Origin of the sequence: Aeromonas sp. 600282 (assembly GCF_049175755.1) — a bacterium.
GTDB lineage: Bacteria > Pseudomonadota > Gammaproteobacteria > Enterobacterales > Aeromonadaceae > Aeromonas > Aeromonas veronii_A.
Genome location: NZ_JAAKVR010000006.1, coordinates 1 through 57,671, shown reverse-complemented (window position 1 = coordinate 57,671; position 57,671 = coordinate 1). Strand labels below are relative to the sequence as shown.

The window sequence follows — 57,671 nt, the reverse complement described above, 5'->3', positions numbered from 1 at the left end:
CGATACCAGGCAGTCTGAACAAGAGGGCTTTGCTCAAAAAATTACCATTTACAGCACACATTTCAGAATGTTCTGAGTGAATCGAGCAAGACACGATATATGATGGATCTCAGACAGAACAGCAATAGTCTCATCAGAAGTAGGCATGAGCTCTAAAATGAGCAATGCTGCTCAATTGCTGTAAAGATGTAGCGATGTTGATGCGAAACACTGTTTTTTTGCCATAGCTACCGCACGGCAATGACATCTTCCCGGACAAAAAACAGACAAAATGGATGTAAAACTAAAACAGGAGGGAAAATAACGATGCCTGCCAGCTCAAAAAGCAGACAGAAATTGATTGCAATGTAAGCACCCACCCCGTGCATTAGAACGTCACAATGTGACGTATATCATGTTTATTCTCATTTTTTTCGAATGCTATCAATTAGCCACAATTGGGTCAACACTCAAAAAACTCACCTGCATTCTTCACACGACAAAGAGGGACACAAGACTCTGTTTTTAAAAGATTTACACTCAAAGCAGCATTGGTAATAAATGTATTCGTACGGTGTAAATATTTTTGACGACAAGCAAGATTAATTTAGAAATTTCTTAATTATCCCTCGCTCCTCCAAAAAGAAATTAATTTTTGTGAGTCACATCCATTGAACTTTCAATTAAAATATGGTTGGCAATACTTTATTCGAGTTCGGCAACCTCTCTGATATCCCCATCAATCCACTCAGCCATTGCCTGAAAAGTGACCGCCATTAACATCACACATAACAAACTGTTCAAATAACGTTCAGCCAGACTCCGTTTTTCCCCCGTTATTGAGAACATAAAAGTGATAGACCATTTATTCGCCAACATGGTTTTTTTTAGTTTTTCTGGCCGTGATTGACAGGGTTATTGCCTGTTGACTATGCCTGATATGTGTCCGATTGAATCGGCACCACAGGGTCTCAACGACATTGGAGGGGGCATGGACGCTAACACTCTATCAAGGATTGGCCTGCTGGTTTCACTGCTCACCAGCACAGGGGCCGTGGCCAATGACAATATTCTTGCCCTGCAGCTGGGCAAGGCGTTCAGCAATGAAAAGCTTGACATCAAGATCGCCGATGCCAAGTTTCACCACATGTTCTGGCGCTGGGGAGACTCGGCCTGTCAATTTGGATTGGGAGTGCGTGGCGGTACCCTCAAGGTAGAAGATGAAGAGACAGCAAGACTGGGAGGCGGTGCCCGTATCGAATGCCAATGGGGTAACTGGGTGACCTGGATCCCCGGCGAAATGGTCTGGCTCGATCAGTATCAATTTGGCACCCGCGGCCACGGCTACAAGGATTACGGCGGTCCCTTGCAGTTCGCTCTGGGTATCGGCCTCGGTTACGCCATCACCAAGAATTGGCTGATCGGCTATCAGTATGAGCACATGTCCAACGCCTATATGTATGACAAGAACCCGGGGCTGGACAGCCATACCCTCCATATCGAGTACCGTTTTTAGCCAGACAGACTTCGTCGTGCTCATCTGAACACACTCTGCAAAAAAGCCTTCACTCCCGTGAAGGCTTTTCGTTATGTCGTCTTCTGATAACAAAGGTGACAGTGAGAAGATCACCATACTCAAGACATGGATGACGACACGCTCTGCCGCCTTACCACATCATGGGGGCAATCAGTCCTTTTTCGCCTTGTTGGCGAAGAAGATATCGGCCTGAATATCCTGGGTGCGTACAGTGAAGATCTGGTTGGTGAGATCGTCGGTCAGCGTTTCCGCCTCCTTCATCACCCGCAGATTGAAGTCGTTGAGCATGCTGTTGGCGGCGGCCTTGTCGGTTTTGACCGTTTTCAGGTAGCTGGCTTCCATCTCTTTCTGCTCTTTGGCGATCTTCGCCTCCCAGCTCTGGTACGCCTGCTTCACTATGGGGGCCAATTTGGGGTAATCGGTCATCACCAGGGTCTGCAGTTTGCGATATTTCCAGTAGATGGAGTCGCTGTCGGCCTTGTCACTGCCCATGGCATAGTGCGCCGGATAGGCTTCCAGACCGCTGTAGTAGGGAACGAAGGCGGTCAGATCCGCCATGCCGAGGCCCAGATAGGTCACCTCCCCCACCTCACGCGGCATCCAGGGGCGAACCTGCATCACGTGAGACTCGTAAGTGCGGAACACACTGACGGGGCGCCACGGCTCCTGACCGTTCAACCCCTTGCTGTAGGGATCGTGCTCGGTGCCGTCATAGTGATTGCGCAGCACCGCCTTGACCTCCTCCAGCGTCATCTTCTTCTCGGGGGCGAGGGTGACCGGGAACTGACGACCGGCATCCACCGCCTGCTTGAGCGAGGGGTTGAACATCTGCTGGATGGTCCAGACCCGCGGATCGTTATAGGTGCGGTCCCGCTCGTCATCGCGGGTATAGGCTTTCGAGAAGTTGAACGCCCCATCCTTTTGCGGATGGTAGAGCCCCTTCTCGGTGGCAAATTCGATCAGATTCTTCGATCCCATCGTATCGGCACTGGCGGGATCGTACTGCTGCAAGCGGCCCTGATTGCCGGTAGCGAAATAGTGATTTTTCGGCAGTCGCTGCGCCATCCAGTGGTGGCCGGTGGCGGTCTCCAGATACCAGAGCTCGTTATCATCCACCACGGCGACACCAAATCCCTCTCCCGCGCCTATGGTCTCGATGATGTTGCCAAGCAACGAGATCGCCTCGCGGGCCGATGTGGACCGGGAGAGCAACACATCGGGAATGTCATCCTCGGTGATCCCCTTATCTTCCACATAGGGGTCAAAGGCGAGCGCGTCGGGTGAGGCAAAAATGGACTCGGTGCCGCTCACCCCGACTCCCTTCTCGTTGAACCCGGTGGCGCCATGCAGCTGGGTCTTCCAGTTCGGTACCGTGGTATAGCGCAGGGAGTTTTTCGGCAAGGGGTAGCTGAAATCATTGGCGCCATTGTGAGCCTTGGAGCTGTGCATACCGCTCTGCCCCTGCTTGGCCGGATGGATCACGAAATGCTGGGCTTTCAGGGCATCGCTGTCGGCGCTGCGGGCCACCATCATGGAGCCATCGGCGCTGGCTTCACTGCCGACCAGCAAGGTGGTACAGGCGAACGCCGACGAGAAGAGAGCAAGGTTGATGGAGAGTGCGACGACGCACTTTTTGAAGGAATACATGAGATCTCCTTGTTGCACAGAGTGGTTGCAAATAAGCGGTGGCGCGCCAGTCAACCTGCCGCTGTCACAAGGGATCTGCGCGGTGACACGGGCGGGCAGTGCGGGCCATCAAACCGTAAACACGAAAAAGAGCAGTGCGAATAAACCATGGAAACCAGGGAGGTAGCCAGGCCCCCTGATAGGCGACCTGTGCGTATTTCTGCTTTCCGCTGTCCCGCTGGCGTGGCGATACTAGGCCCAATCAACTGACTTGAGTGTGACTGGCAGCCCAAAACACCGATAACAAAGACTCAATCGATGCAAAATGTTGATAAATGTGACAAGTGCAGGATCCTTGGCGACATTCAGCCGTCAATACGAGGCACGCAAAGCGCATAGAGAGGGGATTAAAGAGATAAGGAGATGTAGCGCGCGGGATGGCGTGTTGATGCCATCCCGCGATTTTCGTTAAGTCAGCTTGTCACTGCGCGTCCGGCTGGTTGGCGGGGGCGGCTTTGATAAAGGCTTGCAACTGTTCGCAGTTGGCGACGATGCGGCGGATGGTGGGGTAATCGTCCAGGGTCATGTCGTAGCGACGGGCGTTGTAGACCTGGGGCACCAGCATGCAGTCGGCCAGGGTCACTTCGTTGCCGACGCAGTAGACACCGGCGGTGGTCATCAACAGCTGTTCGAGGGCGGTGAAGGTCTCGTCAATCCAGTGGCGATACCAGCGGGCCTCCTGCTCGTTGTTGGCCCTGAAGTGCTCTTCCAGATAGTTGAGTACCCGCAGATTGTTGAGCGGGTGAATATCACAGGCGATCATGTTGACGATCTGGCGCACCCGGGCCCGCGCGTCGGGGGAAGAGGGCATCAGTGAGTAGGCGGGATAGGTCTCGTCAAGGTACTCCATGATGGCGACCGACTGACCGATCTGCACATCGCCATCCACCAGAAACGGCACCAGCCCTTGGGGGTTGATCCGGCGATAGGCCTTCTCGCTCTGCTCGCCTTGCCGCAAATTGATGGGATGCTGCTCGTAGGCGAGCCCCTTGAGCTGCAACACGATCCGTACCCGAAAACTTGCCGACGAACGCCAATAGCCAAACAACTGCAACATAATCTGTCCCTGCATCTTATCTGGGCCCGAAGCCCGGCAGGTGCTCGCCACCTGCCTCCTTGTGTATCCGGCACCGGTTGAGGGCTCGTCGTGATCCGGACATATCCCGAATATCCTTGCCGCCAACCGGCGCTGGCCATCAACCTCCCTGACCGCTCGCTGGCACCACCTGTTGAGAGATAGTGCCAAACAGGTTTTGGCCAGAGCGATCTTCCATCGCGATCGACACTCTATCACCAAACTGCAAATAGGGGGTTATAGCTTGATCACAATCAAGAATTTCCAGCATGCGGCGCTCGGCGATGCAGGATGAACCGGCGCTGCGATCGTAGTTGGAGACGGTGCCCGAGCCGATGATGCATCCCGCACCAAGGGGGCGGGTCTTGGCCGCATGGGCAATCAGCTCGAAGAAGTTGAAGGTCATGTCCACCCCGGCATCCGGTGCGCCAAACAGGGCGCCGTTCAGATGGGTGCGCAGGGGCAACAGCACCTTGCCATCGCGCCAGTCATCCCCCAGCTCGTCCGGGGTGATGGCCACCGGCGAGAAGGCGCTCGACGGCTTGGACTGGAAGAAACCAAATCCCTTGGCCAGCTCCCCCGGAATGAGATTGCGCAGGCTCACATCGTTGACCAGCATCAACAGTTTGACGTGACTGGCGGCCCCCTGCGGGCTCACCCCCATCGGCACATCGTCGGTGATGATGGCCACTTCCGACTCGAAATCGATCCCCCACTCCTCCGAGCCCATGACAATCGGCCCACGGGGAGCCAAAAAGCTGTCGGAGCCCCCCTGATACATCAACGGATCGTGCCAGAAGCTTTCCGGCATCTCGGCGCCGCGAGCCTTGCGCACCAGCTCCACGTGGTTGACGTAGGCGCTGCCATCGGCCCACTGATAGGCACGCGGCAGCGGAGAGAGGCAAGACGCTTCGTCAAAGGGGAACGCCTCGGCCACACGGCCCTCGTTAAGCTGCTGATAGACAACCTCCAGCCTGGGGGAAACCTCGGCCCACTCATCGAGGGCGGCCTGCAAAGTCGGGGCAATCTCGCTCACCCGTACCGCCCGGGTCAGATCCCGGCTCACCACCACCAAAGCGCCATCGCGCTTGCCATTGTTCAATGTTGCCAATTTCATAAGCGATTCCTTATTTGCCGGCAGCCGCGTCCGGGCGCTGCCAGCTGGAGACATACCGGGTGTTCTCGATCCCTTCACAGAGGCTGCCGACGTTCAGCGCATCGCGGGTGTCTAGCATCACCGCCACCTCGTCGGTGAACTTCTTGGCATAGGCCTGCCCCGCCGCAAACGCCTTGGGATGGGGGCCGTGGGTGAAACCGGCGGGATGGAAGGTGACCATGCCCCGCTCGATATTGTCCCGGCTGAAGAAATCCCCGGCGTGATAAAAGAGCACTTCGTCGTAATCGTCATTGCTGTGATAGAAGGGCACCTTGAGGGCGCCGGGATCGCTCTCGATGGGGCGCGGCACGAAGGTGCAAATCACAAAGCGGCTCGCCACAAAGGTGGAGTGGGCCGACGGCGGCAGATGGTAGCGGTGGCTCATCAGCGGGCGGATATCCCGCCAGTTGAGACGCACCACACACAAGTCGCCGTGCCACCCCTGGGCGTCCAGCGGATTAAACGGCCAGGTGATGACGCTAATCTCGTCGTGGCGTTTGACCTGCAGCGACCAGGGATTCTCATCCTGCTGGGCCAAAAAGCGCTCGTTGATGGCGGGCACATCCAGCGCCGCCGGGTCGAAGATGGCGTGATTGCCCACCAGCCCCTTGTCCGGCAGCTGATAGCTGTCGTTGGTCGCCTCGATCATCAGGATGAACAGGGGCGCCGTCGGCTCGATGCGCCACATGGTGCCACGGGGGATCACCACATAGTCGCCGTCCCGCAGGCTCAGGTGGCCGTAGTCGCAGAAGAACTCGCCGCTCCCCTCGTGGATAAAGAGCAGCTCGTCGCCGTCGGCGTTGCGCACCAGAAACGGCATCGCCTCGGAGAGCCGCCAGATGCGATAGCGGCAGTGGGGGTTGCTAAGAATGTCGGGAGCCACCCAGGGAGAGAGCGAGCTTACCTCCTCTTGCAGGGCATTGAGGTCAAACAGCCGTGGCCGCAGCGGTCCCTCCCAACTGATCCAGTCAGTGGGTGCATGCTTGTGGTGCATGTGGGTAGCTGGGCCGAAAAAGCCGCTGCGCCCCAGTTCGCGCTCATAGATGGCCTGTTCCGGCAGGTCGGCATGGGCCTGCCGGGAGTGGGTTCCCTCCCGATGGGGGAAGTTAATCCAGTTACGCATCGTTCGCTCCCTCTTTGCGGGCACCCTTCTCATCCTCGGCGCCATCCAGCACGCCGCGGCGGATCTGGTCCAGCTCGATCGATTCAAACAGCGCCTTGAAATTGCCCTCGCCAAACCCTTCGTTACCCTTGCGCTGGATGATCTCGAAGAAGACCGGGCCAATCACGGTGTCGGTGAAGATCTGCAGCAGGATGCCATCCTTGGTAGGGGAGCCGTCGATGAGGATGCGCAGCTCTTTGAGGGCCGCCAGATCCTCCTGATGCCCCTCGACCCGGCTGTTCACCTTCTCGTAGTAGGTATCCGGGGTCGGCATAAAGCCGGTACCGCGGCTGCGCAGGGTGTGGATGGTGTGGTAGATATCGCTGGAGGCCATAGCGATGTGCTGGATCCCCTCCCCCTTGTACTGGCGCAGGTACTCCTCAATCTGGGACTTGTCATCCGCCGACTCGTTGATGGGGATGCGGATCTTGCCGCAGGGGGCGGTCATGGCGCGTGAATGCAGCCCGGTCAGCTTGCCCTCGATATCGAAGTAGCGAATTTCGCGGAAGTTGCCGATCCGCTCATAGAAGTTGGACCAGACATCCATATTGCCGCGATGCACGTTGTGGGTCAGGTGATCGATCTCCATAAGACCGGCATCTACCTCTGCCATCCGGGACTGCCAGTCGGGGTAGAAAACAAAATCCACGTCATAGATGGAGCCCTTGTCGCCATAGCGGTCGACAAAGGAGAGCGTGCTCTCGCCGATACCGTAGATGGCGGGAATATTGAGCTCCATGGGGCCAATCTTGCCGACAAAGGGCTTGGCCCCCTTGGCGATGGCGAACTGCTGGGCCTTGCCCGCATCGCTCACCCGAAATGCCATGCCGCAAACGCTCGGCCCGTGCAGGCTGGCAAACTGCTCCGCCTGGGAGTGAGGCTCGGCATTGACCACAAAGTTGATATCCCCCTGCCGGTAGAGCCAGCACTGCTTGTGTTTGTGCTTGGCGACCTCGGCAAACCCGAGCGAAACGAACAGGCTCTTGAGGGCGGCAATCCCCTTGGCATCGGGGGCTGTGTACTCGACAAACTCGAAACCGTCTGTGCCTAACGGATTGATGGTATGGGTGGCGGAAGAGGTGGCATTCATGGGGCGCTCCTTGCTCTTGATTCGGTTAAAACGGATTGCAGCACCCAGCGGCGCGGCAAGTGTTAACAACTTGTTTCATTAGAAGCAGGGCGTAGCAGGAAGAGAAGAGGCGGGTTGCAGATAGTTTTTCGCTGCTGGCAGCAAAGAATGTAAATGGATTGTGACATTCAAGCCGCAGCCTTGCGGATCAAACGGTAACGACCCGCAGGACTGTCAGCTTTGCATTACAGTTGCCAGTTTTTGACCATCAGATGGGGCAAGCAGGCCCGGGCCTTTTGCAGTCGCACAGGCGTCGGATTGATCAACCACGCCTCTTTCCCCAACCCCAGCAGTGGCAGATCGTGCAGGCTGTCGCTCAAGGCCAGCTCGGCATCAAGGGCGCAAATCTCCGGCAGCAGCTTGTGCTGGCCGTGGCAATAGAAGCGCGGCATCAGGCCGCCAAAACGGTAGTGCATCTGCGAGCCAATGATCCGGTGGGGCAACTGGCCGGGCAGTTGCTGATAGAGCTGGGCGCGCACCAGCGCGCAGGGACTGGCGGAGATCACCCAGCAGCGCGCCCCCTCGCGTTGCAGCAGCTCGCGAGCCTGACGAAACAGTCCCGGCCTGATGCGGCAATAGGCGCGCACCAGCTTGCGCCAACCGAGGGGAGAGAGCCCCAGCGTGATGGCCCACCAGATAAGGGAAATACCGCGCCGCCGCTGGCTGGGCACCAGATAGACCAAACCACCGAGCGCAATCACTGGCAACAGCAGCAGCGGCCAGATCCGGCGGCGCAGAATATAGCGCAACAGACCGGCGTGGCTGTCGCCTGGAGCCAGGGTGTCGTCAAAGTCGGCCAAGATCCAGCGCGGAGTGCTCCCGTCAGTATCACACTCTTTCGCTGAATGGATCATGGTGTCAGGTGCTGGGCGCATCAGCATCAGGGCGCAAGGGCTGCGATGGCGGCCGTGAGCTCGGGGGTGACAAATTCACTCCCCACATCGGGCGGACATACAAAGTCGAACGGCTCGCCCGCCAGGGTAAAACTCAGTCGCCAGGCGTGCAGATAGCCGCGATCGGCTGGCGTACCGCCATAGCGCTCATCCCCGAGAATGGGGGCGCCGATACTTTTGAGGGCAACCCGGATCTGGTGGGTTTTGCCGGTCTGGGGCTTGATGCGATAGAGCCGCAGCCCCTCGCGCACCGATACCGAATCAAACCTGCTGATGGCAGGATTATCCAGAGTACGCACCAGCATCCAGCTGCCGCCGCGCCCCTTTTGCATATCCCCCTTCACCCAGCCCTGCTTCTTCTTGGGTTTGCGATCGGAGAGCGCCAGATACTGTTTGCTCACCTCGCGGGCCGCAAAAGCCATGCTCAGCTCGCGATTCGCCTCCGTGGTGCGAGCCAGCAGCACCAGCCCAGAGGTCATCTTGTCGAGCCGGTGCACCGGATAGAGGGTGAGCCCGGTATCGGCCTTCACGCGATTGACCAGCCCCGGATTGACCGACTCACCGTCGCCCTTCTCGTCGTGCATGCCGATGCCGGGCTGCTTGTCGATAACCAGGAAAGCGGGATGCTCAAACAATATCCGGTACATAAAACCTCGGGAACTGGGGAATAAGGCTCACAGCCAACGACTGGCGGCGCTCGGGAGTGCTGCATTCTCCCTGCTCGTCCGCCATTTGGCAAACCGGACAGGCGGAGGATAAAGATAAAAAATGGCCCCGCCTGCAACAGGCGGGGCCATTTTCGCTCATCTTGGCAGATCACACCTTACACATTGCGCGGGCGCAGGTGGGCGTGCCAGCGCGCTTCCCACTTTTTGAACAGCCAGACGATGACAAAGGTGAGCAGCATATAGAGCAGCCCTGCGGTCAAAAAGGCCTCGAACGGACTGTAGTAGCGAGAGTTGATGATCCGCGCCGCGCCGGTCAGATCGACGATGGTGATGATGCCCGCCACCGCCGAGCCTTGCAGCATGAAGATCACCTCGTTGCTGTAAGCCGGCAGTGCCCGACGAAACGAGTTGGGCAAAATGATCCGGGTCAGGGTCTGCCAGCGAGTCATGCCAAAGGCGTTGGCAGCCTCAATCTGGCCGCGCGGCATATTGTGTACCGCCCCGCGCACGATCTCGGCGGTATAGGCGGCGGTATTGAGGGTGAAAGCCAGCAGCGCACAGAACCAGGCTTCGGAGAAGAGCGACCAAGCGGCACTGTTCTTCAGCCACTCCCACTGGGCGGCGCCGTAGTAGATGATAAAGAGCTGCACCAGCAGCGGGGTGCCGCGAAAGAAGTAGATATAGGCCCAGATCGGCCCCTTGATCAGCCAGTTGCGGCTATTGCGCAGGATGCCCATGGGCACCGCCAGCATCAACCCAAGGATCAGAGAGAGGGCCACCAGCCAGACGGTGGTATAGAGCCCCTCCCAGTAGGTGGGCCACTCTTTGAGAATGATTGAGAAATCCATGGCTTACCTCGTCTTGATGGCATAGTGACGCTCGGCCCACTTGAGTGCCGAGGTGGAGACTGCGGTGAAGATCAGGAAGATCAACGCCACCGCCATGTAGAAGGTGAAGGGTTGCTGGGTCGAGCCCGCCGCCAGCGAGGCTTTGCGCACCATGTCATCAAGGCCGATGATGGAGACCAGCGCGGTGGTTTTCAGCAGCACCAGCCAGTTGTTGCCAAACCCCGGCAAAGCGTGGCGCATCATCTGGGGGAAGAGGATCCGCACAAACACCTGGGTTGCCCGCATGCCAAAGGCCCGTGCGGCCTCCAGTTCGCCTTTGTCCACTGCCAGAATGGCGCCACGAAAGGTCTCGGTCATGTAGGCGCCGAAGATAAAGCCTATGGTCGCGACACCGGCCACAAAGGGGCTGATGTCGATATAGTCCGGAAGCAGGGAGACCCACTCCTGATTGGGATTACTCTCCAGTAACCAGCTGTTGTAAGTCTCGTTGACCCAGGTGCAGATACCGTTGATCAGCACCTGGCCGCCAAAGAAGAGCAGCATCATCAGCACCAGATCGGGGATACCGCGAATAATGGTGGTGTAGCCGGTGGCGATGGCCCGGGCCCACTTGTAGGGAGAGAGTTTGGCCAGCGCCCCCAGCATCCCCAGCAGCAACGCCAGCAGCAGGGAGGCCAGCGCCACTTCCAGGGTGACCCAGGCGCCCTCCAGCAGCGAGGCTTCGTATCCTTTCAAATCAAACATATGCAGCTCCATCGCCACTGAATCTTCACGCACCTGCTAACCAGAAGGCTCCATAGCAGTCCGAATGAAATATGTGCAGCTCCATTGCAATCAATGCGGGCCCGTAAACTCCCTCAGGGAGGTGACGGGCCCGATGACTACTGACGGGATCAACCTGTCGTTATTTGCCGTAGACGTTTTTGGACTTACTCGCCGTAAACGTCTCTTTGTTTTACTCTCCGTAAACGTCGAACTCGAAGTACTTGTCGTTGATTTCCTTGTACTTGCCGTTGGCACGCAGCGCCAGAATAGCGGCATTGAATTTCTCTTTCAGATCCTTGTCAGCCTTGCGCACCGCAATACCGGCACCTTCGCCAAACCACTTGGGATCGGTCAGTTTCGGGCCGACGAATTCGAAGGCATCACCGCCCTCTTTCTTCAGCAGACCGTCGGTGATGGCGGCAGAGTCGGCCAGCACATAGTCCACACGACCGGATTTCAGATCGAGATAGGCTTCATCGGCGGTGCCGTAACGCTTGATGGTGGCATTGGGGAAGTTGTCGGTAATAAAGGTATCCATGGAGGTTGCACGCTGCACCGCGACGGACTTGCCTTCCATAAAGGCTTTGTCGAGCTGCACATCAGTGCCCTTCTTGGCGGCGAAGCGGGCCGGAATGTGCTGGTACTTCTGGGTGAAGTCCACTTTCTTCTTGCGCTCTTCGGTGATGTCCATGGTAGCGATGATGGCGTCAAACTTGCGCGACAGCAGCGCCGGAATGATGCCGTCCCAGTCCTGCTTGACCAGGGTGCACTTCACTTTCATCTCTTCGCACAGGGCGTTGGCGATGTCGATATCAAAGCCTTTCACCTCGCCACTGGGCTCGGTCCAGGAGAAGGGGGGATAGGCACCCTCCACCCCGATCCGGACCTCTTTCCACTCCTTGGCCATCAGGCTACCGGACGCGAGGGCAGTGACTACGGCTGTCGCCAGCATCAGCTTGTTCATGTATCTCTCCTTGATAAAACAGTTGATTGGGTAACCAGGCATCCCGCCATCAGTAGATGGAGGAGATGAATTGCTTGAACCGCTCGGATTTGGGATGGGCGAAAATCTCCTTGGGGTTGCCCTCCTCTTCCACCCGCCCCTGATGCAGAAACATCACCTTGTTCGATACATCCCGGGCAAACGACATCTCGTGGGTCACCACCAGCATGGTGCGTCCCTCTTCGGCCAGCTCGCGCATCAGGCCAAGTACTTCTCCCACCAGCTCGGGATCCAGCGCCGAGGTGGGTTCGTCAAACAGCATCACCTCGGGCTCTACCGCCAGCGCACGGGCAATGGCGGCCCGCTGCTGCTGACCACCGGAGAGGTGACCGGGATAGTAGTCGCGCCGCTCCCAGAGTCCAACCCGGTTGAGTAGTTGCTCTGCCTTGGCCAGTGCTTCGGCGCGAGGCACCTTGAGCACCTGGATCGGCACTTCGATGATGTTCTGCATGATGGTCATGTGTGACCAGAGATTGAAACTTTGAAACACCATGGCCAGTCGGCTGCGGATCCGCTCCACCTGACGCATATCCTCGGGCAACCGCTCGCCGGCGCGGCTGGTTTTCATCCGGATCAACTCGCCATGGAGCGAGACGGTGCCGGATGAGGGGGTTTCAAGCAGATTGATACAGCGAAGAAAGGTCGACTTCCCCGAGCCGGAGGAGCCGATAAGGGAGATCACATCCCCCTTGTGGGCGGTCATGTCGATGCCCTTGAGCACTTCGTGGGTGCCAAAATATTTGTGCAGATCACGTACTTCCAGTGCGGCAACGTCGCTCATCCATTACAACCTTGTCTGTCCCTAGACGCCGCAGGGGCGTGACTCAACCATCGTCCATTTAACAAAAAGTTAACCGATGGCAACCTTCAGCGAAAATATCACCCGGATAGTGAAAAAACAATACAGAACGAGGGTCTTCAGAGGATTCGCTCTATTTTTATTCGCTCTTTGCGTATTTTTCAGCACTTTGTTTGCATAAACAGCCGTTTCAATGGCTATTCCGATACCGCCTTTTTATACCCCAATCATATCAGTGGCAAGAGAAAAGCGTGATGTGTGCCAAACCGGCACCAAAATGGCTTTATGCACCCCCTTGCCGAGCGAAATATCGGCACCCCGATTGGATCAACTTGATTTCATTGGTGCACTCGGGCTCGCACAGAACCTTATCAAACAGAGAGGTTGTGGCAAAAAAGTAACAATCCGCCCCCAAAAGGGCTGTTTTCGGCCATGAAAGCGAGAGATATGTGACACAGAGCCAATAAGTAATGATAAGGTGGTGTTTTTATCAGTTTTTGTGATCGAGGCCTCGATGCTGCTCAATGTGTTGCTGATCCTGTTGCCACTGGCAATCGGCTATCTGGTTCCCCTCTCCTCTGCCCGACTGATCAAGCTGGTCAACCAGAGTCTGGGCAAGATGGTCTACCTCATTCTGTTTCTGATGGGGCTCGGGCTTGCCTATGTGGAGAACCTGGGCAGCAATCTTGCGGTGATCTTCAAGGTCGCCGGGGTGATGCTCACCGCAATCACGGTCTGCAACCTGCTGGCCCTCTGGTGGCTCGACAAGCGCACGCCGCCGACCCACGAGGCGAGCGATGCCAAGATGCCGGGCAAGTTGCACCTGCTGTGGGAATCCCTGCAGCTCTGCTTTGTGGTGCTCGGCGGTGTGCTGCTGGGTCTACTGGTGGATCTGCGCGCCCTGCCCATCGACAAGTGGAGCGAGTGGGCCCTGATGCTGCTGCTGTTTCTCATCGGGGTGCAGATGCGCAACTCCGGCATGCGGCTGCGCCAGATCCTGCTCAACCCCTGGGGAATGAAAATCGCCGCCACCGTCATCCTCAGCAGCTGGCTGGGCAGCCTGCTGGCGGCCCAGTTGCTGGGGATGCCCTTTGCCCATGGTCTGGCGATGAGCTCGAGCTTCGGCTGGTATTCGCTCTCCGGTATTCTGGTGGCCGACAAACTGGGGCCGGTGCTCGGTTCTGCTGCCTTTATCAACGATCTTGGGCGTGAGCTTATCGCCATCCTGATCATCCCGGTCCTGATGCGTCGCCACCCCTCGGCGGCCATTGGTTACGGCGGCGCCACAGCGCTGGACTTCACCCTGCCGGTCATCCAGAAATCAGGGGGTATTCAGGTGGTGCCGGTGGCCATTGTCTCCGGCTTTATCCTGAGCCTGCTCGGCCCCATCCTGATCCTCGGGTTTCTGGCGCTCTAAGCCTGATTCCCACATTGCAGATAAAAAAGCCCGACCTTGTTGTCGGGCTTTTGCTGTTTGGAGCAACCACGCACTCGCACTGGCTGCGATATTGCCCGCAGCCTTATTCGCGCCACTGGCCGCCACTCATCACTCGCTCGATAGCAAACGTCCGGTCGTGCACCAGCAGCAGATCCGCATCCTGCCCAACCCCGATACGCCCCTTGCTGCCAAGCCCCAGCGCCTGCGCCGGATTGCTCGTCACCACGGCCAATGCCTTCTCCAGCGAGACACCGAGCCGGGTCGCGCGCACGCACTGCTGCCACAGGCTGGCAATCTGGCCGCAGCGCATCTCGATTAGCCGCCCTTCGCCATCAAAGCGCGGCAGGCTGGCGTTGGCATCCGAGCTGAAGGTGATGCGCTCGGCAGGCACATTGGCGGCCAGCAGCTCGACGAGCGCATCGGCGGCAAGCCGCTCGCCATCCTCCAGCAGATCGGGAAAGCTCGAGGTGGTGAGGTCGACCCAACCTCCTGCCTTGCCCCACTCGATGGCCTCGGCAAAGAGCCAGGGATTGCGGTTGCAGTGGGTGGGATAGAGCTGGCGCAGCGGAATATCGGTCTCATCGCGCAGGGCCCGAAGGGGGGCCAATGCCCCCTTGCCATCCCCGACATGGAAGAAGCTGACCCCGCTCTTGCCCGCAAGCAGCCCGGCCACCCGCGCCTCGCTGGCAAGCCTGGCCAGCTCGTCGTGGGTCGGCGCACTGGATCTGTGGTCACTGATGGCCACCTCCCCCACCCCCAATACCTCTGGGATCAGGATGATGTCCGACTCCACCGTGCCGGTCAGGGTCTTGACCGGCAGATGGTAGGAGCCGGTATACATAAAGGCGCTCACCCCGGCGGCACGAAACTCGCGCACCTTGCCGAGCACCTGCGCGGGAGTGCGGGTCAGGCTGTCGGTGCCAAGCGCCGCCACCAGGGTGGTGACGCCGGCCTTGAGCGCCTCGCTCGCCGCCAGTTCAGGGGTGCGAAAGGCAAAGCCCCCCTCACCGCCGCCGCCCGTGATATGGGCCAGCGGATCCACCAACCCGGGTACCAGATAGCGGCCACGACCATCGACCCGATGCAGCGGCCAGTTTGCAGGCACCGTCAACCCCTTGCCCATCCAGGCGATACGGCCATCAGCCACCAGCAGATCCTGCTGGCCAAGGTGGGTGGGGCTGAAGATCTCGGCCCCCTCGATCAGGGTCAACATGGCGATCCTCCTTGCACGATAGTCGCTTGCCCAATGAAAAGAGAGGGAGCAAGCTCCCTCCCCCCGTCAACCACCATATATATCGTACTTGAAGTACTTCTGGTTGATCTGCTGATAGGTGCCATTGGCACGCAGGGCCTTGATCGCCTCGTCCAGCTTGCCCTTGAGCTCCTTATCGCTCTTGCGCACGGCGATCCCCATGCCATCACCAAACCACTGGCGATCGGTCAGGGCGGGCCCTACATAATCGAACTTGTCGCCCCCCTCTTTGCCAAGGAGCCCCTGCTCAATGGCAGAGGCATCGGCCAGCAGGGCCAGCACCCGACCCGCTTTCAGATCGAGATAGGCCTCATCGGCATTGCCGTAACGGACTATGGTAACACTCGAGCCAAAATTGTCGGTCAGGTACTTGTCGTGGGTGGTGGCCCGCTGCACCCCGATGCGCTTGCCCGCCATGCCTTCCGGGGTCAGCGTCAGCTCGGTCCCCTTGGCCGCCACAAAGCGATTGGGAATATGGGCATATTTCTCGGTGAAATCGACCTTCTGGCGCCGCTCGTCGGTGATCGACATGGCGGCGATGATGGCGTCGTATTTGCGCGACAGCAGGGCCGGGATCATGCCGTCCCAATCCTGCGCCACCAGCTCGCACTTGACCGCCATCTGCTGACACAGGGCGTTGGCGAGATCAATATCAAACCCCTTGATCTCGCCCGACGCATCGGTCCAGGAGAAGGGCGGGTAGGCCCCCTCCACCCCGAAGCGCACGGTTTTCCACTCCTTGGCCATGGCGGGGGTGGCCAGCAGGCTGGCAACAAACAGGGCTGAGAGGGTCAGTCTGATCTTCATCATGAGTACTCCATTACATAAAAAGCGCACAGGCGCGGACAAGGCACCGCAGGCGAATGCATGCGATGACCAAAAGCGGCAAAATCTGGATGAGCGAGATCACGCCCGAGCGGACGTCAGTGAACTGCTCCAGAGGTTCGATCTATTCGTCGAACCACTCAGAGAGATAGAAAGGCTTGAAGTAGAAGGCCAGAAAAAAGCCTCTGGCTTTGCGCATCATGGTGGTTTGTCGCGTCCTGTGACAAAGATGGCAATCACCTTAGCACGCCTGAATTTTGCCCGGCAAGAGGCAGCCGCAGAGCAGTAGCAAAATCCCGATCATGGTCAAGGCGGGCGGGATCCGTTAGGCTCGAAGCATCTTGCCATCCCATAACAGACCCACAGCGACCGATGAATTTTCTGGCCCATCTCCATCTGGCTGCCCACACCCGAAGCTCCCTCACCGGCAATCTGCTCGGCGATTTCGTCAAAGGCACGCTGCCCACGGGGCTTGCCGCCCACTTCGATGAGGGGATCTGGCTACACCGCAAAATTGACGCTTTCACCGACAGCCACCCCGAGCACAAGGCGGCCGTCGCCTGTTTCGAGGCCCCCTGGCGCCGCTTTGGCGGCATAGTGGTGGATATGATCTACGACCACTGGCTGAGCCAGCACTGGGAGCTGTTCAGTACCGAGCCCCTGCCCCGCTTCCTGCAACGCAGTTATGAGCAGCTATTGGCGGATCACCTACGCCTGCCGGACGGACTGCCACTCCCCCTCAAACGGATGGCCGAGCAGAACTGGATCGCCTCCTACCGCCACAGGGAGGGGCTGGGGCAAGCGCTGAATGGCATCGGCCGCCGACTGCGCCGCCCGGTACAACTGGGAGAGGCGCTGCTGACCCTCGATGAGTCGCAGTGGCAAACATGCGAGGCGGGATTTCTGCGCTTCTATCCCCAGCTGATGGACTTTAGCCAGCAGCAGCTGGCCCAATATCGGGCAGCGCAAGGGGCACAGTGATCCCTCTGGATAGGCCTGCTTCCCCATAAAAAACGCCCCTTGCGGGGCATTTGTCATCAGTTGGCTTCGTCTTTCTTTTTGCGAATGCTTAAGCCAAGTTCGCGACCACGCAGTCGGGCGTAATAGATGGTGCCGACAAAAGCGAGAGTGGTGAACAGCAATTCCACCACCGCCAGCCACCGCTCCCCCTCATCCGTGGTGATCAGGGTGAGGGCGTGGAGGAAATAGGGCATCAACACGAAGTTGCCCCAGGCGTGGGTGTAGGGATTGCCCTGCACTATCCCCTTGAGGGGAAAGAGCAGCGGCACCGTCCAGATCACCGGCAGCAGCCAGGGGTTGAGGTCCGGGTGGGGTGACAGCCACAGATGCCAGAGGATGACCCAGCCCAGCAGGCCGAAGAAGCCGACCAGAGTCAGCCAACGTGCGAAGCGGGTGCTCACTTGAGGATCTCCAGCACCTGCTCCGGCGGGCGACCAATGCGGGCCTGACCATTCTTGATGACAATGGGGCGCTCGATCAGCTTGGGATGCTGGTGCATGGCACGAATAAGGGCGTCGCCGTTCACTTCGCTGAGGCCCAGCTCCTTGTAGAGATCCTCCTTGGTGCGCATCAGCTGGCGGGGATCGCTAAAACCGAGCAGAGAGAGCAGGTTGCGGATCTCATCTTCGCTCGGGGCCTGCTCCAGATAGAGCACCACATCAGGGGCGATCCCGTGCTGTTCCAGCAGAGCCAGGGTTTCGCGACTCTTGGAGCAGCGCGGATTGTGGTAGATTTGGGTCTCGCTCATGGTAACTCCCTGATTAATCGCAAGATGGGACTAGAAACGGCGCTATTGTAGGGGAAAGTGATGGTCAGGGTAAGCGGCAGTGGAAAGGAATTGAAACGAATTTGTTGGCTGATTGTGGCGGGCCTGCTGGGCGCCTGCACACCCGTCCCCGAATTTACCGATGCAACAGGGCAGTCGGTCAGCCTGCGCCACTTTGCCGGCAAGCCGCTGCTGGTCAACTACTTCGCCCCCTGGTGCGCCCCCTGCCTGCGGGAGATGCCGCGCCTCAACGCGCTGGCGGCAGAAGGCCAGATCACAGTGGTGGCCATCAACTACGACCCGACCACGCCAGCAGCGCTGGACAAGCTGGCTGCGCAGTATCACATCAAGGTGCCGCTCCTTATTGCCAATGAAGATGCCAGGCTCCCCTTCCCTCGCCCAAGCGGCCTGCCCACCAGCTATCTGCTCGATAGCGAGGGCAAGCTCAAGCAGACGCTGGTCGGCGAGCTCGACCAGCAGCAGATCGAGGTGCTCAAGGCGACCGCCAGCAGCATGAGTCACTAGCCCATCGCTGCTATCACCGTCCCCCACATCAACGCCACCGCCATAAACAACAAGGGCGCACCATAGTGCGCCCTTGTTTGATATGCTTCGTTAGCCCTTGAGGCTGTCGAGATCCTTCTTGGCCCGCTCCAGCTCGGTGATGCGCGCCTCCAGACGAGCCAGGGTCATCCGGTCGCTGGTGGTACCGCGCGCCACGATCAGCTCGTCGATGGCCGCCTGATAATCCCCGCGCAGTGCGAGCATTTCGGCCCGCGCCATATGCAGCTCGGTCATTCTGCCCGCCTTGCGATAGGCATCGGCCAGCAGGTTCCAGGCTAGATTGTTCTCCTCATGCGCACGGGCATAGGGGTCGAGGATGGCGATGGACTTCTTGTAGTTGCCGCTCTCGAGGTAGGCGTTGCCGAGGTTGACCACCACCACTTCGTTATCCGGCATCCGGCTGCGGAACTTCTCGAGGCGCGCGATGGCCTGAGCACTGCGCCCCTTGGCCAGATCGATATCGGTCTGGGCATCGACGATAAAGAGATCTTCCGGATGACGGGCCGCCAGCTCCTGCATCAGGGTATCCGCCTCGTCGGTGCGCTTGAGCTGGATCAGCGCCAGCGCCTTGCCATAGATGGCGGCATCCTTGAGCGGGTAATCCCCCTTCTGGATCCGGCTATCGAAGTAGCTCAGCAGCCCCTGCGGGGTATCGGTACCAAAACGCACCTGAATCCGCACCTTGGCCAGCCAGAAGTCGAGGCTGGGCGGCAAGTCGCGGCGGCCATAGCTGCCCGCCCGAGCGCGGGCCTCGCTGATCCGGGTCTCCGGCAGCGGGTGAGTGAGCAGCATCTCCGGCGGCTTGCTGGCGTAACGGTATTCGGCAGCCAGTTTCTGGAAGAAGTTGGCCATCCCCATGGGATCGAAACCGGCATCATAGAGGGTCTTCATGCCGATGCGATCCGCTTCATATTCGTTGTCGCGGGTGTAGTTGATGGCCGACTGCATGGAGAGACCCAGCGTGGTCTGCAGCGCGGCGATACCGGCAGTCGGGTTGATCACCGCCAGCGCGATGGAGCCCACCAGACCGGCCAGGGTCACCGCCGAGCTGCTCGCCTGCGCCTCCATATAACGGGCGATATGGCGCTGGGTCACGTGGGTTATTTCGTGGGCCAGTACCGAGGCCAGCTCGCTCTCGCTGTCGGCGTAGAGGAAGAGGCCTGTGTGTACCTTGACTCGCCCGCCGAGGAAGGCGGCCGCGTTGATGCTGGGATCATTGATGAGGAAGAAGGTAAACGGGAAACGTACCCCATCGGCGTTGGTCAGCAGTCGCTGACCCAGATCGTCAATGTACTGGCTCAGCACCGGATCATCGATGATCGGCAAACCCGCACGGGCAAAGCGCATAAAGGCGTTGCCGTAACGCACTTCCTGCTCGATGGGCAGGGCAGCAACCCCGGCCGTGCCGATGTCGGGAAGCTGATTGTTGGCCTCGGCATGAAACGTGGCGCCCATCAGGGAAGCCAGCAGGGGAAGCGATGCCATCAGGGGGGAAAAACGTGCCACGTTATCTCTATCTCCATCAGAAAGGGCCTCGGCAGAATACCCTTGCCCATCAAGGGCTACAAGCGTTGTTTCATGCTCTTATCACGGCCATAATAGCGGCCACCTGCCTGATGGAGCCCCCATGGAAATTCTCGACCTGACCCCCTGGCATTGCCCCGAGCCGCTGATCCGGCTCAAGCTCTGGTTAAGGGGGGCCAAAAGCGGTCAAACCGTCACCATCCGGCTGGCCGATGCGGGCTCCCGGCAGGATATTCCGGCCTATCTGCACCGTCAGGGCCACTATGTCGAGATGCAGCAACAACCGGACAATACCCTCTCTTTGCAGTTGGTTGTCGGGGTGAAACAACCATCTTGAGCCCCAGTGATGTAAGGATGCCGTCATGTTAGAAGTATTGAAGCGCTGGTATCAGACCCGTTTTTCCGATCCCGATGCCGTTACCCTTTTCCTGTTGCTGGTGTTCTGCTTCACCATCATCTGGCTGTTTGGCGATCTGCTGGCCCCCCTGCTGGTGGCGCTGGTAATGGCCTATCTGCTGGAGTGGCCGGTCGCCCGGCTGCAAAAAGCGGGGCTGTCGCGCACCCTGGCCACCAGCGTCATTCTGATCCTCTTTATTGCGGTAGCAGTCGCCTCCTTGCTGGGTCTTATCCCGACGCTGGTCAGTCAGGGGATCAATCTGGCCAAAGAGGCGCCGGCCATGCTGACCCACGCTCAGGATTATGTGCGCACCCTGCCTGACAAATACCCCGAGCTCATCGACGTCAGTCTGGTGGAGACCGTCATCGACAATATTCGCCAGCGCATCCTCAGTGGCGGCGAGCATCTGGTGAGCGCCTCCCTCAGTTCGCTGGTCAACGTGGTCGCCATCATGATCTACCTCATTCTGGTACCGCTGATGGTCTTCTTTATGCTCAAAGACAAGCGGGTACTGATGGGCAGCCTGCGCCGCTTCCTGCCGCGCAACCGCACCCTGGTCAACCGGGTGTGGGTGGAGATGAACAACCAGATCATCAACTACATCCGCGGCAAGGTGATCGAGATCCTCATCGTAGGCATCACCACCTATGTTCCCTTCGCCCTGATGGGACTGCGCTACTCTGTGCTGCTGGCGGTCGCGGTCGGCTTCTCGGTGCTGATCCCTTATATCGGCGCTGCCGTGGTGACGGTACCGGTCGCCATGGTGGCCCTGTTCCAGTGGGGGCTCACCCCCGAGTTCGCCTGGCTGATGGTGGCCTATCTGGTCATTCAGGCTCTCGATGGCAACCTGCTGGTGCCGGTGCTTTTCTCGGAAGCGGTCAACCTCCATCCGGTGGCCATCATCATCGCCGTGCTGGTCTTCGGCGGCTTGTGGGGATTCTGGGGAGTCTTCTTCGCCATTCCCCTCGCCACCTTGGTCAAGGCGGTGATCAATGCCTGGCCAAAACGTGAAGAGATGTCCAGTGCCGTAAAATAACCTGCTTCCCCTGCAATCGTGACAACGGAGTGTCCATGACCTTTTTTCGTCAAATCAGAGCGGCAGGGCTGACGGCCCTGCTCCTCGCTGCAGCCCTCCCAGCGCGTGCCGATATCGATCTTGGCGCCATGGATCTGCTCACCAGCGACAGCCCAACCAGTCCGGTGCCACAAGGCTTTGTCGCCGGTGCGGCGCTCATCGGGGGGCAGGCCCGTTATGAAGCACAAGATAACAGCCTCTACGCCATCCCGGGCTTTATCTACTTCGGCGACGACTTTATGTTTCTGGGGGATCGGGCTCGCTACTACTTCCACAAGGATGAGAACTTGGCCCTCTACGGCTATGGCCGGGTCCGTTTTGGCAATCTGGATCCCGAGGATTCGCCCGCCTTCAGCGGCATGGAGCAGCGAAAATGGCAGCTGGAAGGCGGGATCGGTGGCAACATCATCACCCCCTATGCCCTGCTGACCGTGCGGGCCAACAGCGATGTCACCGGCCGCAGCAAGGGGCAGGAGCTGCTGCTGTGGGCCGACTTCCCCATCCTGCGCGACAACCTGCTGATCATGCCGGGGATGGGGCTGATGCTGCGCAGCGACAAGATGGCCAACTACTACTTCGGCGGCATCTCCGAGAGCGAGGCGACTGCCCAGCGGCCCGCTTGGGATACCGGTACCACCCTATCCCCGATGGCGGCCCTCATCACCAGCTACCGCTTCAGCCCCAACTGGATTGGCATGTTTGCCATGAACTACGAATGGTATGATCGGGACATCAAAAACAGCCCCATCGTCCAGCACGATGGCGAGCTCTATGCGGGTTTTGCGCTGGGCTATATCTGGTAACGGTTATGAGTCTTGAACCGTGAGACACGACCAAACAAAAGGGAGCCCTCGGCTCCCTTTTTCACGACCATCAGGCTGGTAGTACAGCCTGCTCAAGCTGCCAATTCAGGCTTACAGCGCCGCCAGAAACTCGGTCAGTTGCTGATTGACGAAGGCCGGATTTTCCAGCGACGAGATGTGGCCAGCCATCGGGATCTCCCTGAACGGGCAACCCAGCATCTCGGCCATCAGATAGCCCTCCAGCACCGGACGCGCCTTGTCCTCGCAGCCGGTCATAACCAAGGCGGGAGTGGTGATCTCCTCCAGCCATTCGATGCGATCTTCGCGGGTCACAAAGCTGCGGCCCACCGCCACCATGGCGGCGATCTTCTCATTTGGCCAAGCGGCCAGACGCGCCTTGAAATCGGCCAGCAAGTCGGCATCGGGCTGGTTGGCAAAGAAGATCGGCGCCACCTGTTCGATGATGGGCGCCGGCACGGTGCCGAGCTGCTCGATCATTGCCAGCATGCCAAGGTAGCGCTCGCAAGTGATCTGCGGCTCGAGGCCGACAAAACTATCCATCAGCACCAGACCCTTGAGGCGGTTTGGCACCATGCGCGCCAGCTCCACACCCCACATGCCACCGATGGAGAGGCCCACCAACACGAACTCCTCAATGCCGAGGGCATCGAGCAGCGCCAGGTGATCCCGCGCCAGGGTTGCCAGCGTGCAGGCACCTTCGGGGAGCAGATCAGAATCACCGTGGCCCCACAGCTCGGGAACGATGCAGCGATAGCTGCCCTTGAGCGCCTCGATTTGCGGCGCCCACATGGCGCTGTCCCACAGATAGCTGTGGCCAAACAGCAGTACCGGCCCTTGCCCTTCATCCAGATAGGCCATCCGGCGGCCCGCTATCTCCATAAAATGCTTCATGTTATCTCCTGTTGCCAGCGATGGGCGGGCAGTGTATCACGTCCCCCTTGGCAGGTGACGCCTCCCTGGTGCAAGCTGGCAGTGACTCAAAGAAGTCACCCATGAAAGGATGCCAAAAGGAGAAGCCCATGGCGAAGGAGAAGAGCAAGAAGCGGCCACGTCTGGACAAGAAGTGCTACGAGCACCACCTTGCCCATCTGCAGGAGGAGCTGGTCAAGCTGCAGGAGTGGGTCAAGCAGGAGGGGTTAAAGGTAGTGGTACTGTTCGAAGGACGGGACGCCGCCGGTAAAGGGGGCGTCATCAAGGCGATCACCGAACCGCTCAACCCCCGGGTCTGCCGGGTCACGGCGCTGCCCGCCCCCTCCGATCGAGAGCGCTCCCAGTGGTACTTTCAGCGTTATGTGGCCCACCTGCCCGCCGCTGGCGAGATGGTGCTGTTTGACCGATCCTGGTACAACCGGGCCGGAGTCGAGCGAGTGATGGGATTTTGCAGCGACGCCGAGTATCGCGAGTTTCTGCGCGCCTGCCCCGAGTTTGAGCGGATGCTGATCCGCTCCGGCATCACCTTGATCAAATACTGGTTCTCGGTCAGCGACGAGGAGCAGGAGAAGCGCTTCAAGGAGCGGATCAACACCCCCATCAAGCGCTGGAAGTTCAGCCTGATGGATTTGCAGTCCCGCTCGCGCTGGGTGGAGTACTCCCGCGCCAAGGATGACATGTTCACCTACACCGACACCGAGGATTGCCCCTGGTTCGTGGTGGAGGCGGACGACAAACGCCGTGCTCGCCTCAACTGCATTGCACATCTGCTGAGCAAGGTGCCCTACGAGGCGATCCACTACGAGCCTATCAAGCTCCCCCCCATCAAGACCGAAGGGTATGAGCGCCCGCCGCTGGCCAGCCAGACCTTTGTGCCCGATATTACCGCCGAACTCGAGGCTTGAACCGGGTTACCTTGCCTATCTGCATGTTCAAATCGCAGGCAATAAAAAGCCGGTCTGACGACCGGCAAAAAGGCATTGATTATTAAGAAAGGAAAACCGGCACAACAAAAAATCAGGTACGGATATATTTGGCAGTACGGGGGAACGCCTGCTCCTTGGCATCGAACAGGTAGCAGGCTTCGGCCGGGATACCCACGCTGTAGGTTTGACCGGTCGCCACATCCACATCCGAGGTGGCCTTGACGGTAAAGTCGTGACCATCCACATCCATATAAACGAAGGACTCGGCACCCAGGTGCTCGGCCACCTGCACGATCCCGCTCACCTTGCTGTGTGCATGGGGGTGATCCAGCGGCATCAGGTGCTCGGGGCGAATGCCCAGCTCCACCTTGTCACCCACAGCGCCACTGCGGGCATCGACCCGGGCACGCACGGTATCGCCAGAGGTCAACTTGACCAGGCACTCCTGCTCGCCAATCTCCAGCAACTCGCCCGCCAGGAAGTTCATCTTGGGAGAGCCGATAAAGCCCGCCACGAACTTGTTGTCCGGGTTGTGGTAGAGATCCAGCGGTGAACCGAACTGTTCCAGGTTGGTGGCAGCTTCGGCCTTGAGCGGGCTCAGCACAACAATCTTGTCGGCCAGAGTCATCGCTTCCACCTGATCGTGGGTCACGTAGATGATGGTGGAGTTAAGCTCTTTGTGCAGCTTGGCGATCTCGATCCGCATCTTGACCCGCAGCGCGGCATCCAGGTTGGAGAGCGGCTCGTCAAACAGGAACACCTGCGGCTGCTGCACGATGGAGCGACCGATGGCGACACGCTGACGCTGACCACCGGAGAGCGCCTTGGGCTTTCTGTCCAGCAGCGGCTCAAGACCCAGGATCTCGGCGGCGCGCATCACCCGCTTGTGGATATTCTCTTTGTCCATCTTCTTGAGCTTCAGACCAAAGGCCATGTTCTCGTAGATGTTCATGTGGGGATAGAGGGCGTAGGACTGGAACACCATGCCGACGTTGCGCTCTACCGGCGGCACATCGTTCATGTAGCGACCGCCGATGGTCAGCTCACCGCTGGTGATGTCTTCCAGACCCGCGATCATCCGCAGCAGGGTGGATTTGCCACAGCCGGACGGGCCGACGAAGACAATGAACTCCCCTTCCTTGATGGAGAGGTTGATGTTGCGCAGGGTGTCCTTGTGAACAGCCGGATCGTAATTTTTGCGAACGTTGTTGAGTACTACTTCAGCCATGACGAGCTCCGCTCTTGAATCTTTGCAAATCGTGATAGCGGGGGGAGTCAGCTCCCCCGGCCATAAACTTAACCTTTCACACCACCAGCAGTCAGACCGCCAACCAACCAGCGCTGTGCCAGCAGGAACACCACAGTGATGGGGAAACCGGAGAGCACTGCGGCCGCCGCGAAATCACCCCACAGATAGTTCTGCGGATAGAGGTACTGCTGGGCCCCGACCGCCAGGGTCAGATTGTTCACATCCTGCAGCAGGATGGAGGCCATGGGCACCTCGGTAATGGAACCGATAAAGGCCAGAATAAACACTACCGCCAGGATGGGCACCGACAGAGGCAACAGGATCAGACGGAATGCCTGCCACGGGGTCGCCCCGTCGATGGCCGCCGCCTCCTCCAGAGAGGAGTCGATGGTCTCGAAGTAGCCCTTGATGGTCCAGACGTGCAGGGCGATACCACCCATGTACGCCAGGATCAGGCCACCGTGGGTGTTGAGACCGAGCCAGGGGATGTAGTCACCAATCTTGTTAAAGAGCGCGTAGATGGCTACCAGCGCCAACACCGCCGGGAACATCTGGAAAATCAGCATGCCCTGCAGGATGGTGGACTTGCCACGAAAACGCAGGCGGGCAAAGGCGTAAGCACAGGTGGTGGAGAGCGTCACGATCATCAGGGCAGTGATGCCGGCGATCTTGATGGAGTTCCACAACCAGGTCAGCACCGGGAACGGCGGCGGCGTGATGCTGCCGTCGGCGTTGGTGATGGACATGCCCAGCGCCAGCTTCCAGTGATCCAGCGTCGGATTGGAGGGGATGATCTCCCCTACCGCGAAGTTACCGTTACGGAACGAGATGGCGATAACCATGATCAACGGGAAGATGATCAGCGCCAGGAAGCCCCACATGACCAGGTGGGTTGCCCACACCCGGTATTTGACTGATTTGGGTTGTACGATTGCCATGTTGAAGCCTCCTTACAGCTGCTTGTCGGCTTTGGACAATTTCAGGTTGAGCAGCGCCAGCGCACCCACGATGAGGAAGATAGCTGTGGCGATGGCACTGGCCAGACCGTAGTCCTGACCACCCGATCCCTGGAACGCAATCCGGTAGGTATAACTCACCAGCAAGTCGGTGGTACCGGCCGGGGTGCTGGCGCCGATGATGTCGGGCGCACCGTTGGTCAACAACTGGATAAGCACGAAGTTGTTGAAGTTGAAGGCGAACGAGGCAATCAACAGCGGTGTCAGCGGCTTCATCAGCAGCGGCACGGTGATCTTGAAGAAGTTCTGTACCGGGCCGGCACCGTCCATGGCGGACGCTTCATAGAGATCTTCCGGAATGGCTTTGAGCAGGCCCATGCAGAGGATCATCATGTAGGGGTAGCCGAGCCAGGTGTTGACAATCAGGATCATCACCTTGGCCAGGAAGGGGTTGGTATACCAGTCCGGCTTGATGCCAAACGCCGCTTCCAGGAACATGTTGATCTCACCGAAGTTCTGGTTGAACAACCCCTTGAACACCAGGATGGAGATAAACGCCGGAATCGCGTAGGGCAGGATCAACATGACCCGATAGAAACCGCGCCCCTTGAGCTCTTCCCACTGCACCAGACAGGCCAGCACCATGCCGATAGCCAAGGTGAAAGCGACGGAGCAGGTTGAGAAGATCACGGTCCAGATGAAGATCTGCAGGAAGGGTGACTGGATGCCCGGATCGGTGACGATGCGCGCGAAGTTCTTCCAACCGACGCTCACCACAAAGCCCGGAGCAATACCCTTGCCGACAAACTGACCCTGTTCGTCGATGTACTGATAGAAGCCGGTCTCGCCATTGGGCAGCATCAGCTCGCCATTCTGGGTATCACGCAGCAGGTTGCTGTCTTTGATCACCACGCCGGACTTGAGCACGGCGCCATCCATCAGACGGGTGTAGTGCTGCTTCTGGGCGGCAAACTTGCGCAGGCTGCTCAGGGTCAGGTGGGTACCGCCATCCGGCAGCACCAGATCAAGGTCACTCAGGTGAGTACGATGCTCAACAATGGCGCGGATCGGTGCGGCCTTGCTGGCCGCTTCGCCAGTGAAGGGCTGCAGCTCGACCACTTGCTGGGTGTTCTGCACACGCCCCTCACGGGACGCCAGCTCACGGGCCTTGTTGGTCATAAGGGAAACAGGTTGGCTGATAAAGGATTGATCATCCTGTGTCAGCAGCAGCTGGAACTGGCCGTTGTCGCCACCCAGCAGGGTAAAATCGAATTCACCGCCCGCCACCTTGTAGGTTTTCTTCAGGTGGTAGTCCCGCGCCTGCTCCACGGAGAGCAAGTTGGACCCCGAATAGTTGGTGAAGGCAATGCCAATGGTGTAGGCAAGAGGGAAGATGATAAACACAACCATGCCCGCAACACCCGGAAAGATGTAGCGATGGGCATAGGTCTTCTTGTTCATGAAGACATACAGACCGACGGAAACCACCACCAGATCCAGCAGCGCGAATACCCACTCGCCACTGGCGTACATCATCACGGCTGCGTAGCCGTTGAGGATGGCAACCAGGGCCGCTATGGTCCACTTAAGCCAGGTGTGCTTATCCTTCGGACCGGCATAGGACTCAACAGAAGGTACTACTTCCATGCCAATTAACCTTTATAACGCCAAGAGAGATTTGAGAGAGTGGGAGGCCATGACGGCCTCCCGGGTAGTGCGTGCTTACTGAACGATACGCTTGGCAGCGGTATCCAGAGCTTCGTCAACACCCTGACGACCGGAGGTCACGTTCTTGAGGGCAGTTTCGAAGGAAGACCAGAAACGGCTCATCTCGGGAACGGATGGCATCGGCTCGCCAGCCTGGGCGTTCAGCATGGTGGCCTTGATGTGCGGATCGGATTCCAGGGTCTTCTGGAAGGATTTCAGCGCAACGGCACCCAGCGGCTTGTCGGCGTTAACCGGCGCCAGACCGGCATCGGTCAGCAGGTAGTTTTCCAGGAACTCGATAGCCAGATCCTTGTTCGGGCTGGCGGCGTTGATGGTGGCACCCAGTACGCCAACGAAGGCTTTGGCCGGCTTGCCGTTCAGGGTCGGCAGCGGCGCTACGCCGTACTTGATGCCGCTCTTGTCCAGGTTGCTCCAGGCCCAGGGACCGTTGATCATCATGGCCACTTCGCCCTTGTTGAACTTGGCGTCCATCACACCGTAGTCGATGCCTTTTTCCAGGTGACCGGACTTGATCATCTCGGAGATGTAGCCCACGCCCATCTTGGCACCTGCGTTGTTCACGCCAGTATCTTTGACGTCATAACCGGTAGCGGTTTTCTTGAAGGCGTAACCACCGTTGGCAGCCACCAGCGGATAGCTGAAGTACGGGGTGTCATAAGCCCACATGATGGCGCGCTTGCCGTTTTTCTTCAGAGTCTCGTCAATCTTGGCGATCTCTTCGAAGGTTTTCGGCGGCTCGGGCAGCAGGTCCTTGTTATAAATCAGGCTGACTGCTTCCATGGCAACCGGGTAGCCATAGGTTTTGCCATCAACAGTCATGGCATCCCATGCCAGCTGTTCAAATTTGCCTTTGGTGGCAGCGTTCGGCGTTACCGGAACCAGCAAACCGGCTTTGACCCACTCACCGTAACGGTCGTGAGCCCAGAAGAAGATGTCCGGGCCGTTGCCAGTGGCGGCGGCTTGCTGGAATTTCACTTCAACCTGATCCGGGTGAGCCACAGTAACCTTGATGCCGGTTTCTGCTTCAAACTTCTTACCCACTTCAGCCAGACCGTTGTATCCCTTGTCACCGTTGATCCAGATGGTCAGCTGGCCTTCATCGATGGCAGCAGTAGCAGAGCAAGCGACGCCAAGAGTGGCCAGACCGATCAGGGATGACAGCAATTTCTTTTTCATGAGCCTTTCCTTGTATTAGTTCCGCGCTGTAAGAGCATTGTGTGCGAGATGAATATTATCCCAAGCGGCAAACGGCTCACATGACGCAACTCGCATTTTTGAAATGCAATTACGTATTTCCTTCCAGAAAGTTTTGAAAACATTTTCTTATTTCAGGGGGTTAGCGCCATTTATTGGCATATTTCTCGCCAACACAAGAAATTAAATTACCAAATAGAAATAAAAAGACATGAATGAAAGGGTTTTCACCTCGTTGAAAACCCTTTCACATGGATAATTCTGTTTAATTTGTTAACAAAGCACCGAGTTGCTTTCGCTACCCCCTGCCCCATTAAATAAAAAGACACCGCAGCGAACTGCGGTGTCTTTTTGCCAAAAATGAAGGCCGGATCACATTATGACTGGCGCAGCAGCTGATCCTTAAGATTGGGCGGCACACCCTTGATGGTCAGGGTGTCGGTCTGAGGGTCGTAAAAGATCCGGCTGTTCAACAACTTCTGCTCAAAGCTCAGAGTCAGACCGCCGCCGGAGCCGACAAACTTGGTCAAACCACGCAAGGTAGAGCGATCCGCCGGGAAACGCTCTTCCAGCTCATACTCCTGACCGATAAAGCTGTAAAAATCGAGGTCACTGTCGCCAGGCAATTCTGCAGACAACTCCTTGATTTCGATCTCTTCACCGGCACTCGCCTGTTCGGTGCAATATTTGAAGACCTGCTTTTTATAGTCATTGCGCTCGGTCGGCTCGAGCTGGCGACTGTCGCAATAATCTTCGACCGCCTGCAGCAAGCCTTTATTTTGTACCTTGGCATCCATGCCCTCGCGGGCACCCAGCAGATCCATAAAGAAGTCGCCCAGTTTGCGACCAATGCGCCCCTTGCTGAAGGTGATATAGCGGCGCGAATCAGGTTGGGTTTTCCATTCGGTCAAATCAATGCGGGCCACCAGATTGAGTTTGCCGATATCCAGATACTGGATATGGCGCAATTCCAGCGCTTCGCTGACGGTGACGCTCTCCTTGCCCTCCAGCAGGGCAATCAGCAGATAATCGACCCCGACGTAGTTATATTTGGCAAACAGCAGCACCCCCTGCTCATCGAGGGCGTGCTCCACCAGCTGCTTGACCAGCATCTGGGTCACAGTGACCGAGAAGGGAACGAATTCGGTCTGCTCGGCGAGCAGCTGTTCGAGGGCGATACGAAACGCGGGTGAAGGCTGCTTGGGAGCCTCTTCACCGTCGGCCAGCTCGGCGACGGCGGCCTCGGGGTCAGCAAAGAAGCCAAAGCCCTTGCCACCCTTGCCGTTGTAGATCCGATGCAGTTCCGCCATCAGTCCCTGTACCGCCTCATCAGGGGGCAGGGTCTGGCTGCGGGTATCGGCGTGGGGTTGACCATCGCCGCCCTGGCGCAAGGAGTGAAGAATGATCTTGTCGATATCGAGACTCATGTCACAAAGCCATAGTGTTAGCCGAAAGGGTGAAGTATTATAAGGCGCTTTGAACCGAGATGAACTGAAGATTATGCCTATCGTATCAAAGTACAATAACGAGCAATTTGACGCCCTGATGAACGACCTGATCACCGCGCTGGAAAAGCATAAAGCGCCGGTAGATCTCAGCCTTATGGTGCTTGGCAATCTGACCACCAATATCATCAACGGTATGGCACCGGCCCAGCGCCAGGCCATCACTGAAAAGTTTGTCCAGGCCCTGACCGCATCGGTCGATAATCGCCACGACGCACACTGAGTCCCCGACTCTGTTGATTTGACGTTTCTCAACGCAGATGGATCACTATGGTCGAAACCGGTAACCCCTATCGTGATAATGTCTCTCGCCTGATCACCTGGGGGCATTGGTTCTCCTTCTTCAACATTATTCTGGCCATGCTCATCGCCACCCGTTATCTGGGTGCCATCAGCTGGCCATCGACCACGCTTGGCGTGATCTACCTCGTTGTAAGCTGGATTGGCCACTTCTCGTTTCTGAGTTTTGTCACCTACCTGTTGACGATCTTCCCGCTCAGCTTCGTGCTGCCCAAAGAGAAACCGTTGCGGTTCATCTCCGCCATCATCGCCACCCTGGCGCTGGTGCTGCTGCTGATCGACACCCAGGTATTCCGGCTGTTCAAGTTCCACCTCAACAGTCAGGTATGGCAGTTGCTGCTGGATCAGGCGCAGACCGAAGAGGGCTCAATCTGGAGCATCATCTTCGTTGCCGTGCCCACCATCTTCCTGCTGCAACTGCTGCTGTCGGCCTATGTCTGGCGCAAGGTCAACAAGCGCAAGCGCCGCCAGTACGGCAATCAGGTGGGGCTGGCTCTGCTGATCTGCTTTATTCTGACCCACGTGGTCAACAGCTGGGCGGATGCGACCCTCTATCAGCCCATCACCATGCAGAGAGCCAACTTCCCCCTCTCCTACCCCATGACGGCCCGCTCCTTCCTGGCCAAACATGGCTGGCTGGATCTGGATCAATACGAGAAGCAGGCTGCTTCCCAGGGGGATAACAGCGACAGCCGGATGCACTACCCACTGCGCCCGCTCAACGTCAACGCCCCCCTGACTCACAACAATCTGCTGATTGTGGTGGTCGACTCATTGCGTTTTGACATGCTCAACAACATCAACATGCCCAATCTGCAGCGCTATGCGGATCAGCATCTGACGTTTCGCAATCACCTGAGTGGTGGCAACGACGACCTGATGGGCATGTTCAGCCTCTTCTACGGGTTGCCCGGTCACTACTACAAGGACATCAGCAGCGACAAGCGTCCGCCGGTGCTGTTCGACGAGATGCTGCGTCAGGATTACCAGTTCGGGCTATTCGGCGCGATGGAAGATGCCCAGAAGTATCGCAAGAGCATCCTCGCCGGTCTGCGCAAACAGGTGTTTGTCTCCGAGCAGAGTGACGATGGCAAGCTGCTGACCGACTGGCAGCAGTGGCTGGAGAAGCGCTCTCCCGAGCGTCCCTGGTTCTCGCTGGTCTATCTCTCGAGCCCCGGCGACTACCAGTTGCCCGCCACCATGAAGGGGCCGTTCCAACCGGAGCTCGCCAACTTCAATCCGGCGACCGCCTATCGGGCGGAGAATCTGCAAAAACTGGAAAACCGCTACAAGAACTCGGTCTTCTATACCGACCAGTTGCTTGAGCAGATGCTGACCAAATTGCAGTCGCAGGGGATGGACAGCAACACCATCGTCGTCATCACCTCCAACCACGGCCAGGAGTTCAACGACACCCGCAGCAACAGCTGGGGCGCAGGCAGCAACTACTCACCCTATCAGGTGCAGGTACCGCTGGTACTGGCCTGGCCGGGGCGCGGCAGTGACGTTCGGGAACAACCAAGCAGCCATTTCGATCTGGCGCCGACCCTGATGCAGGGGATGCTGGGCGTGCGCAATCCGGCGCGCGATTACAGCGTTGGCCGCTCGCTGTTTGATACCAGCCCGCGCAACTGGCTGCTGGCCGGGGATCAGAACGACTTCGCCATCTATGAAGGGGACACCATCACCCACTTCAACAAGCAGGGTGACTTCGAACTGCTGGAACGCAACAGCTATCGCCCGATCAAGCACGGCACCCCGGATATGGGCGCCATGATCCAGGTGATGAACGAGCTGAACCGCTTCTATCGCAACCAGTGAAGCGCCCGTTGATGGCTTGATACCATAAAAAACGCCCCGAATTCGGGGCGTTTTTCGTTGTATTGCCGGGCCACGTTCACGACTGTTAGCCACCCCACCCTTGCGGGTACTTGTAGCCGACGAAACGCTTGGCTGCATAGGCTTTGAAAGCCGCCGAGTTGTAGGCCGCCGCCACATCTTTGGCAAACGGCTGCTCCGCATCTGCGCTTTTCACCACCACCCAGTTGATAAAATCGTAGCTGCGCTCCAGAAACAGTCCTTCACTGAACGGGATTCCGCTGGAAGCGGCAAAATTACCGTTGATCACCGAGAAGTCCACATCCTCGCGCGAGCGGGGCAACTGCGCGGCTTCCAGCAACACCAGCTTGAGATTGTGCGGATTGTTCACCACATCAAACTCGCTCGCCTTGAGCGGGTTTATCCCCTCCTTGAGAGTGAGCCAACCAAGATCCTGCAGCATCAACAGCGCCCGCGCCTGATTGGTGGGATCGTTGGGGATGGCCACCGTGCTCCCCTCTTTCACCTTGTCGAGTGCTGCCAGCTTGCCGGAATAAAGTCCCATCGGGCCAGTTGGCACCTGGGTAATGGGTGCCAGCGACAAGCCGCGATCTTTGGCAAAACTCTCCAGATAAGGTTTGTGCTGGAAGCAGTTCACATCCAGTGATCCGTCAGCCAGAGCAATATTGGGGGTCACATAGTCGGTGAACTCCACCAGCTTGACCTTGTACCCCTTGGCCTCCAGCTGCGGCTTGATGGAGTCGGTCACCATGTCGGCGAAATCCCCCACCGTGGTACCAATCACGATCTCCTGTTTGGCCGGCAAGGGCGCATCGGCGGCAACCGCGGAAAAAGAGAGGCTCCCGACCGCTATCGCGGCAATAAAGGTGCTGGCGCCAGCCGTGGCGCGCAAGGAAGCAGTCAAAGGAGAAGATAAGAAGGAACAAAACAGCATAGGGACTCCCTGTCAGGTACGCATCAAGCTATGGGACTGCGGCGGGGTGGCTCTCAGAGATTAAGCCCCTTAAACCGCAGCGATCTAGCCATCCAAACGGCTATTTTAATTACCATAACAGAGCCATCCACTACCGCCAAGCAATAAACCGCTGGTCCCACCTCATCACCCTTGCTGTCACCCCCCAATGCATAGCCGCACTCACGTTGGCACATACAACCATGCCACTCACGTTCAAGAGCGCACGAGCTCCCTTCAGGATTACCCCGAATCAAGATGGCTGCGGCGAAGGAGAGTCACGAGAGAGTGAGTTACAGATAAAAAGATCAGTAGCGAGCGGTGAGAACCATTCTCAATAGAACACATAACCAGTGCCATTGGAATACCTACCACAAACTGAATCGGATTTCTTTGAACCTCATTGCGTTTTTTGAAAATGGCTCTTTTTGAACCCCTTCCACCCGTGTATAGATTTCCGTCGCACTCAGGATGAGTGCGATCCAAGATGGAGTTAAAAAAATAATGAAGCAAACATCGTTAGCACTGGCGATCACAGCACTGCTGTCGACCCTGCCCAGTGCGCTCGTTCAGGCAAATGAAGGTTGTGCGCCGCTCACCGGCAAGGAGAGCGGCATGGATATCGGACGCAGCAGCACCGAGCGCTGCCTGCCAGGTACCAATCCCCTGCAGGATCAGCAGTGGTATCTGCTCAACAGCGGCCAGGATGGATTCAGCGCCCGTGGCGGCATAGCGGGCAATGATCTCAACCTCTGGTGGGCTCATCGCACCGGCGTGCTGGGCCAGGGAGTCAATGTGGCCGTGGTGGATGATGGTCTGGCCATCGCCCACCCGGATCTGGCGGACAACGTGCGTCCGGGTTCGAAAAACGTGGTAACCGGTAGCGATGACCCGACACCGACCGATCCGGATACGGCCCACGGCACCTCGGTCTCCGGCATTATTGCGGCGGTAGACAACGCCATCGGTACCAAGGGGATAGCCCCGCGAGCCCAGCTGCAGGGATTCAACCTGCTGGATGACAACAGCCAGCAGTTGCAGAAGGATTGGCTCTACGCCCTTGGCGACAGCGATGCCAGTCGCGACAACCGGGTGTTCAACCAGAGCTACGGCATGAGTGTGGTGGATCCCCGCTCTGCCAACTCTCTGGATCAATCCCAGCTTGATCGTCTGTTTGAACAGCAGACCCTCAAGGCGCAGGGCGCGGCCTATATCAAGGCCGCCGGCAACGGCTTCAACAAGATAGCGGCGGGCGGCTATGTGCTTAACCGCACCGGCAATGGCCCCAAATTGCCGTTTGAAAACAGCAACCTCGATCCCTCCAACAGCAACTTCTGGAACCTGGTGGTGAGCGCGCTCAACGCCGATGGCGTCAGATCCTCCTACTCCAGCGTCGGCAGCAACATCTTCCTGAGCGCGACCGGCGGCGAATACGGTACCGACTCTCCGGCGATGGTAACCACGGATCTGCCCGGCTGCGACATGGGTTACAACCGCACCGACGATCCCAGCACCAACCGGCTGCACGGCAACCCGCAACTGGATGCCAGCTGCGACTACAACGGTGTGATGAACGGCACCTCCTCCGCCACCCCCAGCACCTCCGGCGCCATGGCGCTGCTGATGTCCGCCTACCCGGATCTGTCGGTACGTGACCTGCGGGATCTGCTGGCGCGCAGCGCAACCCGGGTCGATGCCACACAGAAACCTGTGATGGTCAGCTACACCAGCAGCACCGGCAAGGTGCGTGATATGAAAGGGCTGGAAGGGTGGGAGCGCAATGCCGCCGGCATGTGGTTCAGCCCGACTTACGGTTTTGGTCTGATTGACGTCAACAAGGCCCTTGAGCTGGCAGCCAATCACCAGCCCCTCCCCCCGCTGGTACAGCTGCCATGGCAGAAGATCAATGTCACCGGCAGTGCCGCCACTATCCCGGATGTAGGCAACAGCCCGACCAGCTCGACAACCCGCATTGCCACACCATTGACGGTAGAAGCGGTTCAGGTGATGGTGAGTCTGGATCATCAGCGCCTGCCCGATCTGCTGATCGAACTGGTTTCCCCCGCCGGTACCCGCAGCATACTGCTGAACCCGCTCAACAGCCTGGTTGGCCAGTCGCTCGATCTGCAAAAGCTGGGTTATGTGCGTACCAAGGGCTTGCGTGACATGCGCCTGCTCTCCCACAAGTTTTATGGTGAACCGGCGCAAGGCACATGGCGACTGGAGGTAACCGACGTTGCCAACGGTACCCGTCAGGTCTCTCTGCTCAATCGCGAGACCCGTGAGCGCACCACCCTGACCGAGCGCAACAACCGCCAGCCAGGCAAGCTGATCGAGTGGTCCTTGCGGATCCTGGGTCACGACGCCAACCACAGCTAACAAGCGAGGAGTTTTATCATGAACAAACCGGTTACCTTACTGCTGGCCAGCCTGTTGGCCCCCCTCGCCCTTAATGCTGTGGCGGCAGAAGCCGTGACTCTGGAGGGCAAGCAGTACCGCACTATAGAGGTAAATGGCCAGACTTACCTCATCCCCGACCATGGCAGCAAGTCGCGAACCACCCGCAGTCTCGATGGCAAGGAACCGCTGCAGACCCTGCACCGTGGCGATGTGCTGATGCAGGGGGCCGCCAGCCCCGAGCTCACCGTCAGCGGCACCCTGCTGGTGGAAGCCGATGACAACCAGGCCAGCGCGCTGGCCAGCCGGCACGGCCTGCGCTTCAAGCAGAGCAGCGGCGGCATCGCCCTGCTGGAAGCCAAGCCGGGCACCGATCTGAACGCCGTCGCCACGGCGCTCAAGCAGGAGGGGGTCAAGGTACAGATTGAACTCGCCGGGGCCCTCAAACAGCCCAAGTGAGCCGTCCCGGGCCATTGCCCGGGCATATCAGCTGATCTTCGAGGGGGCCGCCGGCCCCCTCGCGTGTTGATCGCAGCCATCCTCAGTGGCCGTCAGGCCATCCGTTTTCCCTCCTTCTCCCCTGCCCTTTCCCCTCTTGCCACCCCCACCTTTGCTTTGGCACCGCCTTTCGATGCGACCTTGCTCACAACTCGGCCCCCTTGCTCCCGCCGGCACATTTCTCGCTCCCTCGGGGCAAGGCAGCCATCGCCCGGCTTGTTAACCTGCCTGCAGCCAAACGCCGGCCCACCGGCCCGTTCGGCCTTCCTTGCGATATCCAATGGCAGCCGCCAGCAGAGCGGCCCAGCCCGGGCGGATGCCTTGCGCCCGGTGTCGATATCTCCTTTGTATTTTTATTCAGACAGTTACGAGGACGTCTTCATGCCTATCACCACAAAATTGAAAGCGGTTTCACTGGGTGTCAGCCTGGCGCTGGCCGGCCTGCTGGTCGGTTGCAACCAGAATGACTCGGATCCCCTGGTCAAGGACGATGCCTATTACCGCGGCCAGGCCGAGGCCATGGTGGCCAAGCTGACCCTGAGCGAGAAGCTGGACCTGCTCTCCGGCCCCGGTTACGGCAGTGCCAACGGCGCCATCAACGTCAAGCAGGACGTGCCCGGCGTGGCGGGTTACATCAACGGCGTGCTGCGCAGCGCGGACGGCATCGACATTCCGGCCCTCAAACTGGCGGACGGGCCGGCCGGGGTGCGGATCAACGCCAACCGCGACGGTGACAGCGCCAGCTACTACGCTACCGCCTGGCCCATCGGCTCGCTGCTCGCCTCCAGCTGGGACGTCAAGCTGGTCAAGGCCGTCGGCGAAGCCATGGGGGACGAGGTGCGCCAGTACGGGGTCGACATCCTGCTGGCTCCGGGCATGAACATCCAGCGCAACCCGCTCAATGGCCGCAACTTCGAGTACTACTCGGAAGATCCCCTGCTGACCGGCAAAATCGGCGCCGCCATGGTCAACGGGGTGGAGAGCAACGGGGTGGGCACCACCATCAAGCACTACTTCGGCAACAACTCCGAGACCAACCGCAACCAAATCAACGACATCGGCGAACCGAGAACCTTCCGCGAGATCTACCTGCGCGGCTTCCAGATAGCGGTAGACGAGGCCCAGCCCTGGGCGGTGATGACCTCCTACAACAAGGTCAACGGCACCTATGTCAACGAGCGCAGGGATGCGGTGACCGACCTGCTGCGCGGCGAGTGGAAGTTTGACGGCCTGGTGATGTCCGACTGGTTTGCCGGCGACGTGGCCAACAACGCCTACAAGCAGGTGCTGGCGGGGCAAGATTTGATCGAGCCGGGCAACGTCAAGGAGCAGTTGCAGCAATCCATCGCGCACGGCGATCTCGACGAGGCCAAGGTGAACGAGGCCGCCATCCACATCCTGACCCAGGTGATGAAGAGCCCCTCTTACAGCCAGTTGGCCATCAGCAACAGCCCGGATCTGACCGCCCATGCCAAACTGGCCCGTCAGGCCGGCGCCGAGAGCATGGTGCTGCTGCGCAACGAGGCCGCGGCCCTGCCGCTGGCGGCAAGCAGCACCCTGGCCAGCTTCGGCATCAATCAGATCAACACCTACAAGGGCGGCACCGGCAGCGGGGATGTGAACGCCGCCAGCACCACCACCATCGCGCAGGGACTGGCAGCACGCTTCCCGGTCAACGAGGCGTTGCAGAGCTACTACCGCGATTTTTACGAGAACAACAAGGTCTATCACGAGGGGCAATTTGGCGCCAAGGGCTACTACACCTGCGCCGAGGCGCCGATCAGCGGCGAGCTGGCGGCGCTGATCGCCAATGCGGCCGCCACCCAGCAAGCCGCCGTCATCAGCATTGGCCGCCAGGCCGGAGAAGGGGCGGATCGCAGCAGTGGCAAGGGGGACTATCTGCTCGGCGATGACGAGCGCGCCCTCATCGACGCGGTGAGCAGCGCCTTCCACGCCCAGGGCAAGAAGGTGGTGGTGGTGCTTAACGTCAACGGCGTCATCGATACCGCCCAGTGGAGCGACAAGGTGGATGGCATCCTGCTGGCCTACATGGCTGGCCAGGAGACCGGCCACGCGGTGGCGGACGTGCTCTCCGGCGCGGTCAACCCGAGCGGCAAGCTGGCCCAGAGCTTCCCGCACAGCTACGCCAGCGTTCCCTCCGCCGGCACCTTCCCGGGCGAGGACACCGACGGGGACGGCGAACCGGACGATCTCTACTACAACGAGGGGATCTACGTGGGCTATCGCTACTACAGCACCTTCGAGCAGGCGGTTTCCTACCCGTTCGGCTTCGGTCTCTCCTACACCAGCTTCAGCTACACCAGCCCCGCCATCGCCAGTAATACCCTAGCGGACGGCAGCGCCGGCAACCTGGTGCTGACCGCCACCATCACCAACACCGGCGCCGTGGCAGGCAAGGAGGCGGCCCAGGTCTATGTGACCGCCCCCGAGGTCAAGCTGAAGAAACCGCTCATCGAGCTCAAGGCCTTTGCCAAGACGGCGCAACTGGCACCGGGGGCCAGCGAACAGCTGAGCTTCACCATTCCGGCCAGCATCCTCGCCAGCTTCGATGAGGCCAGCAACCAGTGGATCGTGGAGCCGGGCCGCTACAGCGCCTACATCAGCCCCTCGTCGGATGTCTCCGCCAGCACGCCGGTCAGCTTCACGGTGAGCAAGGAGATCGTGGTGAGCAACACCACGCCAGGGGCACTGGCACTGCCGACCGGGGTGGATCCCGCCAGCGTCACCACCATCACCCGCTAACAAAGGCAGGCACGGCCGGGCCCCCAGCCCGGCCTTGCCCGAACATTGCCCAGCAATGACCCGCCCACGGGACCGGCATTGCACCGGTCCCGTTTTTATTGGCGGGCGTTGCGATAGGCCAGCGGCGTCATCCGGGTGTTGGCCTTGAAGAAGCGGTTGAAGGCGCTCTGGGACGAGAAACCGACCCGATCGCTGATGCTCTGCAGCGGTTGATCCCCCTCACCCAGCAAGCGGCAAGCTTCGCTCACCCTCGCTTCCCTCAGCAGGGTCGAGAAACTGCTCCCCTCCCCCTGCAATTTGCGATTCAGGGTCCAGCGGCTGACATTCATGGCCGCGCACACCTCCTTGAGCAGGCTCTCGTTGCTCTCCAGCTCCCCTTCCCGGATCTTGTGGCGGATCCGCTCCCCCACCAGACAGGCAAAGGGGGCCCGCTCGGCGATGTCGGCGCAGATCTGCGCCAGCTGGGCCAGTTGCAGACGACCCAGCGGCTCGTTGTAGCAGTGGCTGGGGCAGTCGAGTTGGGCATTGTCGATGGTCAGGGTGTTTTCCTCCTGCTCCCAGCGGCAGCGGGTGGCGAAGAACTGGTCCAGCAACTGATGGCGCGGTGGCGGCCGCCCCGTGAAGCCCACCGAGACCCGGGGATCCGCCAGATAGACTCGCAAAATTCGGTAGAGGATGATGAAGTTGGGGATAGCCTGACTCGCCCCCAGGCTGGCGGGCCCCTGATTGACATACAGGTATTGGCTGGCCTGCGCCCCCCGCAGCACCCGCAGCTCGTCACAATTGCCGATGATGGGGCGATAGGCCAGCAGCACCTCAAGCGCAGCCCGCGGCGAGGGCTGATTCAGGCACAGGCTGATGAGAGGTGGATAGTGCTGGTAGAGCTGGCCGATGTCGTAGGAGAGAATGGTTTCGTGAAAACTGGCCAGATAGGGCTGCATCAGTTGCAGCATCCGGTAGTGGCTGTGGGCCGGCAACCGTCCCTGTTCCCGCTCGATGTCGAACGACGTGAGACCGCCCGCCATCAGAATGGCTTCGGGATCACCCCCCTGCTGCTGGCAGGCTCCCAGCATTCGTCTGATCACCTGGTTTGATACGCTCTGTGACATCCGCCGTCCAGGCCTCCGTGCTGACAGGAAACTGCTCGTGATCTCCACTTTATCGACTACTGATCCACCTCCCATCGAACAGGGTTAGGAGACCAGGGACCATTATGGGGCGGTCACAGGACGAGCAGATGTAACGGAGTGTAAAAGCACGGGCCAGCACGCATATTTACTCCCTATCGTCAGCCTCACCCATTATGAGAGAGGCAGTCCGGCAGGAATCGGACAAGAGCAGCGATAGTCAACCAGTCGCCCACCGCGATAGGGAAGAGAATCACCCATATCAGGAGGCATACGACGAGCCGACCGGGTTTCACACGGAGTCGACCCCATCCATCTGTTGAGCTGCATGGATCAGATGTGCCCGTTCATTATTCAGAGGCGGGCGGCAGAGTTGGAAAAACTGGTGGGGTTGTGTGGATTAGCGACACGAAGCTCACTGTGACATGGAGCCAAGCCACGGGAGTGGGTGTGAAAAAGCAGATAAAAACAATGCCAGTCAGGCTTTACTGACTGGCATTAGCCTCATACCGAGGTTTTTTATCACCGGGTAATCGCCATCTCCATTCAGGAGGGCTGTTCGCCTTTGCTCTGGGCACCCGGCGGCAAGGGTTTGCGCGCCATCAACTCCAGTTCGAGCAGAGCATAGCGGTGCTCGATGAAGTCATAGACGTTGTTGGAGAGCGCCAGCTTGAAGTAGCTGATGGCTTCCTTGCGGTTGCCTTTGCCCAACTCGAACTTGCCCAGATAGAAATAGGTTTCACACAGGCGCTCGGCCAGCTCCCGGTTATCTTTCACCCCTTTCACCACATTGCCCATCAGCTGGGACGCGTTGATCTCACCGGTGTAGAGACGCACCAGATCCCAGTTCCATGCATCGTCATCGTACTTGTTGAGGCGCTCGCGCATCCGGCTCATGGCCGCAGCGGGATTGAGCTTCTGCTCGGCCAGATAGAGCCAGATCACCCGATAAGGGTCTTCCGGCTGCGCTTCGTAGAAACGCTTCATATCGGCCGCTGCCAGCTCGGGACGATTACCGTAATAGAGGGCAATACCGCGGTTAAGGTAGGCATAGTCATAATCGGGTGCCAGCTCGAGGGCTGAGTCGAATGCCTCATAGGCTTCGTCGTAGTTCTGCTGCTGTACCAGATAGACACCGATGAAGTTATAGGCTTCAGCGAAATCCGGTTTCTCCCGCAGGGCCCGGTTGAAATCGAGCCGCGCGAGGGAACGCAAGCCGACGCGATCAAACACCACGGCACGTTCATAGAACAACTCGGCCCGTTGCTCCGTGGTCAACTCCATTTCACTCAGCATCTGCCCGAGTCGGGCGAGCGCCAACTCGCTTTGGTAGGAGACCTGCAGGGGGGTCGCCAATACCAGTGAAGCAGGCTGCGCCTTGGGAACCTTAGGGGTGTTGACATGACTGCTACTGCTGCAACCCCACATGGGTAGCAGCAACAGGATACCAAGGAGGTATCCAATCCCTTTCCTGACGTTCAATGAACACTCCGACGCTTACGCTTGACCCCGCATATGGTAAAGGTCAGCCGCCACTTTGTCATGTAGCTGAGCCCCTCTCCATCAAATAAATCAGGATTCGACAGGGTATCCGGCCTCCAGCCAGCCGCGAAAACCGCCGTCAACACTGATTACGTTGCGATAACCCATCTGTTGCAAATTGTCGGCCGCCAGTACGGAGCGAAAACCGCCACCACAATAGAGATAGAGCGTGGTCTCGGGATCCGGGAACAGGGTCTCGATATCCCGCTCAATCACTCCACGACCCAGATATTGGGCTCCGGGCAGATGGCCTTTGGCCCACTCGCTCTCTTCCCGCACGTCGATCAGGTGAAACATGCGCCCTTCGTCCTGCCAGCGCTTGATCTGGTGAACATCGGTTTCGGTGATGCGGGAGCGGATCCCGTCAACCAGCGCCAAAAAACGGGGATTGTGTTGCATGGCAAGCTCCTTTTGTTGAAATCATCTGCGTCAGCAAACGACACGCAGAGATAAGAAAAGAGCGCCATGAGGCGCTCTTCACTGTTACGGCAGGATCTCCTGTTGGTCCGCACCCTCTTTCTCTACCTGGGTGGGCAGCATGTGCTCGCGCTTGACGCCGAGGAACATGGCAAACGCACTCGCCACATAGATGGAGGAGTAGGTACCGAAGGCCACACCGATCACCATGGCCACGGCAAAACCGTGGATCAGCGCGCCGCCCTTGAGCAGGAGCGCCAGCACCACCACGAAGGTGAGCCCGGAGGTGATGATGGTACGGCTCAGGGTCTCGGTCATGGAGAGATCGAGAATGTAGTCGGTATCCCCTTTGCGCACCTTGCGGAAGTTCTCCCGCAAGCGGTCGAACACCACTATGGTATCGTTCAGGGAGTAACCCACCAGGGTCATCAATGCCGCCAGCACGGTCAGGTCGAACTCGTACTGGAAGTAGGCAAAGACGCCCAGGGTGATCACCACGTCATGCACCAGCGAGAGGATGCCGCCCATGGCCAGACGCCATTCAAAGCGCACCGCCACGTAGATCAGGATACAGATGATGGAGGCCAGCATCGCCAGCGCCCCGTCAGTAGCCAGCTCGTCACCGACTGAAGGGCCGACGAATTCGACGCGTTTGAGTACAGCGCCCTCATCGAGCAGCTTGGCCGCTGCCAGCACCTCGTTACCCTGCTGCTCGACCTTGACCCCCTCTTTCGGCGCCAAACGGAACAGTACGTCACGGCTGGAGCCAAAGTGTTGCAGGGTGGCCCCTTCAATCTTCTGCTCTTCCAGAACATCGTGGATCTTGTCCAGGCTCACCGACTGCTGGAATCCCACCTCGATGGTGGTACCACCAGTAAAGTCCAGACCCCAGTTCAGCCCCCGATCAAACAGGAAGAACAGGGCTACCACCATCAGCACGGAAGAGAAAACCACACCCGGCTTGGCATAACGCATAAACGGGATCGGTTTTTCAAAATGTAGAATCTGAAACATTTCTCTATCCTCAGATGGGCAGCTTGTCGATACGCCGTCCACCCCAAGCCAGGTTGATAATGGCACGGGAAACTGTGATGGCAGTAAACATGGAGGCGGTCAGACCAATGCCCAGCGTCAGGGCAAAGCCCTTGATGGCGCCAGTACCGATACCGAACAGGATCACGCAAGTGATCAGCGAGGTCACGTTGGAGTCGGCGATGGTGGAGAATGCCCGATCAAAGCCCAGATGGATGGCTTGCTGAACACCGCGACCGTTGCGGATCTCTTCACGAATACGCTCGTAGATCAGTACGTTGGCATCCACCGCCATACCCAGCGTCAAGACGATACCGGCGATACCCGGCAATGTCATGGTGGCCCCAGGGATCATCGACATGATGCCGACAATCAACACCAGGTTCATGCAGAGCGCCAGGTTGGCGACCCAGCCGAACGCGCGGTAGTAGATCCCCATGAACAGCACGATCACCAGCATGGCCCAGCCGATGGCTTCCATACCGCTGTCGATGTTCTGTTGACCCAGGCTCGGGCCAATGGTGCGTTCTTCCACGATCTGGATCGGGGCGATCAGGGCACCGGCACGCAGCAGCAGCGCCAGGTTGTGGGCTTCGTTGGCGTTGTCGATCCCAGTAATACGGAACTGGCTGCCAAGACGCGACTGGATGGTGGCGACGTTGATCACCTCCTCCTGCTTGCGGAACTTGCGCTTGCCATCCGGACCCGGTTGACCGACCGGCTTGTACTCGATGAAGACGGTCGCCATCCCTTTACCCACGTTGTCCTTGGTAAAGTTGGCCATCTTGTTACCACCCTGGCCATCCAGCTTGATGTTGACCTGGGGACGGCTGTACTCGTCGAAACCGGACTGGGCACCCACGATGTGGTCACCGGTCAGGATCACTCGCTTGTGCAGTACCACCGGACGACCATTGCGATCGGTATAGACCTTGGAGCTGGGGGGAACTCGCCCTTCAGCAGCCGCCTGAATATCAGCCGCCTCATCCACCATGTGGAACTCCAGGGTCGCGGTCGCACCGAGGATCTCCTTGGCACGAGCGGTATCCTGAATACCGGGCAGTTCAACGACAATGCGTTCGGCGCCCTGCTGTTGTACCAGCGGCTCGGCCACACCCAGTTCGTTGACCCGGTTACGGATGATGGTGATGTTCTGCTCGAGGGCGTACTTCTTCACTTCCTTGATCTTGGCTTCGCTCAGACCCGCCAGCAGGATAAACTCATCCCCTTTCTGCTCGGTAGTGAAGGTCAAATCAGGGTTCTGACGACGCAGATGAGAAACGGCGCGTTCCTGATCGGCTTCGTCACGGAAGATCACCTGCACCTGATCACCGACTCGGCGCACGCCGGAGTAACGGATCTTCTGGGTGCGCAGCTCGGAGCGGAAATCCTGCACCATCTGCTCTTGCTGCTTGGTCAGTGCTTCGGCCATGTCCACTTCCATCAGGAAGTGCACACCACCGCGCAGATCAAGACCCAGCTTCAGAGGCGCCGCACCGATGGCTTCGAGCCAGGCGGGAGTGGAAGGTGCCAGGTTGAGTGCGGTAATGAAGTTGTCGCCCAGCTTGTTGGCAACGATATCGCGCGCTTTCAGCTGGTCTTCGGTGTTCTTGAAACGGATCAGGATAAAACCGTGCTCGAATGCAGCATGTTTGACCGGGATCTTGGCCGCTTCAAGGGTCTCTTTCACCAGATCAAGAGTATCTAGCTTGACTTCGGCACCACGGCTGGCAGAAACCTGCAAAGCCGGATCTTCGCCGTAAAGATTGGGGGCTGCATATAGAAAACCGATGGCGATCACCAGGATCACCATCAGGTATTTCCACAGCGGATAGCGATTCAACACGCTGTGCTCCTTGGGAGATTAAAGGGACTGGATAGAACCCTTGGGCAGAACGGCAGAGACGAAGTCCTTTTTGATGGTGACTTGAGTCTGGTCGTTCAGGGCGATCACCAGGTAATCGCTGTCTGCAGCCACTTTGGCAATTTTGCCAACCAGGCCACCGGAAGTGAGCACTTCATCACCCTTGGACAAGGAGCTCATCAGATTGCGATGATCCTTGGCACGCTTGGCCTGGGGACGATAGATCATGAAGTAGAAGATCAGGCCGAATACGGCCAGCATGATGATCATTTCCATACCACCACCCTGTGCACCCGGTGCTGCGCCTTCTGCATACGCCTTGGAGATAATGCTCATTTAACAACCTCTTATTGATGTAGATTTAAAAAAAAATTATATGTTGTTGTTATTTAACGTCATTTTCAGCTAACGGAGGCACAGGCTTCCCTTGCCGACGGTAAAACTCTGTTACAAAGTCGTCTAATTTACCCTGCTCGATCGCGTCCCGCAAACCCTGCATCACACGCTGGTAGTAACGCAGGTTATGAATCGTATTCAGACGGGCACCGAGGATCTCGTTGCACTTGTCCAGATGGTGCAGGTAGCTGCGGCTGTAGTTCTTGCAGGTGTAGCAATCGCATTCGGCATCCAGGGTGCTGGTGTCGTTGCGGTGCTGGGCATTGCGGATCTTCACTACGCCATCGGTGGTGAACAGGTGGCCGTTGCGGGCGTTGCGAGTCGGCATGACGCAGTCGAACATGTCGATACCACGGCGCACCCCTTCCACCAGATCTTCCGGCTTGCCGACACCCATCAGGTAGCGCGGCTTGTCAGCCGGAATTTTCGGGCAGACGTGCTCGAGGATGCGGTGCATGTCCTCTTTGGGTTCACCCACCGCCAGACCGCCGACCGCATAACCGTCGAAACCGATCTCCAGCAGCCCTTTGAGGGAGACATCACGCAGATCTTCGTAGACCGAGCCCTGGATGATGCCGAACAGGGCGTTCTTGTTGCCCAGCGCATCAAACTTGTCGCGGGAGCGCTTGCCCCAGCGCAGGGACATCTCCATGGACTTGCGCGCTTCTTCATAAGTGGCCGGGTACGGAGTGCACTCGTCGAAGATCATCACGATGTCGGAGCCCAGATCGTACTGGATCTCCATGGACTTCTCGGGGTCGAGGAAGATCTTCTCGCCATTGATGGGGTGACGGAAGTGGACGCCCGCTTCGGTGATCTTGCGAATATGGCCCAGGCTGAACACCTGGAAACCACCGGAGTCGGTCAGGATCGGGCCCTGCCAGTTCATGAAGTCATGCAGATCGCCGTGGGCACGCATCACTTCCTGACCCGGACGCAGCCAGAGGTGGAAGGTGTTACCCAGCAGGATCTGGGCGCCGGTTTCACGCACTTCTTCCGGGGTCATCCCCTTGACGGTGCCGTAAGTTCCGACCGGCATAAAGGCCGGCGTTTGTACCACACCACGTTCGAAGACCAGTTGACCGCGACGGGCACGGCCGTCGGTGGTTTTCAGTTCAAATTTCATTGCTACCTCGGCTGCGTCAGATAAACAGTCTGACAATAGGAGGGCCGCTCACGGCCCGGTAAATAAGCTGAAGCTTATGCTTCAACCTGGCGACGGGTGACGAACATGGCGTCCCCGTAGCTGAAGAAACGGTACTGCCCGGCCACGGCTGCCTGATAGGCCGCCATCACGTTGTCATAACCGGCGAAGGCGCTGACCAGCATGATCAGGGTCGACTCCGGCAGATGGAAGTTGGTGACCATGGCATCGACAATCTGGAACTGATAGCCAGGGAAGATGAAGATATCGGTGTCACTAAAGAAGGGCGCCAGCGGTTTGCCCTGCGCCAGGGTGACCTTGGCCGCGCTCTCCAGCGAACGCACCGACGTGGTCCCCACCGCGATCACCCGACCACCACGGGCACGGGTGGCCGCGATGGCATCCACCACCTCTTGCGGCACTTCCGCATACTCGGAGTGCATGTGGTGATCTTCAATCTTCTCTACCCGCACCGGCTGGAAGGTCCCCGCCCCTACATGCAGGGTGACGAAGGCCGTTTCAACCCCTTTGGCCCGAATTTTCTCAAGCAGCGGCTCATCAAAGTGCAGACCGGCGGTCGGCGCGGCAACGGCGCCCGGCTTTTGATTGTAAACGGTCTGGTAGCGCTCCTTGTCGGCATCCTCGTCGGGACGGTCGATATAGGGGGGCAGCGGCATGTGGCCGATGGCCTCCAAAATCTCCAGCACCGGACGCGGGTCTAGGAAGTGGATCTCGAACAGGGCGTCGTGGCGGGCGCGCATCTCTGCCTCCACACCACCATCCATGATCATCCGGGTGCCGGGCTTGGGCGCCTTGGAGGCACGGACATGGGCCAGCACGCTGTGCTCGTCCAGAATGCGCTCGACCAGTACCTCCAGCTTGCCGCCGCTGGCCTTCTGGCCAAACATGCGCGCCGGAATGACACGGGTGTTATTGAATACCAGCAGGTCACCCGGATTGAGCTGATCCAGCACATCCACAAATTGACCGTGGCGCAGGGCGCCAGTTTGACCATCGAGCTGCAACAGGCGGCTGGCGGTACGCTCTGCCATCGGATAGCGGGCAATCAGCTCGTCTGGCAGATCAAAATGAAAATCGGATACTTGCATCTTTCACCTCGGGGGGAATCGGCGGCTAGTCTAGTTATCCCCATCTTCCAAGGCAACCCAAAAGACCAAAAACCCAAGAGAGACAAGGGGTAGCGAGCAATATTGAGACACAACTCCGGTTAATGATTCTTTAATGTTCTGTATTGACCCTGATCATGTTTTGCCAGTTGGGGCTGGGCTAGGGTGAAAGCAGATACACAAGGAGGCCCACCATGATGACCCTATCCGAAATCATGACCGAACATCCCTTCACTCTGGGTCCGTCAAACAGTGTCAAACAGGCGATGGACCTGATGCAGCAGGAGCGGATCCGCCACATTCCCATCGTCGACGAGCAGCATCACCTGCTGGGGTTGGTAACCCTCACCGATATCCTGGCCACCCGGGAATCCAAGCTGCTGCTCATCAGCCCGGAGCGGGAAGCCGAATTTACCGACAGCGTGCAACTCGACGAGATCATGACACGGCAAGTGGCGAGCGTAGATCCTCACGCCGGCATCAAGGAGGCGGCACTTTACCTGCAGCGGCACAGATATGGCTGCCTGCCGGTACTCAAAGGACGCAAGCTGATCGGCATTGTCACCGAGTCGGACTTCATTGCCGTGGCCATCAACCTGCTGGAATTGATGGAAGAGCAGGAACCACCTACCGACTTTTGACAGATCTGGATGTAATTAAATTACAATAAAAGCGTTTTCAGCCGTCGAAATAAGCTAAAATGATGAAACACTTTCATTTTGATTGAAAAATTACACCAAATACTTGCCTTGTGATCTGTGTCACACTATCATCCTCTCATGCAATAGTTGCCGAGGGGGAGACGAGGGATTGTGCACCCATTATCTTCCTCTCATATGTCTGCAAGTTTGCACACCCCGTAGTTAGTCTTTGCTGTAAAGCATTTGTTTATATAGCCATTCCTTGTTTGATGACCCGGCCCTGTCGTTGCGATAGCGCCGGGATTTTTTTATCCGCGTTTTCTGCTCTCCCCCTTGTCAGCACATCCCCCATCGCTGCGAGGAACGGTCTCAACCTCCTCGCCACCTGTTTGCTCTATATGTTTGCACCACCGTTTATCTCATCGCGTTATCGTGGCTCTGCACACCCCTTCTTATGCCTTGAAAAGGCGATGTAGCGCACAGATATTGAACCACGACAAGGAGTTATCTCAGTAGGCCTGAGATATTCATGTTAGGTACAGCCATAGTGAGCTATCTAATAAGTAGATTTAAGCGATTCAAAATTGCGGCTTTTATCGATTAGCTGAAGCCCCTATGATGAATCCATCGAAAGTTAAGCGCCTCGTCTGGCAAGAGTCTTCAACACCAGACCGGCATATATACATCACCAAGGAGCAATTACATGTCTACCTACATCAACACTGAAATCAAGCCGTTCAATGCTACCGCCTACCACAATGGCAAATTCGTTCAGGTGTCTGACGCTGACCTGAAAGGCAAGTGGTCCGTGGTCTTCTTCTACCCGGCTGACTTCACCTTCGTTTGCCCGACCGAGCTGGGCGACCTGGCTGACAACTACGCTGAATTCCAGAAACTGGGCGTCGAGATCTACTCTGTCTCTACCGACACCCACTTCACTCACAAAGCATGGCACGACACCTCTGACACCATTCAGAAGATCCAGTACCCGATGATTGGTGACCCGACTGGTACCATCACCCGCAACTTCGGTGTGATGATCGAAGAAGCTGGTCTGGCTGACCGCGGTACCTTCGTGATTGACCCGCAGGGCATCATCCAGATCGTCGAGATCAACGCTGGTGGTATCGGCCGTGACGCACTGGAACTGCTGCGCAAAGTCAAAGCGGCCCAGTACGTTGCCTCCCACCCGGGTGAAGTGTGCCCGGCTAAATGGAAAGAAGGCGAAGCCACTCTGGCCCCGTCCCTGGATCTGGTAGGCAAGATCTAAGCCTCCCGCTTCCAAGACCGGCCCGCTTCAGGGCCGGTCTGCTTTCCGGCCTTGCCAAATAGACCTGAAAGCAGACCGACTCACATTTAATGCCAACTCGCCATTACAAGAAGGAATTCGACCATGTTGGATACCAACCTCAAACAACAGCTGAACACCTATCTGCAGTACATCGTCAATCCCATCGAGATCAGCGTGTCCGGCAACGACAGCGACAAATCTGCAGAGCTGCTGGCACTGGCCAGCGAGATCGCCGAGATGTCACCCAAGATCACCCAGACCTCTGGCACTGCCGCTCGCAAGCCTTCCATGAGTGTCGCGCCGCAGGGCCAAGCCCCGCGCGTTCACTTTGCCGGCATCCCCATGGGTCATGAATTTACCTCTCTGGTACTCGCCCTGCTGCAAAGCGGCGGCCACCCCTCCAAGGCCGATGCGGCCGTGCAGGAGCAGATCCGCAATCTCAAGGGTGAGTTCCACTTCGAGACCTATATCTCCCTCTCCTGCCACAACTGCCCGGACGTAGTACAGGCTCTCAACCTGATGGCGACCCTGAACCCCGGCATCACTCACACCATGATCGATGGCGCCCTGTTCCAGGAAGAAGTCGCCGAGCGTCAAATCATGGCGGTACCGAATGTCTACCTGAACGGTCAACCGTTCAGCCAGGGCCGTATTTCACTCGAAGAGATCGTCGCCAAACTCGACACCGGCGTCGCCGAGCGCAAGGCTGCCGAGCTGAATGAGAAAGATCCCTACGACGTACTGGTCGTAGGCGGAGGCCCGGCTGGCGCCGCTGCGGCCATCTATGCCGCTCGTAAAGGCATTCGCACTGCCATCGTTGCCGAGCGTTTCGGTGGTCAGGTGATGGACACCGTCGGCATCGAGAACTTTATCTCCGTGCCCTATACCGAAGGCCCCAAACTGGCCGCCAGCCTAGAGCAGCACGTCAAAGAGTACGGCGTGGAAGTGATAACCGAACAGCGCGCCGCCGCCATCAGCAAAGATGGATATGTGAACGTGGATCTCGCCTCTGGCGCCACCTTGAAGAGCCGCGCCGTGATCCTGGCTACCGGCGCCCGCTGGCGTGATCTGAACGTACCGGGCGAGCTCGAGTACCGCACCAAAGGCGTGGCCTACTGCCCGCATTGCGATGGTCCCTTCTTCAAGGGCAAGCGAGTAGCGGTGATCGGTGGCGGTAACTCCGGTATCGAGGCGGCCATCGATCTGGCTGGCATCGTCGAGCATGTGACTGTGGTGGAGTTCGCCGACACCCTGCGTGCCGATGAAGTGCTGCAGAAGAAGGCTCGCTCCATGGGCAATATCGACATCATCATGAGCGCTCGCACCACCGAAGTGATCGGTGATGGCAGCAAGGTGGTCGGCATGGATTACGAAGATCGCACCACAGGTGAGATCAAGCACCTGGCGGTAGCGGGCATCTTCGTCCAGATCGGCCTGGTACCGAACACTGAGTTCCTCAAAGGGAGCGAGATTGCCATGACCCGCTTTGGCGAGATCGAGATCGATACCAAAGGGGCGACCTCCCTGCCCGGCGTCTACGCCGCAGGGGATGCCACCACGGTACCGTTCAAGCAGATCATCATCTCCATGGGTGCTGGCGCCACCGCCGCACTGGGTGCGTTTGATTACCTCATCCGCAACCCGGCGCCGGAAGCGACCAAGGCTGATGCTGTGACCGCCTGATAAACCCAGCGCAACAAAAAGCCGATGCTCGATTTAGTAAACACGAGCGTCGGCTTTTTTATATCTGCATCGATGCGCAATAGAAACCCCGCCGCAAATGGCGGGGGTGTTCATGACTGGACTTAAACGACGGGCATCACTCCAGCAAGAAAACAGCCTCGATATTATCACTTACCGTGATCTGCTGTTGTTGATAGCTGTTGTCCGCCATATCCGCCGCAGGTGCAGCCATCGCCATGGCCTGCACTACCTTCAGGTTGCGGCTGTAGGCGGTAATGGGCGAAGCATTGCGGTACTCCACACTGTAGACCTTGCCAAGCTTCATCCCGAAGGCCTTGGCCAGAGATTCAGCCTTGGTTTTGGCATCCTCAACGGCATTCAAACGGGCCTGCTCCTTGATGACCTGCGGCGATTTCAACCCGTACTCAATCTGGGATACGGACTCCAGCCCGGCTTTGAGTGCGGTATCCATCAGGGGGCTCAACTTGTCGAGCTGATAGAGCTTCACCGCCAATTGTCGCTGAGCACGGTATCCCAACAATACCGGCTTCTTGTTCTCGCCATACTGATATTCCGGAGAGACCATCAGGTTGCCAGCCTCAACATCGCTGCGCTTGATCCCCAGCCCTTCCAGTTGGCTGAAAAAGGCTGCGACCTTGGTATCGACCTGCTGCTTGGCCTTGAGGCCCTGCTTATCCAGTGCACTCACCGCCACATTGAGGGTGAGCATATCGGGTTCGGTCTTCTGCTCGGCATAACCACTCACCACCAGATGGGGCGCTTGCGGCACTTCAATCGCCAGCAGCGGAGCACTGACAACCAGAGCAGAAAGAGTAAGAAGGGGACGCCACATAGAAAAAAACCTCAATCGGAAAGATTGAGGTCATTATGCCCGTGCAGTTACGGGATTCATATATCATGCGAGGGGGGGAACTGATCCAGTATCTGATTGGTCAGATCGAGACTGATGGTGACCACGCTGCAGACATCTGGGCTCTGCTCTACCTTATCTTGTGACGATGTCGCACCGCAGACCTGCACCTCATCATCGAAATGGAACGAGTCCCACGACAGAACATGTCCTTGCACCGCCTGTCCGAGATCGGTGCCACCAATTGCCTCCTCCATCGCAGACCAAGGGATGGTATCAGACGGCCCAAGCAAATTTTGCAACAACGGAGGGTGAAAACTGACCAGTGGATACTCCTGCTGACCCTGCTCATGGCCAACCAGAATCATGTTATGGGCAGACTCGGTATCCAAAACAGGCACATAGGTGATAGAGGCTGCAGCAAAGTCAACATAGAGCGAGCCCGCGACATCACCGGCCTCATTCTCTATCTCCATCCCATCCAGCCGATCACCGGCGATCGAGGCCTGATAGCCAAACTGACCTGCGCAGGTAATGTTGCCCTGTCCATCCCAGCTATAACGGATGCCATCAATGTCGACCCAGTTGAATGACTGCATGATTACCCTCTCTTCTACGGCCGCTATCTTATCCATCCACCTAAAGAAAAAACAGGGGCCAGGCAAGCCCGGCCCCGAGAGAGGGTTACGGATCAACCTTCAAGTTACCGTCATCCAGCAAGTGCTTGATGATCTCCTGATTGGAGCCCAGTGAGGCGAGGTCGAGTGAGTTCTGGAACTGGATGGTCAGTTCCGGGCTCCCACCGGCCCCGGCAGGATCTATCGTCAACGTCTTGGTCGTCGTGTTGAACTGCAGATAGTTGTCCAGCACGGCTGCCAGATCCTCGTTGTTCCCCACTGCAGGTACGCCGACCAGCAGATCCGAGAGATCCAGTACATCTCCACCATTGTTGGTATCACCTAAAGTGAAATCAGTAATGGTATCGATACTGCCGTCCGCATCCCCCGCCAGCCACTTGAAGGTGTCACTCTCCCCACCACCGGTCATGGTATCGCTGCCAAGGCCGCCGATCAGAATGTCCTTACCAAGGTCGCCCGTGAGTATATCGCTACCAGAACCACCATCCAGAGAATCATCACCGACACCTCCAACAAGGGTGTCGTTCCCTTCCTGGCCAAAAAGGATATCGTTGCCACTGCCACCATATAGGGTGTCATTACCACCACTGCGGCTACTCTCCCCACTCAGCTCAGTAATATGGGTCCGGATGTAATCCACCGTCTGTTCACGTGTCCACCCATGACTGGACTCCAGAGTTTCAAATACCAGCCAACCAGAACCTTGGGGCAGATCCAGTCCCAACTCGCTGGCCAGCGTATCGGTATTGAGTACATCGCCAAACAGGATGTCATTGCCAACACCACCATCGGCCACGTCATTGCCGGCCCCCAGCAACACAGTAATCTGATCCCCCTCGGTCAGGGCTGCCGTCAACTGCTCGGCACTGGTCACAATCTGGGCATCGCCGATCGGGGCATTGAAACCCTGCTCGATCCGGATATTGTCTATCCGTACCTCAGCATTCCGGTCATTGGAGCTGTCGAGCAGTTCGAACACAAACCCGTATTGCCCGACAGGCAGTCCATCGGTTGTGATAGTGCTGTAAGCCGTCAAAACAGATGAACTAACGCCAGTAATGGTGCCCGTTTGCACTGGATTGAGCATATCCCAGACGCCACCCTCGAGTTTCACCAACTTCCAGGTGAAGCTGTCGCTGCTATTAACACCATTCAAGGCATACTGGAACTGCAGACTTGCTCCGGCTTGTGCCGCAGAAACCTGGATGGCATTGGCCACGGCGAGCGCCAATATTGTCCTGTCAGAATCAGAACCGGTTCGATCATCCCGGATCCGCAAGCTTCCATTTGTAACAGTATGCGATCCCTGAGCATCACCACTGAGCACCCATCCCGAGGCGGCATTTATGCCGCTACCACTACCAAATGTGGCCAAGTCAAGGAAGCTGCCTGCCGAGTAAAACTGATCTGCCGTTTCAGTCGTGTTATCAAAGAACTTCAACAAATCCTTGTTAACATCATTGGTCACCCCGATTGCATTGACCTGGCTGATGGCACTGAGTGAAACAAAAGCATCCACCGACTCCTTGATCACCTCAAATGTGGTGCTGTTGCCTGGTCCGGCGACCTGATTGCTGTCATTGAGGTAGTAAGTCGGGTTACCATCCGTGACAAAGAATGTCAGGTTCTGGTAACCGGGAGCAGCCTTGCTACCATCATTGAACCACTGCACGGCCTGATTGAACGCGGCTTCATAGTTGGTGCCACCATTGGCAACCAGTGCATCAATGGCATTGGTCAGGTTGCTCACATTACTGGCATCAAGCCCTACTATTGTCACACTCTCGCTGGCATTCGCCGCAAAACCAATCAAGGTGACATTGATCTCACCATCATGATCTTTCAACTGGTTGGCCAAATGGGTCAGGGAGGCCTTGAGCATATTCAGTCGTGCTCCAGCCATACTTCCAGACACATCGACCACCAGGGCAATATTGTAATTCTCACCCGGGATGAAATTGGTACTGGTGCCGCCGATGTCCCCCACCACAATATCGTGACCAGCACCGCCTGCAACCAGACCATCCACACTACCGTTGGAGTTGGGCACCTTGTGATCATCATCCGTGCCGGGGGTCCCGGTAGTGTCGGGGGTATCCGAGGTGTTGCTGCCCACAACCAGAATATTGGACGCGACGGGAGGCTCATTGCTCTTGACCGATACAGTAAAGTTGGCGCTGGCTTTATCTCCATCGGCATCAGTCAAGGTAGCACTGAAATCAAGGTCAATATCAGGAGGCGTGATCTTGTCGATCACTCCGAAATTCTCGATCCTCACCGAGTCATTGCCATTCAGCACAAAGCGGACATAAAGCTGGCTGAACTCCCCATCGGGTTCTATGCTGGCCAACTGCATCGACCCTTTGAGTCCTGACAGAACAAGCTCTCCGGAATCGACGACGGTCACGCCATCGGCAGCATAAGCCACCCACTGTATGGTGCTGGTATTGGTGTTGCCAACCCCGTAGACGTTGAAAGAGAGCCCATCAACGGCCGCAGTCGTGGATACCTTGAACCCTTCGTTATTGTCCAGGTTGCCGTTCTTAATCCCGAAACCATTGTTGTTCGGGTTGAGATTATCTGCATCACTCCCCGGCAGATCCTGAGGATTATTGACGCTGCCATTGAACAGCAGACCATCGAACAGTACACCAATCCCGCCAGCAGTAACTCCGATCGTCTCAACAGGCCCGCCAGCACCGAACTGTGCCCCGATCGAGAAAGTTTGGGTTGGCTGGGGAGTAACCAGTTCAAAGCTGTAAGTATTGTCGTCATTGAGTGTCAATGTATAGAACACTTTAGGTGGCTGCCCACTACCATCAATGGTTGCTACCAGAGTCTTGCCATCAGTCGACAAGGTTTCGGTGATCCCTGCCAAATCAGGCCATCCAGTCAGTTTCAGTCCACCAGTACCCAGAGGGCCATCAGCACCAAAAGAGACGCCAAACAATCCACCGGTAGTGATGTCGGCTACATTCATCACTTCCAGACTTTCGATGCCTGTGATCACGGGCATATCGTCTTCAATAACAACACTGACCTGCTTGGTATCACTCAAGTCACCATCACTGGCTGACAGGTTGAAGGTAAATGTCTTCAGTCCTTCCTTATTGTCTCCAAATTCATGATCGATGGGCCCCAGCAAGGTGACGGTATATTTACCAACCGGATCTACAGATACTTGTATGACTGGGATCCCTCCCGCTGAACCCACCAGTGTCGCAGACCCTATACCACTCCACACAACTGGTACCCCTCCAGAGCTCAGGCCAGATGGAGCAGAAAGAGTGAACGTAAAGGTATTGCTGTCGATATCTGTCACACTTGCCGTCGCATGGGTCGAGGTGCTATCGGTAATATCGCCGGGATTGGGTGAATTGTCTGGATTGGATCCCGGTAATCCCTCCTCGGATATGCGCAGATCCGAGACAGTCAGCATGGGAGCATCATTAGTTGCAGTGACGGTCACGGTGAAGGGCTTGCTGTCTGCCCCACCCTCGTCCGTGGTCCCCGCCACATTGCCATTCACGACCCCGCTCCAGTCCGCCGGCAAGCTAAAACCAGGTACGCCCGCTGTGCTCGCACCGCTCCAGCTGTAGCTGCCCGCCACCGCGCCAGCCACCCAGCCTGCCCCCATCAACGCACCTGCCGGCACACCGCTCAGGGTCACCGTCACACCGGTCACCTGCTCCGAACCATCCGCGTCGGTCGCAGTGACACCCAGCTGCGCCGCCAGCGATACCGCCACCGGTGTATCCGTTTCTGCCAGCACCAGGTTGGTGGCGCTGACACTGATATCCCCTTCCACTCCGATAGTGACCGTGCCACTGCTGTTGGCCGTGCCTTCATTGGTGGTCGCCACCACGGTGTAACTGATGGGCGCACCGGTGTTGTTCGCACTGCCCGACACCCCGGCCGTCGAATAGTCCGCCGGGAACACCAGCCCGAACGCCGGCGGCAATGCCCCCGCCACCACGTTCACTGTCAGGACGTTACCCACCAGGGTGCCACCCACTGCAGTGGTATTCGCAGGCAAATTGTTGAAGGTATACACCAGGCTGGTCCAGGTCTCTGACCCGTCGCCATCGCTGATACTCACCGTGTTGGTCAGCAGCACCTGTACCGTGCCATCCGTTTCGGTCGCACCCGCATTCAGCGCCTCGACGTTGAAGTCGATGTCATGGCCGGCATTGATGGTGACGGTGAAGGGCTTGCTGTCTGCCCCACCCTCGTCCGTGGTCCCCGCCACATTGCCATTCACGACCCCGCTCCAGTC

51 protein-coding genes are annotated in these 57,671 nt (G+C 58.1%); 17 read left to right on the top strand and 34 right to left on the bottom strand.

Translation table 11 applies throughout. The features are described 5' to 3' along the window. Positions 1 to 970: 970 nt before the first annotated feature. Positions 971 to 1,495 (top strand): acyloxyacyl hydrolase, encoded by a 525-nt coding sequence (locus tag G5137_RS07930; RefSeq protein WP_216953357.1) that lies wholly within the window; start codon positions 971 to 973, stop codon positions 1,493 to 1,495. Between the two features lie 171 nt (positions 1,496 to 1,666). Here the strand turns inward: G5137_RS07930 and G5137_RS07925 are convergent, their stop codons facing one another. The 11 genes from G5137_RS07925 to G5137_RS07875 all read right to left on the bottom strand — a co-directional run bounded on the left by G5137_RS07925 (position 1,667) and on the right by G5137_RS07875 (position 12,682). Further along, the gene (locus G5137_RS07925) at positions 1,667 to 3,163 is read right to left on the bottom strand and encodes a C69 family dipeptidase (RefSeq protein ID WP_421255202.1); all 1,497 of its coding nucleotides are present in this window, start codon (positions 3,161 to 3,163) and stop codon (positions 1,667 to 1,669) included. Between the two features lie 460 nt (positions 3,164 to 3,623). Further along, a complete protein-coding gene (maiA, locus tag G5137_RS07920) occupies positions 3,624 to 4,259 on the bottom strand; it encodes a maleylacetoacetate isomerase (protein ID WP_005361400.1) in 636 nt (211 codons plus the stop codon). Between the two features lie 139 nt (positions 4,260 to 4,398). Then, positions 4,399 to 5,394, bottom strand: a complete 996-nt coding sequence (locus tag G5137_RS07915) for a fumarylacetoacetate hydrolase family protein (RefSeq protein ID WP_421255201.1) — start codon at positions 5,392 to 5,394, stop codon at positions 4,399 to 4,401. Between the two features lie 10 nt (positions 5,395 to 5,404). Continuing rightward, positions 5,405 to 6,556, bottom strand: a complete 1,152-nt coding sequence (locus G5137_RS07910; protein ID WP_421255200.1) for a homogentisate 1,2-dioxygenase — start codon at positions 6,554 to 6,556, stop codon at positions 5,405 to 5,407. Further along, positions 6,549 to 7,685, bottom strand: coding sequence for a 4-hydroxyphenylpyruvate dioxygenase (gene hppD, locus G5137_RS07905; RefSeq protein WP_421255199.1), 1,137 nt, complete (start codon positions 7,683 to 7,685; stop codon positions 6,549 to 6,551). Before hppD ends, G5137_RS07910 begins: the two co-directional genes overlap by 8 nt. A gap of 224 nt (positions 7,686 to 7,909) precedes the next feature. Next, complete coding sequence (locus G5137_RS07900; RefSeq protein WP_421255198.1) at positions 7,910 to 8,578, bottom strand: HAD family hydrolase; 669 nt, start codon at positions 8,576 to 8,578, stop codon at positions 7,910 to 7,912. Positions 8,579 to 8,604: 26 nt separating this feature from the next. Next, complete coding sequence (locus tag G5137_RS07895) at positions 8,605 to 9,264, bottom strand: TIGR01621 family pseudouridine synthase (protein WP_421255197.1); 660 nt, start codon at positions 9,262 to 9,264, stop codon at positions 8,605 to 8,607. Positions 9,265 to 9,440: 176 nt separating this feature from the next. After that, positions 9,441 to 10,133 (bottom strand): ABC transporter permease, encoded by a 693-nt coding sequence (locus tag G5137_RS07890; protein ID WP_005337302.1) that lies wholly within the window; start codon positions 10,131 to 10,133, stop codon positions 9,441 to 9,443. Positions 10,134 to 10,136: 3 nt separating this feature from the next. After that, complete coding sequence (locus G5137_RS07885) at positions 10,137 to 10,877, bottom strand: ABC transporter permease (protein ID WP_005352911.1); 741 nt, start codon at positions 10,875 to 10,877, stop codon at positions 10,137 to 10,139. Between the two features lie 211 nt (positions 10,878 to 11,088). Further along, positions 11,089 to 11,862, bottom strand: coding sequence for an ABC transporter substrate-binding protein (locus G5137_RS07880; protein ID WP_005337307.1), 774 nt, complete (start codon positions 11,860 to 11,862; stop codon positions 11,089 to 11,091). Between the two features lie 49 nt (positions 11,863 to 11,911). After that, complete coding sequence (locus tag G5137_RS07875) at positions 11,912 to 12,682, bottom strand: ABC transporter ATP-binding protein (protein WP_005337310.1); 771 nt, start codon at positions 12,680 to 12,682, stop codon at positions 11,912 to 11,914. Positions 12,683 to 13,214: 532 nt separating this feature from the next. Here G5137_RS07875 and G5137_RS07870 point away from each other — a divergent pair. Further along, positions 13,215 to 14,117, top strand: coding sequence for a lysine exporter LysO family protein (locus G5137_RS07870; protein ID WP_227343036.1), 903 nt, complete (start codon positions 13,215 to 13,217; stop codon positions 14,115 to 14,117). A 103-nt stretch (positions 14,118 to 14,220) separates the two neighbouring features. Here G5137_RS07870 and iadA read toward each other — a convergent pair whose 3' ends face one another. Both iadA and G5137_RS07860 read right to left on the bottom strand, forming a co-directional pair. Further along, the gene (gene iadA, locus G5137_RS07865; RefSeq protein WP_421206611.1) at positions 14,221 to 15,351 is read right to left on the bottom strand and encodes a beta-aspartyl-peptidase; all 1,131 of its coding nucleotides are present in this window, start codon (positions 15,349 to 15,351) and stop codon (positions 14,221 to 14,223) included. A gap of 66 nt (positions 15,352 to 15,417) precedes the next feature. Then, positions 15,418 to 16,200: an ABC transporter substrate-binding protein gene (locus G5137_RS07860; RefSeq protein WP_005344726.1), complete on the bottom strand. Its 783-nt coding sequence runs from the start codon at positions 16,198 to 16,200 to the stop codon at positions 15,418 to 15,420. On the opposite strand from G5137_RS07860, the gene G5137_RS07855 reads away from it, so the two are divergent. Both G5137_RS07855 and G5137_RS07850 read left to right on the top strand, forming a co-directional pair. Next, the gene (locus G5137_RS07855; RefSeq protein WP_421255196.1) at positions 16,199 to 16,504 is read left to right on the top strand and encodes a hypothetical protein; all 306 of its coding nucleotides are present in this window, start codon (positions 16,199 to 16,201) and stop codon (positions 16,502 to 16,504) included. The two genes, G5137_RS07860 and G5137_RS07855, sit on opposite strands and share 2 nt — an antisense overlap. A gap of 83 nt (positions 16,505 to 16,587) precedes the next feature. Further along, positions 16,588 to 17,196, top strand: coding sequence for an ACP phosphodiesterase (locus G5137_RS07850; RefSeq protein WP_421255195.1), 609 nt, complete (start codon positions 16,588 to 16,590; stop codon positions 17,194 to 17,196). 56 nt (positions 17,197 to 17,252) lie between these two features. Here G5137_RS07850 and G5137_RS07845 read toward each other — a convergent pair whose 3' ends face one another. Both G5137_RS07845 and arsC read right to left on the bottom strand, forming a co-directional pair. Further along, positions 17,253 to 17,636, bottom strand: a complete 384-nt coding sequence (locus tag G5137_RS07845) for a DUF2069 domain-containing protein (RefSeq protein WP_107684428.1) — start codon at positions 17,634 to 17,636, stop codon at positions 17,253 to 17,255. Then, entirely contained in the window at positions 17,633 to 17,983 is a 351-nt protein-coding gene (arsC, locus tag G5137_RS07840; protein ID WP_108612511.1) for an arsenate reductase (glutaredoxin), read from the bottom strand. Before arsC ends, G5137_RS07845 begins: the two co-directional genes overlap by 4 nt. Positions 17,984 to 18,043: 60 nt before the next feature. Here arsC and G5137_RS07835 point away from each other — a divergent pair, with 60 nt between their 5' ends. Continuing rightward, on the top strand, positions 18,044 to 18,526 hold the full coding sequence (locus G5137_RS07835; RefSeq protein WP_421255194.1) for a TlpA family protein disulfide reductase: 483 nt from the start codon (positions 18,044 to 18,046) through the stop codon (positions 18,524 to 18,526). Positions 18,527 to 18,616: 90 nt separating this feature from the next. Here G5137_RS07835 and G5137_RS07830 read toward each other — a convergent pair whose 3' ends face one another. Continuing rightward, a complete protein-coding gene (locus G5137_RS07830) occupies positions 18,617 to 20,071 on the bottom strand; it encodes a M48 family metalloprotease (RefSeq protein ID WP_005333848.1) in 1,455 nt (484 codons plus the stop codon). Positions 20,072 to 20,192: 121 nt separating this feature from the next. Between G5137_RS07830 and G5137_RS07825 the strand changes: the two genes are divergently transcribed. From G5137_RS07825 to G5137_RS07815, 3 genes are read left to right on the top strand one after another with little or no spacing between them, the layout of a single operon-like run. Beyond that, complete coding sequence (locus G5137_RS07825; protein ID WP_421255193.1) at positions 20,193 to 20,426, top strand: sulfurtransferase TusA family protein; 234 nt, start codon at positions 20,193 to 20,195, stop codon at positions 20,424 to 20,426. A gap of 25 nt (positions 20,427 to 20,451) precedes the next feature. Continuing rightward, the gene (locus G5137_RS07820; protein ID WP_421255192.1) at positions 20,452 to 21,522 is read left to right on the top strand and encodes an AI-2E family transporter; all 1,071 of its coding nucleotides are present in this window, start codon (positions 20,452 to 20,454) and stop codon (positions 21,520 to 21,522) included. Between the two features lie 35 nt (positions 21,523 to 21,557). Continuing rightward, entirely contained in the window at positions 21,558 to 22,364 is an 807-nt protein-coding gene (locus tag G5137_RS07815; protein WP_421255191.1) for a MipA/OmpV family protein, read from the top strand. 111 nt (positions 22,365 to 22,475) lie between these two features. Here G5137_RS07815 and G5137_RS07810 read toward each other — a convergent pair whose 3' ends face one another. Next, positions 22,476 to 23,276, bottom strand: coding sequence for an alpha/beta fold hydrolase (locus tag G5137_RS07810; RefSeq protein WP_421255190.1), 801 nt, complete (start codon positions 23,274 to 23,276; stop codon positions 22,476 to 22,478). Positions 23,277 to 23,404: 128 nt separating this feature from the next. On the opposite strand from G5137_RS07810, the gene ppk2 reads away from it, so the two are divergent. Beyond that, positions 23,405 to 24,220, top strand: coding sequence for a polyphosphate kinase 2 (gene ppk2 / locus G5137_RS07805; protein ID WP_421255189.1), 816 nt, complete (start codon positions 23,405 to 23,407; stop codon positions 24,218 to 24,220). 112 nt (positions 24,221 to 24,332) lie between these two features. Here ppk2 and G5137_RS07800 read toward each other — a convergent pair whose 3' ends face one another. The 5 genes from G5137_RS07800 to yejK form a co-directional block, all read right to left on the bottom strand. Then, complete coding sequence (locus G5137_RS07800; protein WP_005333867.1) at positions 24,333 to 25,469, bottom strand: ABC transporter ATP-binding protein; 1,137 nt, start codon at positions 25,467 to 25,469, stop codon at positions 24,333 to 24,335. A 68-nt stretch (positions 25,470 to 25,537) separates the two neighbouring features. Then, positions 25,538 to 26,428 (bottom strand): maltose ABC transporter permease MalG, encoded by an 891-nt coding sequence (gene malG, locus G5137_RS07795; RefSeq protein ID WP_005333868.1) that lies wholly within the window; start codon positions 26,426 to 26,428, stop codon positions 25,538 to 25,540. Between the two features lie 12 nt (positions 26,429 to 26,440). Further along, positions 26,441 to 28,093: a maltose ABC transporter permease MalF gene (gene malF / locus G5137_RS07790; RefSeq protein WP_005333870.1), complete on the bottom strand. Its 1,653-nt coding sequence runs from the start codon at positions 28,091 to 28,093 to the stop codon at positions 26,441 to 26,443. A 75-nt stretch (positions 28,094 to 28,168) separates the two neighbouring features. Next, positions 28,169 to 29,350: a maltose/maltodextrin ABC transporter substrate-binding protein MalE gene (gene malE / locus G5137_RS07785; RefSeq protein ID WP_005333871.1), complete on the bottom strand. Its 1,182-nt coding sequence runs from the start codon at positions 29,348 to 29,350 to the stop codon at positions 28,169 to 28,171. 395 nt (positions 29,351 to 29,745) lie between these two features. Further along, positions 29,746 to 30,795, bottom strand: coding sequence for a nucleoid-associated protein YejK (gene yejK / locus G5137_RS07780; RefSeq protein ID WP_421255188.1), 1,050 nt, complete (start codon positions 30,793 to 30,795; stop codon positions 29,746 to 29,748). Positions 30,796 to 30,868: 73 nt separating this feature from the next. Between yejK and G5137_RS07775 the strand changes: the two genes are divergently transcribed. Beyond that, the gene (locus G5137_RS07775) at positions 30,869 to 31,096 is read left to right on the top strand and encodes a YejL family protein (protein WP_005333874.1); all 228 of its coding nucleotides are present in this window, start codon (positions 30,869 to 30,871) and stop codon (positions 31,094 to 31,096) included. 47 nt (positions 31,097 to 31,143) lie between these two features. Beyond that, on the top strand, positions 31,144 to 32,994 hold the full coding sequence (locus G5137_RS07770) for a DUF3413 domain-containing protein (RefSeq protein ID WP_421255187.1): 1,851 nt from the start codon (positions 31,144 to 31,146) through the stop codon (positions 32,992 to 32,994). Between the two features lie 85 nt (positions 32,995 to 33,079). Here the strand turns inward: G5137_RS07770 and G5137_RS07765 are convergent, their stop codons facing one another. Beyond that, positions 33,080 to 33,946: a MetQ/NlpA family ABC transporter substrate-binding protein gene (locus G5137_RS07765; RefSeq protein WP_235695263.1), complete on the bottom strand. Its 867-nt coding sequence runs from the start codon at positions 33,944 to 33,946 to the stop codon at positions 33,080 to 33,082. A 522-nt stretch (positions 33,947 to 34,468) separates the two neighbouring features. Between G5137_RS07765 and G5137_RS07760 the strand changes: the two genes are divergently transcribed. From G5137_RS07760 to G5137_RS07750, 3 genes are all read left to right on the top strand, one after another. Then, complete coding sequence (locus G5137_RS07760; protein WP_421255186.1) at positions 34,469 to 36,343, top strand: S8 family serine peptidase; 1,875 nt, start codon at positions 34,469 to 34,471, stop codon at positions 36,341 to 36,343. Positions 36,344 to 36,358: 15 nt separating this feature from the next. Beyond that, positions 36,359 to 36,820, top strand: a complete 462-nt coding sequence (locus G5137_RS07755; RefSeq protein ID WP_216980322.1) for a serine protease chaperone — start codon at positions 36,359 to 36,361, stop codon at positions 36,818 to 36,820. 420 nt (positions 36,821 to 37,240) lie between these two features. Further along, positions 37,241 to 39,622, top strand: a complete 2,382-nt coding sequence (locus tag G5137_RS07750; protein ID WP_421255185.1) for a beta-glucosidase — start codon at positions 37,241 to 37,243, stop codon at positions 39,620 to 39,622. Positions 39,623 to 39,717: 95 nt separating this feature from the next. Here the strand turns inward: G5137_RS07750 and G5137_RS07745 are convergent, their stop codons facing one another. The 8 genes from G5137_RS07745 to queA all read right to left on the bottom strand — a co-directional run bounded on the left by G5137_RS07745 (position 39,718) and on the right by queA (position 48,253). Beyond that, on the bottom strand, positions 39,718 to 40,695 hold the full coding sequence (locus G5137_RS07745) for a helix-turn-helix domain-containing protein (RefSeq protein WP_421255184.1): 978 nt from the start codon (positions 40,693 to 40,695) through the stop codon (positions 39,718 to 39,720). Positions 40,696 to 41,295: 600 nt separating this feature from the next. Beyond that, complete coding sequence (gene nlpI / locus G5137_RS07740) at positions 41,296 to 42,231, bottom strand: lipoprotein NlpI (protein ID WP_005344691.1); 936 nt, start codon at positions 42,229 to 42,231, stop codon at positions 41,296 to 41,298. A 90-nt stretch (positions 42,232 to 42,321) separates the two neighbouring features. Beyond that, positions 42,322 to 42,690 (bottom strand): rhodanese-like domain-containing protein, encoded by a 369-nt coding sequence (locus tag G5137_RS07735; RefSeq protein WP_421255183.1) that lies wholly within the window; start codon positions 42,688 to 42,690, stop codon positions 42,322 to 42,324. An 84-nt stretch (positions 42,691 to 42,774) separates the two neighbouring features. Further along, on the bottom strand, positions 42,775 to 43,722 hold the full coding sequence (gene secF, locus G5137_RS07730; protein ID WP_421173000.1) for a protein translocase subunit SecF: 948 nt from the start codon (positions 43,720 to 43,722) through the stop codon (positions 42,775 to 42,777). A 10-nt stretch (positions 43,723 to 43,732) separates the two neighbouring features. Continuing rightward, positions 43,733 to 45,586: a protein translocase subunit SecD gene (secD, locus tag G5137_RS07725; protein ID WP_216953338.1), complete on the bottom strand. Its 1,854-nt coding sequence runs from the start codon at positions 45,584 to 45,586 to the stop codon at positions 43,733 to 43,735. Positions 45,587 to 45,604: 18 nt separating this feature from the next. Continuing rightward, complete coding sequence (gene yajC, locus G5137_RS07720) at positions 45,605 to 45,940, bottom strand: preprotein translocase subunit YajC (RefSeq protein WP_005337327.1); 336 nt, start codon at positions 45,938 to 45,940, stop codon at positions 45,605 to 45,607. A gap of 49 nt (positions 45,941 to 45,989) precedes the next feature. Next, positions 45,990 to 47,126, bottom strand: a complete 1,137-nt coding sequence (tgt, locus tag G5137_RS07715) for a tRNA guanosine(34) transglycosylase Tgt (protein WP_005337329.1) — start codon at positions 47,124 to 47,126, stop codon at positions 45,990 to 45,992. A 74-nt stretch (positions 47,127 to 47,200) separates the two neighbouring features. Beyond that, complete coding sequence (gene queA / locus G5137_RS07710) at positions 47,201 to 48,253, bottom strand: tRNA preQ1(34) S-adenosylmethionine ribosyltransferase-isomerase QueA (protein ID WP_005344678.1); 1,053 nt, start codon at positions 48,251 to 48,253, stop codon at positions 47,201 to 47,203. Between the two features lie 212 nt (positions 48,254 to 48,465). On the opposite strand from queA, the gene G5137_RS07705 reads away from it, so the two are divergent. The 3 genes from G5137_RS07705 to ahpF all read left to right on the top strand — a co-directional run bounded on the left by G5137_RS07705 (position 48,466) and on the right by ahpF (position 51,886). Continuing rightward, positions 48,466 to 48,912, top strand: a complete 447-nt coding sequence (locus G5137_RS07705) for a CBS domain-containing protein (RefSeq protein WP_013723842.1) — start codon at positions 48,466 to 48,468, stop codon at positions 48,910 to 48,912. A 703-nt stretch (positions 48,913 to 49,615) separates the two neighbouring features. After that, on the top strand, positions 49,616 to 50,182 hold the full coding sequence (gene ahpC, locus G5137_RS07700) for an alkyl hydroperoxide reductase subunit C (RefSeq protein ID WP_005337335.1): 567 nt from the start codon (positions 49,616 to 49,618) through the stop codon (positions 50,180 to 50,182). A 123-nt stretch (positions 50,183 to 50,305) separates the two neighbouring features. Then, a complete protein-coding gene (gene ahpF / locus G5137_RS07695; protein WP_421172999.1) occupies positions 50,306 to 51,886 on the top strand; it encodes an alkyl hydroperoxide reductase subunit F in 1,581 nt (526 codons plus the stop codon). A 136-nt stretch (positions 51,887 to 52,022) separates the two neighbouring features. Here the strand turns inward: ahpF and G5137_RS07690 are convergent, their stop codons facing one another. The 3 genes from G5137_RS07690 to G5137_RS07680 all read right to left on the bottom strand — a co-directional run bounded on the left by G5137_RS07690 (position 52,023) and on the right by G5137_RS07680 (position 57,656). Next, on the bottom strand, positions 52,023 to 52,739 hold the full coding sequence (locus G5137_RS07690; RefSeq protein ID WP_005337338.1) for an SIMPL domain-containing protein: 717 nt from the start codon (positions 52,737 to 52,739) through the stop codon (positions 52,023 to 52,025). 56 nt (positions 52,740 to 52,795) lie between these two features. Continuing rightward, positions 52,796 to 53,356, bottom strand: a complete 561-nt coding sequence (locus G5137_RS07685) for a hypothetical protein (RefSeq protein WP_042056172.1) — start codon at positions 53,354 to 53,356, stop codon at positions 52,796 to 52,798. Positions 53,357 to 53,441: 85 nt separating this feature from the next. After that, positions 53,442 to 57,656, bottom strand: coding sequence for a VWA domain-containing protein (locus tag G5137_RS07680; protein WP_421255182.1), 4,215 nt, complete (start codon positions 57,654 to 57,656; stop codon positions 53,442 to 53,444). Between the last annotated feature and the right edge of the window lie 15 nt (positions 57,657 to 57,671).

Excerpts from the sequence above, each read along its gene's own strand:
- tgt (WP_005337329.1), bottom strand. The coding sequence starts at position 47,126 with ATGAAATTTGAACTGAAAACCACCGACGGCCGTGCCCGTCGCGGTCAA.
- G5137_RS07685 (WP_042056172.1), bottom strand. The coding sequence starts at position 53,356 with ATGCAGTCATTCAACTGGGTCGACATTGATGGCATCCGTTATAGCTGG.
- iadA (WP_421206611.1), bottom strand. The coding sequence starts at position 15,351 with ATGTTGACCCTGATCGAGGGGGCCGAGATCTTCAGCCCCACCCACCTT.
- G5137_RS07765 (WP_235695263.1), bottom strand. The coding sequence starts at position 33,946 with ATGCTGTTTTGTTCCTTCTTATCTTCTCCTTTGACTGCTTCCTTGCGC.
- G5137_RS07775 (WP_005333874.1), top strand. The coding sequence starts at position 30,869 with ATGCCTATCGTATCAAAGTACAATAACGAGCAATTTGACGCCCTGATG.
- G5137_RS07750 (WP_421255185.1), top strand. The coding sequence starts at position 37,241 with ATGCCTATCACCACAAAATTGAAAGCGGTTTCACTGGGTGTCAGCCTG.
- G5137_RS07910 (WP_421255200.1), bottom strand. The coding sequence starts at position 6,556 with ATGCGTAACTGGATTAACTTCCCCCATCGGGAGGGAACCCACTCCCGG.
- G5137_RS07690 (WP_005337338.1), bottom strand. The coding sequence starts at position 52,739 with ATGTGGCGTCCCCTTCTTACTCTTTCTGCTCTGGTTGTCAGTGCTCCG.
- yajC (WP_005337327.1), bottom strand. The coding sequence starts at position 45,940 with ATGAGCATTATCTCCAAGGCGTATGCAGAAGGCGCAGCACCGGGTGCA.
- queA (WP_005344678.1), bottom strand. The coding sequence starts at position 48,253 with ATGCAAGTATCCGATTTTCATTTTGATCTGCCAGACGAGCTGATTGCC.
- ahpC (WP_005337335.1), top strand. The coding sequence starts at position 49,616 with ATGTCTACCTACATCAACACTGAAATCAAGCCGTTCAATGCTACCGCC.
- arsC (WP_108612511.1), bottom strand. The coding sequence starts at position 17,983 with ATGAGCGAGACCCAAATCTACCACAATCCGCGCTGCTCCAAGAGTCGC.
- G5137_RS07915 (WP_421255201.1), bottom strand. The coding sequence starts at position 5,394 with ATGAAATTGGCAACATTGAACAATGGCAAGCGCGATGGCGCTTTGGTG.
- G5137_RS07900 (WP_421255198.1), bottom strand. The coding sequence starts at position 8,578 with ATGATCCATTCAGCGAAAGAGTGTGATACTGACGGGAGCACTCCGCGC.
- G5137_RS07745 (WP_421255184.1), bottom strand. The coding sequence starts at position 40,695 with ATGCTGGGAGCCTGCCAGCAGCAGGGGGGTGATCCCGAAGCCATTCTG.
- G5137_RS07835 (WP_421255194.1), top strand. The coding sequence starts at position 18,044 with ATGGTCAGGGTAAGCGGCAGTGGAAAGGAATTGAAACGAATTTGTTGG.
- malG (WP_005333868.1), bottom strand. The coding sequence starts at position 26,428 with ATGGCAATCGTACAACCCAAATCAGTCAAATACCGGGTGTGGGCAACC.
- G5137_RS07875 (WP_005337310.1), bottom strand. The coding sequence starts at position 12,682 with ATGAGCGACGTTGCCGCACTGGAAGTACGTGATCTGCACAAATATTTT.
- malF (WP_005333870.1), bottom strand. The coding sequence starts at position 28,093 with ATGGAAGTAGTACCTTCTGTTGAGTCCTATGCCGGTCCGAAGGATAAG.
- G5137_RS07870 (WP_227343036.1), top strand. The coding sequence starts at position 13,215 with ATGCTGCTCAATGTGTTGCTGATCCTGTTGCCACTGGCAATCGGCTAT.
- G5137_RS07885 (WP_005352911.1), bottom strand. The coding sequence starts at position 10,877 with ATGTTTGATTTGAAAGGATACGAAGCCTCGCTGCTGGAGGGCGCCTGG.
- G5137_RS07925 (WP_421255202.1), bottom strand. The coding sequence starts at position 3,163 with ATGTATTCCTTCAAAAAGTGCGTCGTCGCACTCTCCATCAACCTTGCT.
- G5137_RS07735 (WP_421255183.1), bottom strand. The coding sequence starts at position 42,690 with ATGCAACACAATCCCCGTTTTTTGGCGCTGGTTGACGGGATCCGCTCC.
- G5137_RS07850 (WP_421255195.1), top strand. The coding sequence starts at position 16,588 with ATGAATTTTCTGGCCCATCTCCATCTGGCTGCCCACACCCGAAGCTCC.
- secF (WP_421173000.1), bottom strand. The coding sequence starts at position 43,722 with ATGTTTCAGATTCTACATTTTGAAAAACCGATCCCGTTTATGCGTTAT.
- G5137_RS07770 (WP_421255187.1), top strand. The coding sequence starts at position 31,144 with ATGGTCGAAACCGGTAACCCCTATCGTGATAATGTCTCTCGCCTGATC.
- yejK (WP_421255188.1), bottom strand. The coding sequence starts at position 30,795 with ATGAGTCTCGATATCGACAAGATCATTCTTCACTCCTTGCGCCAGGGC.
- ahpF (WP_421172999.1), top strand. The coding sequence starts at position 50,306 with ATGTTGGATACCAACCTCAAACAACAGCTGAACACCTATCTGCAGTAC.
- G5137_RS07825 (WP_421255193.1), top strand. The coding sequence starts at position 20,193 with ATGGAAATTCTCGACCTGACCCCCTGGCATTGCCCCGAGCCGCTGATC.
- G5137_RS07705 (WP_013723842.1), top strand. The coding sequence starts at position 48,466 with ATGATGACCCTATCCGAAATCATGACCGAACATCCCTTCACTCTGGGT.
- ppk2 (WP_421255189.1), top strand. The coding sequence starts at position 23,405 with ATGGCGAAGGAGAAGAGCAAGAAGCGGCCACGTCTGGACAAGAAGTGC.
- hppD (WP_421255199.1), bottom strand. The coding sequence starts at position 7,685 with ATGAATGCCACCTCTTCCGCCACCCATACCATCAATCCGTTAGGCACA.
- malE (WP_005333871.1), bottom strand. The coding sequence starts at position 29,350 with ATGAAAAAGAAATTGCTGTCATCCCTGATCGGTCTGGCCACTCTTGGC.
- G5137_RS07895 (WP_421255197.1), bottom strand. The coding sequence starts at position 9,264 with ATGTACCGGATATTGTTTGAGCATCCCGCTTTCCTGGTTATCGACAAG.
- G5137_RS07800 (WP_005333867.1), bottom strand. The coding sequence starts at position 25,469 with ATGGCTGAAGTAGTACTCAACAACGTTCGCAAAAATTACGATCCGGCT.
- G5137_RS07930 (WP_216953357.1), top strand. The coding sequence starts at position 971 with ATGGACGCTAACACTCTATCAAGGATTGGCCTGCTGGTTTCACTGCTC.
- G5137_RS07880 (WP_005337307.1), bottom strand. The coding sequence starts at position 11,862 with ATGAACAAGCTGATGCTGGCGACAGCCGTAGTCACTGCCCTCGCGTCC.
- maiA (WP_005361400.1), bottom strand. The coding sequence starts at position 4,259 with ATGTTGCAGTTGTTTGGCTATTGGCGTTCGTCGGCAAGTTTTCGGGTA.
- G5137_RS07855 (WP_421255196.1), top strand. The coding sequence starts at position 16,199 with ATGAGTACTCCATTACATAAAAAGCGCACAGGCGCGGACAAGGCACCG.
- G5137_RS07890 (WP_005337302.1), bottom strand. The coding sequence starts at position 10,133 with ATGGATTTCTCAATCATTCTCAAAGAGTGGCCCACCTACTGGGAGGGG.
- G5137_RS07760 (WP_421255186.1), top strand. The coding sequence starts at position 34,469 with ATGAAGCAAACATCGTTAGCACTGGCGATCACAGCACTGCTGTCGACC.
- G5137_RS07860 (WP_005344726.1), bottom strand. The coding sequence starts at position 16,200 with ATGATGAAGATCAGACTGACCCTCTCAGCCCTGTTTGTTGCCAGCCTG.
- G5137_RS07815 (WP_421255191.1), top strand. The coding sequence starts at position 21,558 with ATGACCTTTTTTCGTCAAATCAGAGCGGCAGGGCTGACGGCCCTGCTC.
- G5137_RS07820 (WP_421255192.1), top strand. The coding sequence starts at position 20,452 with ATGTTAGAAGTATTGAAGCGCTGGTATCAGACCCGTTTTTCCGATCCC.
- G5137_RS07810 (WP_421255190.1), bottom strand. The coding sequence starts at position 23,276 with ATGAAGCATTTTATGGAGATAGCGGGCCGCCGGATGGCCTATCTGGAT.